The sequence below is a fragment of the Cellulomonas sp. APG4 genome (genome assembly GCF_009996735.1).
Taxonomy (GTDB): Bacteria; Actinomycetota; Actinomycetes; order Actinomycetales; family Cellulomonadaceae; genus Actinotalea.
Genome location: NZ_JAACYI010000020.1, coordinates 1 through 57,671, shown reverse-complemented (window position 1 = coordinate 57,671; position 57,671 = coordinate 1). Strand labels below are relative to the sequence as shown.

Annotated in this window: 51 protein-coding genes and 1 pseudogene (1 of these 52 running past the window's edge); 17 read left to right on the top strand and 35 right to left on the bottom strand. The window is 74.0% G+C overall.

The window, feature by feature from the left end; all coding sequences use genetic code 11:
* Window positions 1-104, bottom strand: the 5' end (the start) of a protein-coding gene (locus tag GXB85_RS14055) for a PP2C family protein-serine/threonine phosphatase (protein WP_370524253.1). The gene continues 1,090 nt to the left of window position 1, outside the view; the window shows 104 of its 1,194 coding nt (coding positions 1-104); the start codon lies at window positions 102-104; the stop codon falls past the left edge of the window.
* A 194-nt stretch (window positions 105-298) separates the two neighbouring features.
* On the opposite strand from GXB85_RS14055, the gene GXB85_RS14050 reads away from it, so the two are divergent.
* The gene (locus tag GXB85_RS14050; protein ID WP_370524252.1) at window positions 299-2,581 is read left to right on the top strand and encodes an ATP-binding domain-containing protein; all 2,283 of its coding nucleotides are present in this window, start codon (window positions 299-301) and stop codon (window positions 2,579-2,581) included.
* A gap of 29 nt (window positions 2,582-2,610) precedes the next feature.
* On the opposite strand, the gene GXB85_RS14045 is transcribed toward GXB85_RS14050, so the two are convergent.
* On the bottom strand, window positions 2,611-3,483 hold the full coding sequence (locus GXB85_RS14045; RefSeq protein ID WP_161918284.1) for a matrixin family metalloprotease: 873 nt from the start codon (window positions 3,481-3,483) through the stop codon (window positions 2,611-2,613).
* A gap of 83 nt (window positions 3,484-3,566) precedes the next feature.
* Between GXB85_RS14045 and serA the strand changes: the two genes are divergently transcribed.
* Complete coding sequence (serA, locus tag GXB85_RS14040) at window positions 3,567-4,766, top strand: phosphoglycerate dehydrogenase (RefSeq protein WP_161918283.1); 1,200 nt, start codon at window positions 3,567-3,569, stop codon at window positions 4,764-4,766.
* A gap of 40 nt (window positions 4,767-4,806) precedes the next feature.
* Here serA and GXB85_RS14035 read toward each other — a convergent pair whose 3' ends face one another.
* Entirely contained in the window at window positions 4,807-4,983 is a 177-nt protein-coding gene (locus GXB85_RS14035) for a DUF5302 domain-containing protein (protein WP_161918282.1), read from the bottom strand.
* A 156-nt stretch (window positions 4,984-5,139) separates the two neighbouring features.
* Here GXB85_RS14035 and GXB85_RS14030 point away from each other — a divergent pair, with 156 nt between their 5' ends.
* Window positions 5,140-6,843, top strand: coding sequence for an AMP-binding protein (locus tag GXB85_RS14030; RefSeq protein WP_161918281.1), 1,704 nt, complete (start codon window positions 5,140-5,142; stop codon window positions 6,841-6,843).
* A 33-nt stretch (window positions 6,844-6,876) separates the two neighbouring features.
* Here the strand turns inward: GXB85_RS14030 and GXB85_RS14025 are convergent, their stop codons facing one another.
* The 3 genes from GXB85_RS14025 to GXB85_RS14015 all read right to left on the bottom strand — a co-directional run bounded on the left by GXB85_RS14025 (window position 6,877) and on the right by GXB85_RS14015 (window position 8,537).
* The gene (locus GXB85_RS14025; RefSeq protein WP_161918280.1) at window positions 6,877-7,413 is read right to left on the bottom strand and encodes a hypothetical protein; all 537 of its coding nucleotides are present in this window, start codon (window positions 7,411-7,413) and stop codon (window positions 6,877-6,879) included.
* Window positions 7,414-7,470: 57 nt separating this feature from the next.
* Window positions 7,471-7,965 carry a transcriptional regulator NrdR gene (gene nrdR, locus GXB85_RS14020; RefSeq protein WP_161918279.1) on the bottom strand — a complete coding sequence of 165 codons (495 nt, stop codon included), beginning with the start codon at window positions 7,963-7,965 and terminating at the stop codon, window positions 7,471-7,473.
* Window positions 7,966-8,162: 197 nt separating this feature from the next.
* Window positions 8,163-8,537: a LysM peptidoglycan-binding domain-containing protein gene (locus tag GXB85_RS14015; protein ID WP_161918278.1), complete on the bottom strand. Its 375-nt coding sequence runs from the start codon at window positions 8,535-8,537 to the stop codon at window positions 8,163-8,165.
* A gap of 249 nt (window positions 8,538-8,786) precedes the next feature.
* Between GXB85_RS14015 and lexA the strand changes: the two genes are divergently transcribed.
* On the top strand, window positions 8,787-9,524 hold the full coding sequence (gene lexA, locus GXB85_RS14010) for a transcriptional repressor LexA (RefSeq protein WP_370524251.1): 738 nt from the start codon (window positions 8,787-8,789) through the stop codon (window positions 9,522-9,524).
* A gap of 27 nt (window positions 9,525-9,551) precedes the next feature.
* On the opposite strand, the gene GXB85_RS14005 is transcribed toward lexA, so the two are convergent.
* The 3 genes from GXB85_RS14005 to hflX form a co-directional block, all read right to left on the bottom strand.
* A complete protein-coding gene (locus GXB85_RS14005) occupies window positions 9,552-10,538 on the bottom strand; it encodes an L-lactate dehydrogenase (protein ID WP_161918302.1) in 987 nt (328 codons plus the stop codon).
* 128 nt (window positions 10,539-10,666) lie between these two features.
* Window positions 10,667-12,787, bottom strand: a complete 2,121-nt coding sequence (locus tag GXB85_RS14000) for an ATP-dependent DNA helicase (RefSeq protein WP_370524250.1) — start codon at window positions 12,785-12,787, stop codon at window positions 10,667-10,669.
* Window positions 12,788-12,890: 103 nt separating this feature from the next.
* Window positions 12,891-14,375, bottom strand: a complete 1,485-nt coding sequence (hflX, locus tag GXB85_RS13995) for a GTPase HflX (RefSeq protein WP_161918277.1) — start codon at window positions 14,373-14,375, stop codon at window positions 12,891-12,893.
* Between the two features lie 110 nt (window positions 14,376-14,485).
* On the opposite strand from hflX, the gene GXB85_RS13990 reads away from it, so the two are divergent.
* A complete protein-coding gene (locus tag GXB85_RS13990) occupies window positions 14,486-15,130 on the top strand; it encodes a methyltransferase (protein WP_161918276.1) in 645 nt (214 codons plus the stop codon).
* Window positions 15,131-15,133: 3 nt separating this feature from the next.
* On the opposite strand, the gene dapF is transcribed toward GXB85_RS13990, so the two are convergent.
* Genes dapF through GXB85_RS13975 form a run of 3 tightly spaced genes read right to left on the bottom strand, consistent with a single transcriptional unit; the run spans window position 15,134 to window position 17,789 of the window.
* Complete coding sequence (gene dapF / locus GXB85_RS13985; protein WP_161918275.1) at window positions 15,134-16,075, bottom strand: diaminopimelate epimerase; 942 nt, start codon at window positions 16,073-16,075, stop codon at window positions 15,134-15,136.
* Window positions 16,072-17,031 (bottom strand): tRNA (adenosine(37)-N6)-dimethylallyltransferase MiaA, encoded by a 960-nt coding sequence (gene miaA, locus GXB85_RS13980; RefSeq protein ID WP_161918300.1) that lies wholly within the window; start codon window positions 17,029-17,031, stop codon window positions 16,072-16,074. Before miaA ends, dapF begins: the two co-directional genes overlap by 4 nt.
* An 11-nt stretch (window positions 17,032-17,042) precedes the next feature.
* Entirely contained in the window at window positions 17,043-17,789 is a 747-nt protein-coding gene (locus tag GXB85_RS13975; protein WP_161918274.1) for a hypothetical protein, read from the bottom strand.
* Between the two features lie 86 nt (window positions 17,790-17,875).
* Between GXB85_RS13975 and GXB85_RS13970 the strand changes: the two genes are divergently transcribed.
* Entirely contained in the window at window positions 17,876-18,427 is a 552-nt protein-coding gene (locus GXB85_RS13970; protein WP_161918273.1) for a YbjN domain-containing protein, read from the top strand.
* Complete coding sequence (locus tag GXB85_RS13965; RefSeq protein WP_161918272.1) at window positions 18,424-18,888, top strand: YbjN domain-containing protein; 465 nt, start codon at window positions 18,424-18,426, stop codon at window positions 18,886-18,888. The genes GXB85_RS13970 and GXB85_RS13965 overlap by 4 nt, the downstream gene beginning before the upstream one ends.
* A gap of 18 nt (window positions 18,889-18,906) precedes the next feature.
* On the opposite strand, the gene miaB is transcribed toward GXB85_RS13965, so the two are convergent.
* Entirely contained in the window at window positions 18,907-20,505 is a 1,599-nt protein-coding gene (gene miaB, locus GXB85_RS13960) for a tRNA (N6-isopentenyl adenosine(37)-C2)-methylthiotransferase MiaB (protein WP_161918271.1), read from the bottom strand.
* Window positions 20,506-20,621: 116 nt separating this feature from the next.
* Between miaB and GXB85_RS13955 the strand changes: the two genes are divergently transcribed.
* The 4 genes from GXB85_RS13955 (at window position 20,622) to GXB85_RS13940 (ending at window position 24,013) form a co-directional block, all read left to right on the top strand.
* A complete protein-coding gene (locus GXB85_RS13955; RefSeq protein ID WP_161918270.1) occupies window positions 20,622-21,407 on the top strand; it encodes an amino acid ABC transporter ATP-binding protein in 786 nt (261 codons plus the stop codon).
* A 101-nt stretch (window positions 21,408-21,508) separates the two neighbouring features.
* Window positions 21,509-22,390: a glutamate ABC transporter substrate-binding protein gene (locus tag GXB85_RS13950; RefSeq protein WP_161918269.1), complete on the top strand. Its 882-nt coding sequence runs from the start codon at window positions 21,509-21,511 to the stop codon at window positions 22,388-22,390.
* 94 nt (window positions 22,391-22,484) lie between these two features.
* Entirely contained in the window at window positions 22,485-23,138 is a 654-nt protein-coding gene (locus GXB85_RS13945; RefSeq protein ID WP_161918268.1) for an amino acid ABC transporter permease, read from the top strand.
* Window positions 23,135-24,013, top strand: a complete 879-nt coding sequence (locus tag GXB85_RS13940; protein WP_161918267.1) for an amino acid ABC transporter permease — start codon at window positions 23,135-23,137, stop codon at window positions 24,011-24,013. The genes GXB85_RS13945 and GXB85_RS13940 overlap by 4 nt, the downstream gene beginning before the upstream one ends.
* Before the next feature lie 31 nt (window positions 24,014-24,044).
* On the opposite strand, the gene rny is transcribed toward GXB85_RS13940, so the two are convergent.
* The 4 genes and pseudogenes from rny to GXB85_RS18340 all read right to left on the bottom strand — a co-directional run bounded on the left by rny (window position 24,045) and on the right by GXB85_RS18340 (window position 27,686).
* Complete coding sequence (rny, locus tag GXB85_RS13935; RefSeq protein WP_161918266.1) at window positions 24,045-25,505, bottom strand: ribonuclease Y; 1,461 nt, start codon at window positions 25,503-25,505, stop codon at window positions 24,045-24,047.
* Between the two features lie 41 nt (window positions 25,506-25,546).
* A complete protein-coding gene (locus GXB85_RS13930) occupies window positions 25,547-25,966 on the bottom strand; it encodes a regulatory protein RecX (protein WP_370524249.1) in 420 nt (139 codons plus the stop codon).
* Between the two features lie 170 nt (window positions 25,967-26,136).
* Window positions 26,137-27,150 (bottom strand): annotated as a pseudogene (gene recA / locus GXB85_RS13925) (recombinase RecA); the annotation flags it as partial.
* Window positions 27,151-27,440: 290 nt separating this feature from the next.
* Window positions 27,441-27,686, bottom strand: coding sequence for a DUF3046 domain-containing protein (locus tag GXB85_RS18340; RefSeq protein WP_161918264.1), 246 nt, complete (start codon window positions 27,684-27,686; stop codon window positions 27,441-27,443).
* A 60-nt stretch (window positions 27,687-27,746) separates the two neighbouring features.
* On the opposite strand from GXB85_RS18340, the gene GXB85_RS13915 reads away from it, so the two are divergent.
* Together GXB85_RS13915 and GXB85_RS13910 are read left to right on the top strand one after the other, a co-directional pair.
* Entirely contained in the window at window positions 27,747-32,774 is a 5,028-nt protein-coding gene (locus GXB85_RS13915; protein WP_370524248.1) for a DEAD/DEAH box helicase, read from the top strand.
* Window positions 32,775-32,828: 54 nt separating this feature from the next.
* Window positions 32,829-33,659 (top strand): DNA-formamidopyrimidine glycosylase family protein, encoded by an 831-nt coding sequence (locus tag GXB85_RS13910; RefSeq protein WP_161918263.1) that lies wholly within the window; start codon window positions 32,829-32,831, stop codon window positions 33,657-33,659.
* Between the two features lie 80 nt (window positions 33,660-33,739).
* Here GXB85_RS13910 and GXB85_RS13905 read toward each other — a convergent pair whose 3' ends face one another.
* From GXB85_RS13905 to GXB85_RS13865, 9 genes are all read right to left on the bottom strand, one after another.
* Window positions 33,740-34,072: a helix-turn-helix domain-containing protein gene (locus GXB85_RS13905; RefSeq protein ID WP_161918262.1), complete on the bottom strand. Its 333-nt coding sequence runs from the start codon at window positions 34,070-34,072 to the stop codon at window positions 33,740-33,742.
* Window positions 34,073-34,396: 324 nt separating this feature from the next.
* Window positions 34,397-34,921 (bottom strand): CinA family protein, encoded by a 525-nt coding sequence (locus GXB85_RS13900; protein WP_370524247.1) that lies wholly within the window; start codon window positions 34,919-34,921, stop codon window positions 34,397-34,399.
* The gene (gene pgsA / locus GXB85_RS13895; RefSeq protein WP_161918260.1) at window positions 34,918-35,484 is read right to left on the bottom strand and encodes a CDP-diacylglycerol--glycerol-3-phosphate 3-phosphatidyltransferase; all 567 of its coding nucleotides are present in this window, start codon (window positions 35,482-35,484) and stop codon (window positions 34,918-34,920) included. The genes GXB85_RS13900 and pgsA overlap by 4 nt, the downstream gene beginning before the upstream one ends.
* Window positions 35,485-35,637: 153 nt before the next feature.
* On the bottom strand, window positions 35,638-37,836 hold the full coding sequence (locus tag GXB85_RS13890) for an EAL domain-containing protein (protein ID WP_161918259.1): 2,199 nt from the start codon (window positions 37,834-37,836) through the stop codon (window positions 35,638-35,640).
* Window positions 37,815-40,433 carry a DNA translocase FtsK gene (locus GXB85_RS13885; RefSeq protein WP_161918258.1) on the bottom strand — a complete coding sequence of 873 codons (2,619 nt, stop codon included), beginning with the start codon at window positions 40,431-40,433 and terminating at the stop codon, window positions 37,815-37,817. Before GXB85_RS13885 ends, GXB85_RS13890 begins: the two co-directional genes overlap by 22 nt.
* Before the next feature lie 62 nt (window positions 40,434-40,495).
* The gene (locus tag GXB85_RS13880) at window positions 40,496-42,181 is read right to left on the bottom strand and encodes a ribonuclease J (protein WP_161918257.1); all 1,686 of its coding nucleotides are present in this window, start codon (window positions 42,179-42,181) and stop codon (window positions 40,496-40,498) included.
* Window positions 42,181-43,098 (bottom strand): 4-hydroxy-tetrahydrodipicolinate synthase, encoded by a 918-nt coding sequence (gene dapA, locus GXB85_RS13875; RefSeq protein WP_161918256.1) that lies wholly within the window; start codon window positions 43,096-43,098, stop codon window positions 42,181-42,183. The genes GXB85_RS13880 and dapA overlap by 1 nt, the downstream gene beginning before the upstream one ends.
* Before the next feature lie 10 nt (window positions 43,099-43,108).
* Window positions 43,109-43,693, bottom strand: a complete 585-nt coding sequence (locus tag GXB85_RS13870) for a dihydrofolate reductase (RefSeq protein ID WP_161918255.1) — start codon at window positions 43,691-43,693, stop codon at window positions 43,109-43,111.
* A gap of 3 nt (window positions 43,694-43,696) precedes the next feature.
* Window positions 43,697-44,503 (bottom strand): thymidylate synthase, encoded by an 807-nt coding sequence (locus tag GXB85_RS13865; RefSeq protein WP_202627976.1) that lies wholly within the window; start codon window positions 44,501-44,503, stop codon window positions 43,697-43,699.
* 53 nt (window positions 44,504-44,556) lie between these two features.
* On the opposite strand from GXB85_RS13865, the gene GXB85_RS13860 reads away from it, so the two are divergent.
* The 3 genes from GXB85_RS13860 to GXB85_RS13850 all read left to right on the top strand — a co-directional run bounded on the left by GXB85_RS13860 (window position 44,557) and on the right by GXB85_RS13850 (window position 46,206).
* Window positions 44,557-45,273 carry an AzlC family ABC transporter permease gene (locus tag GXB85_RS13860; protein ID WP_161918254.1) on the top strand — a complete coding sequence of 239 codons (717 nt, stop codon included), beginning with the start codon at window positions 44,557-44,559 and terminating at the stop codon, window positions 45,271-45,273.
* Window positions 45,270-45,587: an AzlD domain-containing protein gene (locus tag GXB85_RS13855; RefSeq protein ID WP_161918253.1), complete on the top strand. Its 318-nt coding sequence runs from the start codon at window positions 45,270-45,272 to the stop codon at window positions 45,585-45,587. Before GXB85_RS13860 ends, GXB85_RS13855 begins: the two co-directional genes overlap by 4 nt.
* A 61-nt stretch (window positions 45,588-45,648) precedes the next feature.
* Window positions 45,649-46,206, top strand: a complete 558-nt coding sequence (locus GXB85_RS13850) for a GNAT family N-acetyltransferase (RefSeq protein ID WP_161918252.1) — start codon at window positions 45,649-45,651, stop codon at window positions 46,204-46,206.
* A gap of 27 nt (window positions 46,207-46,233) precedes the next feature.
* Here GXB85_RS13850 and GXB85_RS13845 read toward each other — a convergent pair whose 3' ends face one another.
* Both GXB85_RS13845 and dapB read right to left on the bottom strand, forming a co-directional pair.
* Window positions 46,234-46,680 carry a hypothetical protein gene (locus GXB85_RS13845; RefSeq protein ID WP_161918251.1) on the bottom strand — a complete coding sequence of 149 codons (447 nt, stop codon included), beginning with the start codon at window positions 46,678-46,680 and terminating at the stop codon, window positions 46,234-46,236.
* 5 nt (window positions 46,681-46,685) lie between these two features.
* Window positions 46,686-47,441, bottom strand: coding sequence for a 4-hydroxy-tetrahydrodipicolinate reductase (gene dapB, locus GXB85_RS13840; RefSeq protein WP_161918250.1), 756 nt, complete (start codon window positions 47,439-47,441; stop codon window positions 46,686-46,688).
* A gap of 75 nt (window positions 47,442-47,516) precedes the next feature.
* On the opposite strand from dapB, the gene GXB85_RS13835 reads away from it, so the two are divergent.
* Window positions 47,517-48,479 carry a hypothetical protein gene (locus tag GXB85_RS13835; RefSeq protein ID WP_161918249.1) on the top strand — a complete coding sequence of 321 codons (963 nt, stop codon included), beginning with the start codon at window positions 47,517-47,519 and terminating at the stop codon, window positions 48,477-48,479.
* Here the strand turns inward: GXB85_RS13835 and GXB85_RS13830 are convergent.
* The 7 genes from GXB85_RS13830 to infB all read right to left on the bottom strand — a co-directional run.
* Window positions 48,437-49,765, bottom strand: coding sequence for a pitrilysin family protein (locus tag GXB85_RS13830; RefSeq protein ID WP_161918248.1), 1,329 nt, complete (start codon window positions 49,763-49,765; stop codon window positions 48,437-48,439). The genes GXB85_RS13835 and GXB85_RS13830 overlap by 43 nt on opposite strands.
* 1 nt (window position 49,766) lies before the next feature.
* Entirely contained in the window at window positions 49,767-51,986 is a 2,220-nt protein-coding gene (locus GXB85_RS13825; protein ID WP_161918247.1) for a polyribonucleotide nucleotidyltransferase, read from the bottom strand.
* A 208-nt stretch (window positions 51,987-52,194) separates the two neighbouring features.
* Window positions 52,195-52,464 carry a 30S ribosomal protein S15 gene (rpsO, locus tag GXB85_RS13820; protein WP_149204771.1) on the bottom strand — a complete coding sequence of 90 codons (270 nt, stop codon included), beginning with the start codon at window positions 52,462-52,464 and terminating at the stop codon, window positions 52,195-52,197.
* Window positions 52,465-52,556: 92 nt separating this feature from the next.
* Window positions 52,557-53,540, bottom strand: a complete 984-nt coding sequence (locus GXB85_RS13815) for a bifunctional riboflavin kinase/FAD synthetase (RefSeq protein WP_161918246.1) — start codon at window positions 53,538-53,540, stop codon at window positions 52,557-52,559.
* 100 nt (window positions 53,541-53,640) lie between these two features.
* On the bottom strand, window positions 53,641-54,540 hold the full coding sequence (gene truB / locus GXB85_RS13810) for a tRNA pseudouridine(55) synthase TruB (protein WP_161918245.1): 900 nt from the start codon (window positions 54,538-54,540) through the stop codon (window positions 53,641-53,643).
* On the bottom strand, window positions 54,540-55,013 hold the full coding sequence (rbfA, locus tag GXB85_RS13805; protein ID WP_161918244.1) for a 30S ribosome-binding factor RbfA: 474 nt from the start codon (window positions 55,011-55,013) through the stop codon (window positions 54,540-54,542). The genes truB and rbfA overlap by 1 nt, the downstream gene beginning before the upstream one ends.
* 198 nt (window positions 55,014-55,211) lie before the next feature.
* A partial coding sequence (infB, locus tag GXB85_RS13800) for a translation initiation factor IF-2 (RefSeq protein ID WP_161918243.1) occupies window positions 55,212-57,671 on the bottom strand: 2,460 nt, incomplete at its 5' end.

Genomic DNA, 57,671 nt, shown 5'->3' with positions numbered 1-57,671 from the left:
ACGCCCGAGTCCGCGAAGAGCTCGGAGACGAGCAGCGCGTCACCGTCGTCGTCCTCGACGAGGAGCACCCTCAAGGGGCGCGAGGTGAGCTCGGTGTAGGGCACGGTCGACCTTTCTGGGGGTCCGGCGGGCCCGATCCTACGGGGGCGCGGCGACGTGTCGCCCCTCGGTCACCCGGACGGCGTGCCGCCCGGCGCGTGGACCACGGCACGTCGCGCGTCCGCGAGCGCGGATAATGGACGGCCGATCCGAACCGACGCCACCCCTCACGGGTGCGCGAGGGACCCTGGGGGGCCGTGTGACAGGCAGGCAGGACCAGCTGCGCGAGGAGCAGGGCGCTGTCGACCTGCGCTACGCGCGGCTCGACGAGCTGCGCGCCCAGTCGGCCGCCCGCCTCGCCGAGGTGCGTCGGGTCGGGCCCTCGGGCTCGCCCCAGAACCGCTCCGAGCGTGACGCCTTCGCGACGCTCTACGAGGACCGGCTCGCCCAGCTCGACGCGGTCGAGCAGCGGCTCGTGTTCGGCCGGCTGGACCTGACCGACGGCGCCGTCCGCTACGTGGGCCGCATCGGGCTCACGGACGCCGAGCACACCTCCCTGCTGACGGACTGGCGCGCACCCGCCGCCCAGGCCTTCTACCGCGCGACCGCGGCTCGCCCTGACGACGTCGTCCGACGACGGCACCTCGTGACACGTGGCCGTACGGTGACGGCCCTCGAGGACGAGGTGCTCGACCTCGACGCGCTCGACGGCCCCGAGGCCGAGGCGACCCTCGCCGGCCTCTCGGGGGAGGGCGCGCTCCTCGCGGCTCTCGCCGCCGGACGCACGGGCCGGATGGGCGACATCGTCGCCACGATCCAGGCCGAGCAGGACGCGATCATCCGGTCGGACCTCGCCGGCGCGCTCGTCGTCCAGGGCGGCCCCGGGACGGGCAAGACGGCGGTCGCCCTGCACCGGGCGGCGTACCTGCTCTACGCGCACCGGCGCGTGCTCGAACGCTCGGGGGTGCTGCTGCTCGGCCCGAGCAGGGTGTTCCTGCGCTACATCGACCAGGTACTGCCCTCGCTCGGCGAGACCGGCGTCGTGACCGCGACCGTCGCCGACCTGGTGCCGGGCCTGGTCGTCGAGGGCCAGGACGCCCCGCACGTCGCGGAGATCAAGGGACGTCCCGTGCTGGCGCAGGTGATCGCCCGGGCCGTGCGGGCGCGTCAGCGGGTCCCGCAGGCACCGGTCGAGGTCTCGGTCGACGGTCGCCGCGTCGTCGTGCGCCCGAGGGACGTCGCCGAGGCCGTCCAGCGCGCGCGCCGTACCGGCAAGCCCCACAACCAGGCGCGCGTCACGTTCGTCCGGGACATGCTCACCCGGCTCGCGTCGCAGTACGTCGAGCAGCTGGGCTACACGGTGCCGCCGGAGGACCGCGCCGAGATCGTCGAGGAGCTGCGCACGACGCGTGAGGTGCGCATCGCACTCAACCTCGCGTGGATGCCCCTCACCCCGCAGAAGCTCGTGGGCGACCTGCTCAGCCGGCCGGCACGGCTCGAGGAGGCGGCTCCCTGGTTGAGCCCGGCCGAACGTCACGCGCTGCTGCGCGAGGCCGACGCGCCCTGGACGGACAGCGACGTCCCGCTGCTCGACGAGGCCGCCGAGCTGCTGGGCGAGGACGACCAGGCCGCGCGTGCCCAGGCCGCCGCCGACGCCCGACGACGTCAGGAGGAGCTCGACTACGCGCGCCAGGTGCTGCAGTCCTCGGGCGCCGGGCGCGGGCTGGTCAGCGCGGAGGTGCTGGCCGAGCGGTTCGCCCACACCGGTCCGGCGCTCACGACCGCCGAGCGCGCCGCTGCCGACCGGAGCTGGACCTACGGCCACGTGGTGGTCGACGAGGCGCAGGAGCTCTCGCCCATGGCGTGGCGCATGGTGCTGCGACGCTGCCCGACGCGGTCGCTGACGATCGTCGGCGACGTCGCGCAGACGTCGTCGGCGGCCGGGACCCGCGACTGGGCGCAGGCGCTCGACCCCGTGCTCGGCGACTCGTGGCGGCTCGCCGAGCTCACCGTCAACTACCGCACGCCGGCGCAGGTCGCGGACGCGGCCGGACGCGTCGCGCGCGTGGCGGGGCTGCCCGTGAGCGCCCTGACCTCGGCCCGCGAGGTGCCCGACGCACTGGTACTCCACCGGGTCCCGGCCGACGACGTGACGACGACCGCCGACGCGGTCGTCGCGGACGCGGTGCGGGGCTGGGCCGCGCAGGACCTCGCGGCGACCGCCGCCGGCGAGACCGAGCTCGCCGGGCGGGTCGCGGTGCTGGCCCCGGCGTCCCGCGTCGAGGACCTGCGGGCCGTCCTGGCCACCGGCGCGTCGGCCGCGTACGTCGACGGGAGCGCGCCGTCGACGCCCGACGCCCGGGTCGTGGTGCTCACGCCGCACGAGAGCAAGGGGCTCGAGTACGACGTCGTCGTGCTCGTCGAGCCGCACGAGGTGGGCGGCGAGAGCGCGGGTGACCTGTACGTCGCGATGACACGTCCCACGCAGACGCTCCACGTGGTCACGTCCGCCGAGCCGCCCGAGGGGCTCGTCCAGCACTGAGCCCGCGCGGCGGGCCCACAGCGGTCACCTCACTCGCACGCGACCGCCCCGAGGAGAGCGAGGCCCTGCCGGTCACCCGGACCCAGCTCGGCCCGCGCCGAGGTCTGGGGGTGCATCAGCTCGGCCGTGTCGTCGACGTGGTCGAGGCCGAGCACGTGGCCGAGCTCGTGCACGACGACGGCGCGCGCCTGGGCCTCGCCGTCGGGGCGCTCGAGGAGGGCCACGAGGTCGGGGGCGTCGAGGACGAGGCGCCCGGCCGCGAGCCACCTGCCCCGGCCGTCGGAGCCCGGGACCGCGGCGGACCCGCCCACGCCGGCCACCTGGCCGGCGAGCTCGGGGAGCTCGTCCTCGTCCGACCACGCCACGAGCACCGGCACCCAGCCGTCCCCGTAGCGACCGGGCTGGATGAGGTCACGGTCCTTCACGGGTTCCTCGTCGGTCGTCCCGACGTGCTCGAACGCGAGCCCCGTGGCGGCGGACACCACGGCGAGGGCGTCGGCGAGCAGCCGGTCCCCCTCCGGCGGGGCGCCGTCGGGGCGGACGACGTACCTGACCGGCCGGCACGGGTCGTAGCCGACCGGGAGCCCGTCGTCGGTCGTGTGCAGGAACTCGTGCGCGCCCGAGCTCGTGACGGGTACGACCGGCAGCATCCGGCCCTCCGCGGCCGCCGGACGTGGCACCGCGACGGCGCGTCCGTCGATCTCGACGTACGCCCTCGTGCCGAGGAGGTCACGCAGACGGTCGAGCTCACCCCAGGGGCTCAGCGCGACACCCGCGACGAGGACACCGAGGACCGTCAGGACGAGCAGCGGCCGCGACCGACGGCGCCCGCGCGCGGCCCGGTCGAGCTGGGCGAGCTCACGACGACGGCGTCGGAGCTCACGTCGGTCGTGACGGCTCACGAGACAAGTGTGCCCGAGCCGTGCGACGTCCCGCCTGTCGGGCGCGTTTTGGCCGGGCCGCCGACGAGGGCCACGATAGGCGCGTGCTGAGAGCCCTGCTGCTGGAGAACCTCCACCCGCTCGCGACCGCCGTCCTCGAGCAGGACGGGATCGAGGTCGTCACCCGCTCGGGCGCCCTCGACGAGGACGAGCTCATCGCGGCGCTCGACGGCGTCCACCTCCTCGGCATCCGATCGAAGACCCAGGTGACGCAGCGGGTCCTGGCGTCCGCGCCGGGCCTGCAGGCCGTCGGTGCGTACTGCATCGGCACGAACCAGATCGACCTCGCAGCCGCGGCCGAGCACGGCGTGGTGGCCTTCAACGCGCCCTTCTCGAACACCCGCTCGGTCGTCGAGCTCGCGCTGGCCGAGATCATCGCGCTCGCGCGCCGACTCACCGAGCGCGACCGGGCGCTGCACCAGGGCGTCTGGGACAAGACCGCCGAAGGAGCCCACGAGGTCAGGGGACGCACGCTCGGCATCGTCGGCTACGGCAACATCGGCACGCAGCTCTCGGTGCTCGCCGAGAACCTCGGCATGTCCGTCGTCTTCTACGACACCCAGGAGAAGCTCGCGCTCGGCAACGCGCGCCGGATGGGTTCGCTCGACGAGCTCCTCGAGGTGGCCGACACCGTGACCCTGCACGTCGACGGACGCTCGGGCAACGCGGGACTCTTCGGGGCCGCCCAGCTCGCGAGGATGAAGCCGCGCTCGATCTTCCTCAACCTGTCCCGGGGCTTCGTCGTCGACTACACGGCGCTGCGCGAGGCGATCCTCTCCGGCCACATCGCCGGCGCCGCGGTCGACGTGTTCCCGGAGGAGCCCAAGCGCCGCGGCGACGCGTTCGAGTCCGAGCTGCGCGGCCTGCCCAACGTCATCCTGACACCCCACGTGGGGGGTTCGACCCTCGAGGCCCAGCAGGCCATCGGCCAGTTCGTCTCGAACAAGCTGCGCGACTACCTCGCGCACGGCTCCACGATGCTGAGCGTCAACCTGCCCAACCTCGCCCTCGAGGCGCGCACCGGCTCGCACCGGATCACGCACCTGCACCACAACACCCCCGGCGTCCTCGCCGGCATCAACCGGACCCTCGCCGAGCACGGCGTCAACATCGACGGTCAGCTGCTCGCGACGCGGGGCCAGCACGGGTACGTGGTCACCGACGTCAGCTCGGGGCTGACGCCGGAGGTCACCCGCGAGCTCGAGACGATGGACCAGACGATCCGCCTGCGCGTCCTCTCCTGAGCGCCGCGGGCCCGGGACTGCCGTCCCGGGCCCGCGGCGCTCAGCCGGTCTTGCGCCGGAACGTCCGGCGCCCCCCGTGCGTCTCGGGGCCCTGCACGCCGCCGGCGCCCGGGGGCGCCTGCTCCGTGCGGTGGGTGTGCCCGCGCTTGCGCTCGAGCGCCTCACGGAACTTTCGCTTGGCGTCCTCGTCGGCCCCGCCCTCGCGTCGGTCCGTCATCGTGCACCTCCTCCTGTCGCGGCGCCGTCCCGGTCCGGGGGCTGCGTCCGCGCCCGGCCACACTGTGCTCCGACGCCCCGCGGACGGCCAGCGATTTCCTCCGGTCACGGGACCTACGCGGTCGTAACCTACGCGCGCGTAACCTACGCTGGAGGCGTGGAACGACCATGGCTCTCCTCGTACGCCCCCGGTGTACCGCACGACGTGCCCGCACCGACGGCCCCCGTGACGCAGGCGCTCGAGGACGCCGCCGCGGCGCACCCCGCGCGCGTCGCGACCGACTTCCTGGGGGCCGTCACGACCTACGCGGACCTGGCGCGCAAGGTCGCGCACGCCGCCGAGGCGTTGCGGCGGCTCGGCGTCCGGCGCGGCGACCGCGTCGCACTCGTGCTACCGAACTGCACGACGCACGTGGTCGCCTTCTACGCCGTGCTCCGCCTCGGCGCCGTCGTCGTCGAGCACAACCCCACGTACAGCGCGCCCGAGCTGCGCCACCAGCTGGCCGACAGCGGCGCCGTCGTCGCCCTGGTCTGGCAGAAGGCCGTGGCCCGTGTGCTCGAGGTGCGCGAGGACACGGCGCTGCGCCACGTCGTGGCCGTGGACATCGCGGCCGACCTCCCCGCCGTCAAGCGCGCGGCACTCCACCTGCCGGTGGCCTCCGCGCGAGCCAGCCGTGACGCCCTGCGCAGCCCCGTCCCCGGCGTCCCGCGCTGGGAGCGCCTCGTGCGGCGAGCGGGGCCGCTCTCACCCGAGCACCCACGCCCGACCGCCGACGACGTCGCGACGCTGCAGTACACCGGGGGCACGACGGGCACGCCGAAGGGCGCGGTGCTGCGCCACCGCCACCTCGCGGTGAACGCCGAGCAGGGGCGCGCGTGGACCGGGCACGGCTCAGGCACCGAGACCGTGTACGCAGCCCTGCCGTTCTTCCACGCCTTCGGCCTGACGCTCTGCCTCACCTACGCGGTCCTCATCGCCGCCACCGTGGTGATCTTCCCGAAGTTCGACGTGCCCGCGGTCCTCGCCGCGCAGCGCAGGCGCCCGGCGACGTTCGTCCCGGGGGTCCCGCCGATGTTCGAACGCCTCGCGGAGGGCGCGGCACGGGAGGGGGTCGACCTGTCGAGCGTCACGCACGCGATCTCGGGAGCGATGGCGCTCCCGAGCACGACCGCCGCGAGCTGGGAGACCCTCACCCGCGGCCTGCTCGTCGAGGGGTACGGCCTCACCGAGACCTCGCCCGTCGCGCTCGGCAGCCCGATGTCGTCGGCCCGCCGGCCCGGAACCCTGGGACTGCCGTTCCCGTCGACCTACATCACCGTGCGCGATCCCGAGCATCCCGACCGCGAGGTCGCACGCGGGGACCGCGGCGAGCTCTGGATCTCCGGCCCCCAGGTGTTCGACGGCTACTGGCAGCGGCCGCAGGAGACGGCATCCGTGCTCGTCGAGCTCGACGGACGCACCTGGCTGCGGACGGGCGACATCGTCGTGGTCGAGGAGGACGGCTTCGTCCGGCTCGTGGACCGCATCAAGGAGGTCATCATCAGCGGCGGGTACAACGTGTACCCGTCCCAGGTCGAGGACCACCTGCGTGGCATGCCGGGCATCGAGGACGTCGCGGTCGTGGGCGTCCCCGGTGGAGACCTGGGAGAGCGCGTCGTCGCGGCGATCGTGCTGGCCGAGGGCGCCACGAAGGTCGAGCTCGCCGCGGTGCGCGCGTGGAGCGAGCACCATCTCGCACGCTACGCGCACCCACGTGAGCTCGTCGTCCTGCCGGAGCTCCCGCGGTCGCAGATCGGCAAGGTGCTGCGACGCGTGGTGCGCGAACAGATCCTGTCGCGCGGCGGGCACCAGGAGGGCTGACGCCCGGACGCGCGGTCCGCCCGCGCACGGCGGTCAGTGGCTGCGAAGGGCGCGCACGCGGACGTAGGCGTGCACACGGTCGAGCGTCGCCAGCTGGCGGTCGGTCCGGGCGACGAGCTCGGCCATGCGCGCACCGTCGAGGTCCAGCTCCTCCGAGAGGTCGAGCAGCGTCTGCCACACCCCGCGCTTGCCGACGAGCGCGCTGCGCAGCAGCTCGGCCTCGATCAGGGCAGTCATGGGTGAGCTGCGCCGGAGCCCGCCGTCGGGCTTGAGCCGGGCGACGATCTCGCCCACGCGCGCCGCGAACTCCTTGAGGCGCGACCGCGACAGCCCGAGAGCGTCGACGACCGCCGCCAGCTCACGCTGCTCCGAGGCCACCTCGTGCGCCACCGCCTCGAGATCAGGGCCCACAGGGGTCCGCGCGAGGCGACCAGCCGCGTGACGCATGCGCCGCGCACCGGCCGACGATCCCGCGAGATGGTCGTCGAGGTACACCCGCAGCAGGTGCCTGTCCGTGCGGGCACGCCTGTCCCTCCGGACATCGTGGCCGCTGCCTGGGTCGTCGCTCATGGGCCCTCCTCGGGCCCACTCTCACATCGGCGACGACGGGCCGCGACCGGGCCGCGGTCACACCTCGTCGACGGCCGGCTCGCTGGTCTCGTGGGGGGCACCGTCGCCGTGTGAGGCACGGAGCGCGGTGATCGCCGCCTCGAAGTCCTCGAGCGAGTCGAACGCCTGGTACACGCTCGCGAACCGCAGGTAGGCGACCTCGTCCAGGTCACGCAGCGGGCCGAGGATCGACAGACCGATCTCGTGCGCGTCGAGCTCCGCGCTGCCCGTCGTGCGCAGCGCCTCCTCGACACGCTGGGCGAGCAGGGCGAGGTCGTCCTCGCTCACCGGGCGCCCCTGGCACGCCTTGCGCACGCCGTTGACGATCTTCTCCCTGCTGAAGGGCTCGGTCACGCCCGAGCGCTTGACGACCGACAGGCTGGCCGTCTCGAGCGTGGTGAATCGCCGGCCGCACTCGGGGCACTGGCGTCGCCGACGGATCGACGCACCATCATCCGACGTCCGCGAGTCGACGACCCTCGAGTCGCTGTGCCGACAGAACGGGCAGTGCACCGACGACCACCTCTCCGCGGACCTGGCCGCTGCGCGCGGCGGGGCTGGGGCGCCCCGGACACACCCGTCACCGGCGTGCCGCGGCCCCGACTCTGCCACACGGAGCGGGCGGCACGACAGCGAGCGCTGCTCCCCTCCGGGCCGCCCGGCGACTCCCCAGCACGACGACACTGCGCTCAGCGCTCAGCGCTCAGCGCTCAGCGCTCAGGGACGAGGATGACCTGGCCCACGCGGAGCGACACGTCGTCGAGGCCGTTGAGCCGCGTGAGCTCGTCGACCACGTCCCGACGGTCCTCGCCCGGACGAGCCACGGTGCCGGCGATGGACCAGAGCGTGTCACCGTCCACCACCGTGTGCGGCGCGACCGGGACAGCAGCGATCGGGGAGTCGGCAGCCGCACCCTGGGCCGAGAGCACGAGCCCGGCACCGAGGGCGAGCGCCAGGCCCGCGACAACGGCGCGGCCACGGCGGGTCAGCCGCAGGCCCCCGGGTGCCCCCGCCCGCTGCGACGCGCGGCGCACCTCGAGCGGCCGCCCGAAGCCCAGGGACCCGTCGATCGCGATGCTGCTCATCTCACCCTCCAAGGTCATTCGAACACACGTACGTCGAACGTCTGTACGATGTCTAGCACAAGGTGCCGACGGAGTCGACAGCGCCGCCACTCCCGAGGCGACCGACACGCGGTCGAACAGGTGTTTGATCCCCACCCGTCCCCGCCCTAGGCTGGCGACGTCGGTCAGCAGACCATCGACCACCGACACGACCGTCCCGGTCTCGCGCGCAGCGGCACCACGGGCCGGACGCGACGACAGGAGGAGCACGTGGCACCCGAGCAGCCGTCGAGCGACGAGAGCGTCGCGACCGTGCACGCCCTGCCCGACGGGCCGAGCGACGTGGACGGGTTGACGGCGCGCCAGCGGCTCGTGCTGGAGACGATCCGCGCGAGCGTCGAGAACCGTGGGTACCCACCGAGCATGCGTGAGATCGGCGAGGCCGTCGGCCTCACGAGCCCGTCATCGGTCAAGCACCAGCTGATGGCCCTCGAGCGCAAGGGCTACCTGCGTCGCGACCCGAACCGACCCCGTGCGATCGAGGTCGTGCACCCGGATGACTCACGCGGCGTCGGGCCCTTCGGGCACGACGACGTGGCCGACGGCCACCTCGCCCCTGGCGACGCGACGCCCGCACCGTCGTACGTGCCCGTGGTCGGCCGTATCGCCGCGGGTGGACCGATCCTGGCCGACCAGGTGGTCGAGGACGTCTTCCCGCTCCCCCGCCAGCTCGTCGGCGACGGCGAGCTCTTCCTGCTGCGCGTCGTCGGGGACTCGATGATCGACGCCGCGATCTGCGACGGTGACTGGGTCGTCGTCCGACGCCAGCCGGTGGCCGAGAACGGTGAGATCGTGGCGGCGATGATCGACGGCGAGGCGACGGTCAAGACGCTGAGCCGCAAGGACGGCCACGTCTGGCTGCTCCCGCAGAACTCGGCGTACGCGCCCATCCCCGCCGACGACGCCGTGGTGCTCGGGCGGGTCGTGAGCGTGCTGCGCAGCCTCTGAGTCGCGACAGGCGCGGTCCGGGCGCCCTCAGAGGCCGAAGCGCCGCGCGACGTCGCGCAGCGCCTCGGCCGAGCGGTGCAGCCCTGCCAGCTCGTCCTCGGACATGCTGATGGGCAGGGTCGCCTCGACGCCGTGGCGTCCGACCACCGAGGGGACCGAGAGGCAGACGTCCGAGATCCCGCGGTAGTCCTGGAGGAGCGAGGACACCGGCAGCACCCGACGCTCGTCGTTGAGGACGGCCTCGATGATGCGCGAGCCCGCGAGCGCCACGGCGTAGTTCGTCGCACCCTTGCCCGCGATGATGCGGTAGGCCGAGTTCACGACTTCGTCCGCGATGCGCGTCCGGTCCTCGGCCGCGAGCCGCCCGACCACCTCGCCGTCCGGGCCGCGCATCCCCGGCCAGTCGAGCAGGGGCACCGAGCCGATCATCGCGGAGCTCCACAGCGGGATCTCGGAGTCGCCGTGCTCGCCCGCGATGTAGGCGTGCACGTTCTGGGCCGCGACGCCCGTGTGCTGCGCGAGCAGGTAGCGCAGCCGCGACGAGTCGAGCACCGTGCCCGAGCCGAAGAGCTGGTTCGGCGGCAGGCCCGAGCTCTTGAGCGCCGCGTACGTCACGATGTCGACGGGGTTCGTGACCATGACGTAGACCGCGTCGGGCGCGACCTCGACGAGGCCGGGCAGGATCGTGCGGACGAGCTTGATGGTCGCCTCGGCGAGGTCGAGCCGGCTCTGCCCGGGCTTCTGCTTGGCGCCCGCGGTCACGACGACGACGTCCGCGCCCGCGCACACCGCGATGTCGTCCGAGCCCTCGACGTCCGCCATCGGCATGAACTGGATGCCGTGCCCGATGTCGAGCGCCTCGGCCTCGACCTTGGCGGCGTTGATGTCGTAGAGCGCGACGCTGCGCGCGGCACCGCGCATCAGGGCGGCGTACGCCATGGTCGCGCCCACGCTCCCCGCGCCCACGATCGCGAGCTTGCTCCGTCGGCGAGCACCCGTGCCCGGCGTGCCCACGGCATGCGTCCCGGCCTGCTCGCCCACCAGCGTCGTCGTGTCCACACCAGCTCCGTCGTCGTCGCGTCACGACCGGTCGGCCGCGGCACAACCCTAGGGCGGACGGTGTCGGACGCGCACGGCGCGCCTCAACCCTCGGACGGCGCCGCCGCCAGTCGGCCCAGGGCGCCCCGCGCGACCTGCGGGTCGGTCGTGCGCCAGAACGGCGGGAGCGACCGCACGAGGAAGCCTCCGTAGCGGGCCGTCGCGAGCCGCGGGTCGAGCACCGCGACCACGCCCCGGTCGGCGTCCGTGCGCACCAGGCGTCCCGAGCCCTGGGCGAGCAGCAGCGCCGCGTGCGTGGCCGCAACCGCCATGAAGCCGTTGCCACCGCCTGCCGCGACGGCCTCCGACCTGGCCGAACGCACCGGGTCGTCGGGCCGCGGGAAGGGGATCCGGTCGATGAGCACGAGCCGGCACGTCCGGCCGGGCACGTCGACGCCCTGCCACAGCGACAGCGTCCCGAACAGGCACGTCGCGTCGTCGTCGGCGAACTGGCGCACGAGGGTCGGGAGCTGGTCGTCGCCCTGGCAGAGCACGGGGACGTCGAGCCGCTCGCGCATCGCCTCGGCCGCGGCCTCGGCGGCCCTGCGCGACGAGAACAGCCCGAGGGCGCCGCCACCCGAGGCCGCGACGAGCTCGGCGATCTCGTCCAGCTGCGCCTCCGTCGTCGGCTCGCGTCCCGGAGGGGGCAGGTGTCGCGCGACGTAGAGGATCGCCCGGTTCGGGTAGTCGAACGGGCTCCCGACATCGAGACCTCGCCACCGCCGCGTGGCCTGCGGGTCCTGGCTCGGCGCGTCCGCGATCCCGTCGTCGCCCTCGGCCCCGGTCGCGTCGCCCGGCTCGTCCCGCTCGCTCGCCGGGTCGAGCCCGATCCCGGCGGCGAGCGGTGAGAAGCTCCCGCCGAGCGCCAGGGTCGCCGAGGTGAGCACCGCGGTGCGGCCCGTCAGCAGGTGCGTGCGGACGAGCCCCGAGACCGCGAGCGGTGCGGCGTGCAGGCGCGTCACTCCCGCGCGGCCCCCCGCGGAGCCCGACGTGCCGCGTGCGCACCAGAGCACGTCATGGCCCTCGGTCGCGGCCGTCATGCGCTCGGCGATCTCGAAGACCGAGAGCACGGCGGAGGTCGCGAGCTTGAGCCCACCCTCGGTCCCGGGCGCAGGAGGCCCGTCGGGCTTGAGTGCCGTGAGGAGCCCGCGAGCGGCATCCCGCACCTGGCCGACGACCGCCGCGAGCTGTCCGGGCAGCCCGTCGCGCAGCCGGCCCTCGGGCAGGGGGCCGAGGACCGAGCCGAGGTCGCGCCCGGCGGCATCGAGGTCGTCCGTCGCGATGCCGCCGTGCCGGCGTGCGAGTCGCGCGGCGAGCTCGACCGTCGCCGCCGACAGCTCGGCGGTCGCCTGGGCCGTCACGCGGTCCGTCAGCTCGTGGGCCTCGTCGACCACGAGCACCTGGTGCTCGGGCAGCACGCCGGGCGAGCCGCTCGCGGCGATCCCGAGCATCGCGTGGTTGGTCACGACCACGTCGGCCTCACGCGACCTCTCACGCGCGGCCTCGGGGAAGCACTCGTCGATCAGCGGGCACTTGGCCCCCAGGCACTCCATCGCCGTGACGGACACCTGCCGCCACGCCGCGTCGCTCACGCCGGGCACGAGGTCGTCCCGGTCCCCCGTGGTGGTCTCCTCGGCCCACTCGCGGAGCCGGACGACCTGCCGCCCCAGGCGTCCCGGCCCCGCGCCGTCGTCGTCGGCGGGCGCAGGGTGGTCCCCCGCGTCTCCCCCGTCGACCGCCGTGAAGAGGGTCGCGGGCTCGTCGGCCGGGTAGCCGCCGACCACCTTGTGCCGGCACAGGTAGTTGTGCCACCCCTTGAGGAGAGCGACGTCGGGTGTCCGCGGCAGGTGGGGTGCGACGGCGTCGACGACGAGGGGCAGGTCGCGGGTCATGACCTGTCGCTGCAGCGCGAGCGTCGCGGTCGAGACCACGACCCGCTCGTCGTGCAGGACGGAGTGGCGCACCGCCGGCACGAGGTAGCCGAGCGACTTGCCCGTGCCCGTGCCCGCCTGCACCAGGAGGTGGTCACGCGAGCCCAGCGCGCGGGCCACCGCCTGGGCCATGACGCGCTGCCCCTCGCGCCGCGCCCCGCCGAGGGCGTCGACCGCGCGGTCGAGCAGCGCGACGGCGGGCTCGACCTTCTCCGGCGCGGGTGCTGGGCTCACCCCGGAAGGGTAGGCGCTGGGCGACGCACCCGGGCGCGCGTCCGCCGGTCCGCGCCCACCGGCCGGTACGCGGCACCGGACGCGGTCGCGCGCCGCGACGGTGCTAGACCGCGGCCTGCCTGAGCTCGGCCGCGAGCTCGGCGCTGACCCGAGCGCGCAGAGCCGTCCCGTCGGCCGTGTGCTCCTCGGTGTCGATCTCACCCTCGGTGTGCGCGCGGTGCACCAGGTCACCTCGCTGGTAGGGCACCACGACGTCGATCTCGACCTGGGGTCGCGGGAGGAGGGCCGCGACCTGCTCGCGCAGGTCGTCGACCCCCGCGCCCGTGAACGCCGAGACCACCACCGAGCGCGGCTCCCGACGACGCATGCGTGCCACGACGTCCGGATCTGCGCGGTCGGCCTTGTTGAGGACGAGGAGCTCGGGGATGTCCTGGGCGCCGTCGATCTCGGCCAGCACCGCCCGTACCGCGGCAACCTGTCCCTCGGGATCGGGGTGGGCGACGTCGACCACGTGGAGCAGCAGGTCCGCGTCGCCCACCTCCTCGAGGGTCGACCGGAAGGCCTCGACGAGCTGGGTGGGCAGCGACCGCACGAAGCCCACGGTGTCCGCGATGGTGTAGCCGCGGCCGTCGGGCGTGACCGCCCGGCGCACGGTCGGGTCGAGCGTCGCGAACAGCGCGTTCTCGACGAGCACCCCAGCGCCCGTGAGGCGGTTGAGGAGGCTCGACTTGCCCGCGTTCGTGTAGCCCGCGATCGCGACCGACGGCACGGCGTTGCGCCGACGACCCGACCGTTGCGCGGCCCGCGCGGGAGCCATCGCGGCGATCTCGCGCCGCAGCTTCGCCATCCGCGTGCGGATGCGCCGCCGGTCGAGCTCGATCTTGGTCTCGCCGGGGCCGCGCGACCCGATCCCCGCGCCGCCGGCGACGCGACCACCCGCCTGCCGGGACATCGACTCGCCCCACCCACGCAGGCGTGGCAGCAGGTACTCGAGCTGCGCGAGCTCGACCTGCGCCTTGCCCTCACGGGACTTCGCGTGCTGGGCGAAGATGTCGAGGATCAGCGCGGTCCGGTCGATCACCTTGACCCGGACGATGTCCTCGAGGCCGCGCCGCTGGGACGGTGCGAGGTCCGCGTCGACGATGACGGTGTCGGCCCCGGTCGACTGGACCACGTCGGCGAGCTCGGCGGCCTTGCCGGCACCGAGGTAGGTGCCGGGGTCGGGGTGCGAACGGCGCTGCAGGACGCCGTCGAGCACCTGCGACCCGGCGGTCTCGGCGAGCGCGGCGAGCTCGCGCAGCGAGTTCTCGGCGTCCTCCCCGGGACCGGAGGTCCACAGGCCGGCGAGCACGACCTTCTCGAGGCGCAGCTGTCGGTACTCGACCTCGGTGACGTCGGTGAGCTCGGTCGACAGCCCCGAGACACGCCGCAGGGCCGCGCGCTCGGCGCGGTCCAGCTGCTCGCCGTCGGAGCTCGTGGTCCGGGTCTCACCCTCGTCGACGGCGGTCCCGGCACGTGCCAGGACGCGGGCGACGACGGCGTCGGCGAGCTCGCGCGCGCGCCGTGGGTCGGTGGTGGGGTTCGTCACGTCGTCCTCTCGTTCCCCACAAGCGTGACACGCGCGCCGGTCGACCCGCGAGGCGATATGCCGAGGGCGGAGCGCGGGGAGCGGCGCCCACGCGTCGGTAGAGTGCGCGCGTGCGACCCGACAGCCCCGCTCCCGACGAGCCCGACGAGCCGGCTGCGGAGCACTACTTCAGCGCGCGCCCGGCCTCGCCCGAGCAGCGGCGTCCCCTCGCGGTTCGGCTCGCGGGCCGCGAGGTCGAGGTCGAGGTCGCCGCGGGCGTCTTCTCCCCCGGACGGATCGACCTCGGGACCCAGGTGCTGCTGCGCACCGTCCCGCCGCCACCCGCCGACGGGGAGCTGCTCGACCTCGGCACCGGCTGGGGGCCGGTCGCCCTCACGATGGCGATGCTCTCGCCCGGCGCACGGGTCTGGGCGGTCGACGTCAACGCGCGCGCGCTCGACCTCGTCACGCGCAACGCCGCACGCCTGGGGCTCGACAACGTCGTGGCCGTGACGCCCGACGAGGTCCCGGCGGACGTGGTGCTCGACGCCCTCTGGTCGAACCCGCCGATCCGCGTCGGCAAGGGAGCGCTGCACACGATGCTCGTGCGGTGGCTGCCGCGGCTGCGTGCGGGGGCCGACGCGCACCTGGTGGTGCAGCGCAACCTCGGCGCCGACAGCCTGCAGCGGTGGATGGCCGACGAGCAGGGGTGGCTGTGCGAGCGTGCCGCGAGCGCCAAGGGCTTCCGCGTGCTGCGCGTGACGCCGGCCGCCTGACCGTCAGGAGCCGGCTCGTCCGGCCTCGAGGGCGTCGAGGTCGACGAGCCCCTCGGCGACCAGCACGGCGGGACCGGCCAGCTCGACCCGTCCGCCCGGGAGGGTCCGCACGCGGACGGTGCCACCCGGCACGTCCACCAGCCAGGTGTCGGGTGACCCCGGGCCGCCCCAGTGCCGTACCGCGAGCGCCGCGGCGCACGCTCCGGTGCCGCACGAACGCGTCTCGCCGACGCCCCGCTCGTGCACGCGCATGCGCAACCGGCCCACGGTCTCGCCCTCCGGGGTGACCTCCTCGCCCAACGGCACCACGACCTCGACGTTGCTGCCCTCGGGCGGCGGCGGCGTCACCTCCGGTGCACGGGTCAGGTCGATCCGCGCGAGCTCGTCCAGGTCGGCGACCGCGACCACGGTGTGCGGGTTGCCGAGGTCGAGGCTGAGGGCGGGACGTGCCACCGGCAGGCCCGCGACCTGCACCTCGGCGTCCACGGCTGCGGACTCGGCACGTGCCGGGTCGACGAAGCGCCACTCGCCCATGTCCACCGCGTACGCGCCGCCGTCGCGTCGGACACGACGCACGCCCGCCCGCGTGCCGAGCACGAGCTCGTCCGCGCCGTCCCACAGGCCGAGGTGCTCGGCGTAGCGCGCGACCACGCGCACGCCGTTGCCGCACATCTGGGCCACCGAGCCGTCGGCGTTGCGGTAGTCCATGAACCACTCGGCGGCAGGGTCCTCGGCCGTGCTCGCCGCGCCCTCGGGCAGTGCCCGGCACGGGACCAGCCGGATCACGCCGTCGGCGCCCACACCGGCGCGTCGGTCGGCGAGCGCGCGGACGAGGCCAGGCCCCAGGTCGAGCACGCCGTCACGGTCGTCGAGCAGCACGAAGTCGTTCTGGGTGCCGTGGCCCTTGACGACCGCGAGCGTGCGGGGACCGGTGGGGGCGCTCATGAGCCGAGGGTACGACGCCGCGCGCCCGGGTCCGCGAGCCGTCCCGCGTCGGCACGGGCGACCAGGTCGAGCGCGCGGTCGACGAGTGCGGGGTCGCGCGCGTCGAGCCAGTGCGTGCGTGGGTCGCGCCCGAACCACCCCATCTGCTTGCGCGCGAGCCGCCGCGTCCCGGCGACGACCGCGGCTCGTGCCTCGTCCTCGGTCACCCGCCCGGCGAGCAGGTCCAGCACCTCGGCGTACCCGACCGCGCGCGCGGCCGTGCGTCCCAGGCCGTCCAGGTCCGGACCTGCGAGCGCGCGCACCTCGTCGACGAGGCCCTGTGCCCACATGCGCTCGACCCGCGCCTCGACGCGCGCGTCGAGCACCGTGCGGTCGCAGTCGAGCCCCAGCTGGACGGTGGGTACCTCGTGCCGGTGCTCCGGCAGCGCTGCGCCGTAGGGCTCACCGGTGATCTCGATGACCTCGAGGGCCCGGACGACCCGCCGCAGGTTGCGCCGGTCGATCCGGGCGGCAGCGGCCGGGTCACGTCGGGCGAGCTCGTCGTGCAGCAGCCCAGGGCCCTCGCGTGCGCCGCGCTCCTCGAGCCGTGCGCGCACGGCTGGATCCACGGGCTGGAACTCCATGCGGTCGAGCAGCGCACGCACGTAGAGGCCAGATCCGCCGACGACGAGGGCGCGGCGCCCCCGCGAGGCGATCGCAGCCAGGTCCGCACGCGCGTGACGTTGGTACGCGGCGACCACGGCCTCCTCGCGGACGTCGAGCACGTCGAGCTGGTGGTGCGCGACCCCGCGCCGCTCGGGGACCGTGAGCTTGGCGGTGCCCACGTCCATGCCGCGGTAGAGCTGCATCGCGTCCGCGTTGACCACCTCGCCGCCGAGCGCGAGGGCGAGCTCGAGGCCGAGGTCGGACTTCCCGGTCGCCGTCGGGCCCACCACGGCGATCACGGGCGGCGCCATCACGTCGCCGCTCACCCGCGCACCCACGCCGCACTCACGTAGCACGCGCCGTGCACGACCGAGGTGTGGAGCACGTCGCCGCGCAGGACGCCGTCGGGCCGGGTGTGATGGTCGCCACCCTCACCGGCCGCGCCCGCGAGCACCTGCAGCGGCGCCCAGGCGCTGATCGCGAGCGTCACCGCGCGCTCGGCCGGCAGGTCCGCGGCCCGGCTCAGCCCGGCCTCCCCCCGACCGAGCTCCTCGACGAGCCACGCGTCCACGTCCGGAGCCTCCGGGTCGTCGGCGAGCGGGGCCTGCGGACCGTGCCGCGCACTGAGCGAACCCGTGACGACCAGACCGACGTCGTCCTGCGCGAGCGTCGCGCCGCGCGAGCGCGCCGCCGCGGCGTCGTCGGGCGGGACGACCAGCACGGTCACCTCGCTCGTCCAGCCCGCGCGCCGGGCGAGCAGCAGACCGACCGCACCCGCGACCTCGTTGACGACCACCGCGCCGTCGGGCCCGGCCGGGTCCGACGCGACGCGCCAGTCGAGGGAGTCGTCGGCGAGGCCGGCACCCCCGAGGGTGGGGACGAGCGCGCCCTGGTGCACCGCGGACCGCCGCCCCGGTGCGACGACGACGAGACGCGACGGTCCCGCGGCCACCACCCGGCCGACCGCCTCGAGCGCGGCCGCGCGCTCGGCCTCGAGCACGTCCGCGCGCCCAGCTGCGCCGGGGACGAGGAGCACCGTCTCGGGGACCAGGGCGGCAGCGCGGAGCACGCGTCGACGCTACCGCGCACGGCGGGCCGGCCCGCACCACCCGACCGGGCGCCGTCGGGCCCCCGTGGCGGAGGTAAGGTGCCCCGATGGGCTTCCTCTCGTGGGTGCGCCGGGTACGCGACGTCGCACCGAGCTCCGGCCGCCCGCTCGCAGGCCTCCTCGGGGCACCCGCACGGACCGCTCCCCCGCAGCGCCCGGACCCGGACGTCCCGAGCCGCGTGACCACCGAGCGGATCGGGGCGTGGCTGACCGACCAGGGCTTCACGTGGTTCGTGGACGACGACGGCGACCTGGGCGGGCTCTGGCGCGGGCGCCTGTTCTACTTCTTCCTCTTCGGGGACGAGCAGGAGATCCTCCAGGTGCGCGGTCAGTGGAACCGGGAGGTCGCCCTCGAGCGCCTCCCCGAGGTGCTCGAGCTGTGCAACGCCTGGAACACCGACCGCATCTGGCCCAAGGCGTACGCGCGGGTGCGCGACGACGGGCTGGTGCACCTGACCTGCGAGGTCGCGACCGACCTCGAGCACGGCGCCACCGATGCCCAGCTGGGCCTCCTGCTCGAGTGCGGCCTCGGCTCCGCGGCGACGTTCTTCGACATGCTCGCCGAGCGCTACCCCGACCCGGCGGCGACCGCACCATGAGACGTCCCGCGACCCCCGAGGCCCCGCCGCAGCGGGCGACACCCGTCACGACGGAGCGGGTCGAGGCCCACCTGCGCGGCCTCGGCTACGCCGTGCGCCGCGACGGCGACGGCGACCTGACCGGCACCTGGGACGGTGACCGCTTCTGGTTCATGCTCCTCGGGCGCGAGGCCGAGATCCTCCAGGTCCGCGGGCGCTGGCGTCGCACGCTCGACCCGGGACGGCGACGCGCGGCCCTCCTCGCCGTGAACGACTGGAACCGCGAGCGCATCTGGCCCAAGGTCTACCTGCGCGACGAGGAGGACGGCACGGCCGTCTACACCGAGGTCTCGACCGATCTCGAGCACGGGGCGACCGACGCGCAGCTCGCCCAGCTCGTCGCGTGCGGGCTCGGCACGGGCGTGCAGTTCTTCGCCGCGCTCGCGGGGCTCGTGCCCGACGACGGGCCGCGCGCGGTGTGACCCGAGCGCGCCTGACGGTCAGCGCCGGGTGGGCAGTCCCAGCAGCACGGGACCCCCGGCCGGGGTGGCACCGTGGGCGTGGTCGTCGCCGCCACCACGGCGCGCGCGCTCGCGTCGGGCCCACGCGTCGCCCGAGCGCGTGCGACGCACCTCGAAGGTGCCCCCGAGCGCACCGGAGTCCGCGACCAGGTGGTGCGGCCCCGAGGCCGTGACCTCGACGCGTACCAGGTCACCGGGCCGGGCGACGTCATCGGGCAGTCCTTCGGCGCTGCGATCGACGTCCGCGGCCACACCGGCCGGCTCGGCGAGGTGGACCAGGCGGTTGTCGGGCGCCCGGCCCGTGAGCCGTCGCGTCGCGCCGTCCTTGCGACCCTCGTGCTCGGCCACGAGCACCTCGACGGTACGGCCCACCTGACGTGCGCTCTCCTCGGCCGAGATGCGCTCCTGGAGGGCGACGAGCCGCTCGTAGCGCTCCTGGACGACGTCCTTCGGGAGCTGGTCGGGCACGTCGGCCGCCGGGGTACCGGGGCGGGGCGAGTACTGGAACGTGAACGCGGAGCTGAAGCGTGCGGCCTCGACCACGCGCAAGGTCTCGGCGAAGTCCTCCTCGGTCTCGCCCGGGAAGCCGACGATGACGTCCGTGGTGATGGCCGCGTCCGGGATCGCCGCGCGCACGCGCTCGAGGATCCCGAGGAACCGCTCGGAGCGGTACGAGCGCCGCATGGCGCGCAGCACGCGGTCCGAGCCGGACTGCAGGGGCATGTGGAGCTGCGGCATCACCGTCGGGGTCTCGGCCATCGCGGCGATCACGTCGTCGGAGAACGCGGCGGGGTGCGGCGACGTGAAGCGCACGCGCTCGAGACCGGGCACCGCCCCGACGGCGCGCAGCAGCTTGGCGAACGCGGCACGGTCGCCGAACTCGACCCCGTAGCTGTTGACGTTCTGCCCCAGCAGGGTGACCTCGACGGCCCCCTGCGCGACGAGCGCCTCGACCTCGGCGAGAACCTCGCCCGGCCGCCGGTCCCGCTCCTTGCCGCGCAGGTGCGGCACGATGCAGAAGGTGCACGTGTTGTTGCAGCCCACGCTGATCGACACCCACCCCGCGTACACCGACTCGCGGCGCGTGGGCAGCGTCGAGGGGAACACCTGGAGGGACTCGGCGATCTCGACCTGGGCCTCGGCGTTGTGCCGTGCCCGCTCGAGGAGCACGGGCAGCGCGTCGAGGTTGTGCGTGCCGAACACGACGTCCACCCAGGGCGCGCGGTCGACGATGCCGCTGCGGTCCTTCTGCGCGAGGCAGCCGCCGACGGCGATCTGCATGCCGGGCCTGGCGCTCTTGACCGCGGCGAGCTGCCCCAGGTTGCCGTAGAGCCGGCTCGCGGCGTTCTCGCGGACCGCGCAGGTGTTGATGACGACGACGTCGGCCCGCGAGGCCGCAGCCTCGTCGGGCGCGGCGGGCACGTAGCCGGCCGCCTCGAGCATCCCGGCCATGTGCTCGGAGTCGTGGACGTTCATCTGGCAGCCGAGCGTGCGCACGACGTAGGTGCGAGCGGGCTGCGCACGGCTCTCGACCGCGGGCACGGGGGCGCTCACAGAGGTGCTGGTGGTCGTCGACATCACGTCCCAGGGTACGTGGGCGGCGGTGCACCGACCGACGTCGCACCCCCGCGTCGTTGCCGGAATGTGACCACCCCCACTGGCAGCACGCGTCCGGGTCCCTCTAGGTTCAGCAGATGACCCACGACGTCGCCCCCCGTCCTGACGCCCCGCCCTCGTCGCTCGGTGAGCCCCTCGTCGTGCTCGAGAAGGTCAACAAGCACTTCGGCCAGCTGCACGTGCTGCAGGACATCGACCTGACGGTCCACCGGGGCGAGGTCGTCGTGATCATCGGGCCCTCGGGCTCGGGCAAGTCGACGCTGTGCCGGGCGATCAACCGCCTCGAGACGATCGACGACGGGAGCATCTCGATCGACGGCGTCCCCCTGCCCGCCGAGGGCAAGGCGCTCGCACGGCTGCGCGCCGACGTCGGCATGGTGTTCCAGTCGTTCAACCTCTTCGCGCACAAGACCGTGCTCGAGAACGTCACGCTCGGCCCGATCAAGGCCAAGGGGGTCAAGCGGGCCGAGGCGCGTGCGCACGCCCTCGAGCTGCTCGAGCGCGTCGGCGTGGCGAACCAGGCGAACAAGCTGCCCGCGCAGCTCTCGGGCGGTCAGCAGCAGCGCGTCGCGATCGCGCGGGCGCTCGCGATGCGTCCCAAGGTCATGCTGTTCGACGAGCCGACGTCGGCGCTCGACCCGGAGATGATCAACGAGGTGCTCGACGTGATGGTCTCGCTCGCCCAGGAGGGCATGACGATGATCGTGGTCACGCACGAGATGGGCTTCGCGCGCCGGGCCGCCCACCGGGTCGTCTTCATGGACGGCGGCCAGGTGGTCGAGGAGGCCGAGCCCGAGACGTTCTTCACGGCCCCTCGCAGCGACCGGGCCAAGGACTTCCTCTCCAAGATCCTGACGCACTGACGACGCGTGCCGCCGGGCACCATCCGGAGGCACCGCAACCGACCGCACCGCACGACCTGCACCCGCTCCACTGGGCGGGGCACGACACGGAAGGACAGCCCATGCGTACACGGAGGAGAGGAGCCGTCGCGCTCATCGCCGCGACGACCCTGGCACTGGCCGCCTGCAGCAGCGACGCCGAGGAGCCGGACGCCGGCGCCGACGGCGACGCGGAGGACATGGACGTCGCAGACTTCCCCGAGGGCTCGACGATGGCCGAGCTCGCCGAGGCGGGGTCCATCACGATCGGCACCAAGTTCGACCAGCCCCTTTTCGGCCTCGTCGGCCCCGACGGCGTGCCCGTGGGCTTCGACGTCGAGATCGGCCGCCTGATCGCCGAGCGCCTGGGCATCGACGACGACGGCATCGAGTGGGTCGAGACCGTCTCGGCCAACCGCGAGACGTTCATCGAGAACGGCACGGTGGACATCGTGGTCGCGACCTACACGATCAACGACGACCGCAAGGAGCTCATCTCCTTCGCCGGCCCGTACTACGAGGCCGGGCAGTCGATCCTGACGCTGGCCTCCAACGAGGACATCCAGGGCCCGGACGACCTGGACGGCAAGAACGTGTGCACGGTCTCGGGCTCGACGCCCGAGCAGAACCTGGTCGAGAACTTCCCCGAGGTCGAGGTCACGCCGTTCGGTGCGTACTCCGACTGCCTCGAGCCGCTCAAGAACGGGCAGGTCGACGCGATCTCGACCGACAACGTGATCCTCGCCGGCTTCGCGGCCGACGACCCCGAGCTCGAGGTGCGCGGCGAGCCGTTCACCGAGGAGCCCTACGGCATCGGGCTCGCGAAGGACGACGACGAGTTCCGGGACTGGATCAACGACGTGCTCGAGGAGATCTACGAGGACGGCAGCTGGACCGAGGCCTGGGAGTCGACGGCGGGCACCGTGCTGCCGACGCCCGAGCCGCCGGCCGTCGACCGCTACTGAGCGACCGACCCGCACGGCACGACACGGACGGCGGGGTCCCGGGGACGCGCTCCCCGGGACCCCGCCGGTCCACGGCTGAAGGAGACCGACGACGGTGGACGTGATCGGGGACAACCTCCCCCTCTACGCCCAGGGGTTCCTGGTGACGCTCCAGCTCACCCTGATCTCAGGTGCGCTCGCGATGGGCCTCGGGCTCCTGCTCGCAGCGATGCGGGTGGCGCCGTTGCGCCCGTTGCGCCTGCTCGCGGCCGGGTACGTCGAGCTGCTGCGGAACACACCGCTCACGCTGGTGTTCTTCTTCATCATCCTCGTGACACCGCAATTCGGTGTGCGGCTGCCGTTCGACTTCTTCAGCTTCGCGGTCGTAGCCCTGACCCTCTACACGGCGGCGTTCGTGTGCGAGGCGATCCGCTCCGGGATCAACAGCGTGGGGATCGGGCAGGCCGAGGCCGCGCGCGCGATTGGGCTCACCTTCGGCCAGTCCCTTGGCCAGGTCGTGCTCCCGCAGGCCTTCCGCACCGTGATCCCGCCCCTGATCAACGTGTTCATCGCGCTCGCCAAGAACACCTCGGTCGCCGCGGGCTTCGGCGTGGTCGAGCTCATGGGGACCGGCCGCCGCCTCACGACGGCCAACCCGGGCGGCGTCGTCTGGATCCTCGTGGGAGTCGCGCTCGGCTACCTGATCATCACCATCTCCCTCGGCGCGATGGCCGCCCAGGCCGAGCGGAAGGCGGCGTTCACGCGATGAGCTCGGTCCTCTACGACACCCCAGGTCCCCGAGCGCGACGTCGCGAACGGATCGGCTCGGTCGTCGGCGGCGTCGTCCTGCTCGGGCTCCTCGCCCTCGGCGTCTGGTACGCCGCGGGCCGTGGCGTCTTCGACGCCGACCGGTGGGACGTCCTCTACGACCCGCCCAAGCAACAGACCGCGGCAGCAGTGTGGCGCAACGTGCTCATCCAAGGCCTTGGCGCGACCCTACGGGCCGCCGCCGTCGCCGCACCCCTCGCGCTGCTCCTCGGTCTGGTCCTCGCACTCTGGCGCACGACCCGCTTCCGCTGGCTGCGCACGCCGGCCGTCGGTGTGGTCGAGCTCTTCCGCGGCCTGCCGGTGCTGCTGATGATGTTCTTCGGCTTCACCGCCCTCGGCCTCAGCGCGTTCGAGTCCGTGGTGTTCGGCCTCGTCCTCTACAACATGGCGATCTTTGCCGAGATCCTGCGTGCCGGGCTCGCCTCGCTGCCGAAGGGGCAGGCGGAGGCGGCGTACGCCGTGGGCCTGACGCGGACGCAGACCCTCGCTTCGGTGCTCCTGCCGCAGGCCGTGCGGACGATGATGCCGAGCCTCGTCGCACAGCTGGTCGTGCTGCTCAAGGACTCGTCGCTCGGCTTCATCATCGGTTACCCCGAGCTGCTGAAGTCGATCCAGAACAACTCGCAGTTCTTCGGTCCGCGCTACCTCGTCGCTCTGTTCGTCGTTGGGGCGAGCGTCTACCTCGTGGTCAACCTCACGATGTCCTGGTTCGCGCGCTGGCTCGAGCGGCGCACGGCCCGCACCGGCCAGGCGGAGACCGCGGCCGCGACCTTCGCGGCCCAGGCCGGGACCGCCGGCAACCACAGCCGGGTCTAGCGGGCGCCGCGTCCCGCAACGGCTGGGTGAGTCAGCCTGCCGTCGCCGAGGCCCTGAGCTCGCGGATCACGGTGACCGTGATCTCGCCGGGGTAGCTCAGGTCCTTCTCGATGTGCCGCGCGATCGTACGAGCGAGCCCCGGCATGTCGGTGTCGGGCACCTGCGAGGGCTCGACCACCACGCGCACCTCGCGTCCCGCCGACATCGCGACCGCGCGCCGGACGCCCTCGTGCGCGGCGACCAGCGCCTCGAGGGTGTCCATGCGCTCGATGTACTGGTCGAGCTCGTCACGCCGTGCCCCTGGCCGCGCGGCCGAGCACGCGTCGGCGGCCTGCACGATGACAGCCTCGACCGACTCCATCGGCACCTCGTCGTGGTGGGCCGCGATCGCATTGACGACGACGTCGTTCTCGCCCACGCGCCGGGCCAGGTCGGCGCCGACCGCGGCGTGCGTCCCGCCCGTCTCGGCGGTGAGCGCCTTGCCGACGTCGTGCAGGAAGGCCGCCCGGCGGGCCACGGCCTCGTCGGCGCCGATCTCGGCCGCGAGGGCCGCGGCCACGTGCGCCGACTCCACGAGGTGCGCGAGCACGTTCTGGCCGTAGCTGGTGCGCAGCCGCAAGCGGCCGAGCACCTCGACGAGCTCGGGGTGCAGGCCGTACACGCCCGCCCGCTCAGCAGCCTCGTGACCCGCGGCCACTGCGCGGTCCTTCGCGCCCGCGACAGCCTCGGCGTACGCGATCTCGATACGTTGCGGATGGATGCGGCCGTCCGCGATGAGCGCCTCGAGCGCGACGGCCGCGACCTCACGTCGCTCGGCGTCGAAGCTCGAGAGCGTCACGGAGTCCGCCGTGTCGTCGACGATCACGTTGACACCGGTGAGCGCCTCGAAGGTGCGGATGTTGCGCCCCTCCTTGCCGATGATCCGGCCCTTCATCTCCTCACCGGGCAGGCGCACCACCGTGACGACGCTCTGCGACGAGGTGGGCCCGGCGACGCGCTGCACCGCGCTGGCGACGATGCCGCGTGCACGCTCCTCGGCGGTCCGCCGTGCACGTGCCTCGATGCGGCGCACGGACGCCTCGGCATCACGCTCGGCGGCCTGCGTGGCGATGCGGACCTGCTCGGCGCGCGCCTCGTCGGCCGACAGGCCGGAGATGGCCGCGAGACGCGCGGCGACCGCGGTGTCGGCCGAGCCCAGCTGCTCGGCGGCGGCGCGGCGGTCCTCCTGGGCCTGCTCCGCCCGCCGCTGCGCGGCCTCGTGCAGGGTGCGCACCTCGCGCCGTTCGGCCGCGAGCTCGCGCTCGCGCTCGGCGATCCGCTCCTCGCGACGCTGCGCGTCCGAGAGCATCGCCCTGGCCTCCTGCTTGATCGCCGCGACGTCCTGAGTCGCCTGCTGTCGCGTCACGGCGGCCTCACGGCGCGCGAGCAGCACCAGCACGAGCGCGACGAGACACGCGAGCAGCAGCACCAGCACGATCGCGGTCTCGACCACGGACGACCTCCCGCTCCCGGGCCGCGTACGGCCCCGCGAGGTCACTCGACCTCGGTCCCCCAAGGTTCCCACGTCGATCCGGGGTCCTCGGCCTCCAACTCGCGGACGAGCCGCGACGCGAGACCGGCCGGGTAACCCTTGCGGCCGAGCATCCCGAGCGCACGCCGTGCGCGCACCTGCGGGTCGAGCCGGGCGAGCGAGGGCCACCGACGTTCGAGCAGGGCTCGTGCCCTGGCGATCTCGGTCTCGTCGTCCACGGTGGCGAGCGCCTCCTGTGCCTCGTCGTCGCCCACGCCCTTGCGGCGGAGCTCGGCGGCCAGCGCTCGCCGGGCGAGCCCACGCGACTCGCCCCGGCTCCGCACGAGCATGCGCGCGTACTCGGCGTCGTCGATGAGCCCGACCTCGGTGAACCGGTCGAGCACGCGCTCGGCGACGTCGTCCGGCACGTCCTTGCGCGCCATCGCCTCGGCCAGCTGGTGCCGGCTGCGCGGCGCGCCCGTCAGGAGCCTGAGCGCGATGGCGCGCGCGACGCCCTCCTGGTCCGGTTCGGAGTCGTGCGCCGCCGCACCGGAGTCAGGAGGTTCGGGCGCTCGCCCCCGGCCCGTCAGAAGTCGACCTCGGGGGTCGCGTCGGCCGGGGCGTCCACCCGGGCGCCGATGCCGAGCTTCTCCTTGATCTTCTTCTCGATCTCGTCCGCGAGGTCCGGGTTGTCGCGCAGGAAGCCGCGCGCGTTCTCCTTGCCCTGCCCCAGCTGGTCGCCCTCGTACGTGTACCAGGCACCGGACTTGCGGACGAAGCCGTGCTCGACACCGAGGTCGATGAGGCCTCCCTCGCGCGAGATGCCGACCCCGTACAGGATGTCGAACTCGGCCTGCTTGAACGGCGGCGCCACCTTGTTCTTGACGACCTTGACACGCGTGCGGTTGCCGACCGGCTCCGTGCCCTCCTTGAGGGTCTCGATGCGGCGGATGTCCATGCGCACCGAGGCGTAGAACTTGAGTGCCTTGCCACCGGTCGTCGTCTCGGGCGAGCCGAAGAACACACCGATCTTCTCGCGCAGCTGGTTGATGAAGATCGCGGTCGTGTTGGACGCGCTGAGCGCCCCCGTGATCTTGCGGAGCGCCTGGGACATCAGGCGGGCCTGCAGACCCACGTGCGAGTCCCCCATCTCGCCCTCGATCTCGGCCTTCGGGACGAGCGCCGCGACCGAGTCGATGACGATGATGTCGATCGCACCGGAACGGATGAGCATGTCCATGATCTCGAGCGCCTGCTCGCCGGTGTCGGGCTGCGAGACCAGCAGCGCGTCGGTGTCGACCCCGAGCTTCTTCGCGTAGTCCGGGTCGAGCGCGTGCTCGGCATCGATGAAGGCCGCGATCCCCCCGGCGCGCTGCGCGTTCGCGACCGCGTGCAGGGCGACCGTCGTCTTGCCGCTCGACTCCGGTCCGTAGACCTCGATGACGCGACCCCGCGGCAGACCTCCGATCCCGAGGGCGATGTCGAGGGCGATCGAGCCGGTGGGGATGACCTCGACGGGGGCGCGCCCCTCGTCCCCGAGGCGCATCACGGAGCCCTTGCCGAACTGTCGGTCGATCTGGCCGAGCGCGGCCTCGAGGGCCTTGGCGCGGTCCGCGGGAGCTGGCATGTGTCGTCACCTCGGTGCTCTGGGGCCGCCGTGGGCCCGTGTGGTCTGCGTGCTCTGTGGTCTGCGTGCCCTGTGGCCTGCAGGATCTTTCGTCGATGTGGGTCAGGTGGTCCGGCGGGTCCGCGGCCGGTGTCGGTGCGGTCCGTCGACGGTCGCGACGCTACGCCCGCCGTCCGACACGGCCGTGCCGGACCGCCCGTGCTGTGGAGGTGCGGCGCCGTCCGTGCCCTGGGGACCACCGTACCCGAACACGTGTTCGAGGGAGCCGCACGCGGTGACGACACGCCGTCCTACGCGTCCGGAGCACCTCGGCCGCGCCCCGGGGGCCGCCGGGTGGTACCCCAGCGCTCGTCCTGGGGCACCTCCATCGCGTCGCACAGCGCACGCCAGACGGCGCGGGGGTCGACACCGTCGGCCAGCGCCTGGGCGGCCGTGCGGTCGCCGACGGCCCCCAGCACCTGGTCCGCGACCAGCACCTTGCCCATGCGCGCGCCGAAGACGTCCTCGACGAGGTCCCAGAACTCGCTGTAGCGCACCGGCCAAGCCTGCCACGCGTCCGGAGCGCAGATGTCGGCGGCCCCGGACACAATGGCCGCGTGACCCCGCCCCCGCACGCCCGCGCACCCCGGGACGCGTCGGACGCGTCCGGTGTCGACGCCCTGGCGGGGTTCTCGCCCGCGACGCGGGACTGGTTCGCCTCCGCGTTCGACGCGCCGACCGCGGCGCAGGCGGGCGCGTGGGACGCGGTCCGTGCCGGCCAGCACGCGCTCGTCGTCGCACCCACCGGGTCGGGCAAGACCCTCGCGGCCTTCCTGTCCGCGATCGACGGGCTCCTGACCACCCCGCCGCCGGACGACTCCGTCGAGCGGTGCCGGGTGCTGTACGTCTCGCCGCTCAAGGCGCTCGCGTCCGACGTCGAGCGCAACCTCCGCTCACCACTCGTCGGGATCCGGCAGGCAGCGGCACGACGGGGCGAGACGCTCCCCGAGGTCTCGGTCGGCGTGCGGACCGGCGACACGCCGGCGAGCGAGCGGCGTGCGTTCGCGACGCGTCCGCCGGACGTCCTGATCACGACGCCGGAGTCGCTCTTCCTCGTCCTCACCTCGGGTGCACGCAACGGACTGGTCGGCGTGCGGACGGTCATCCTCGACGAGATCCACGCGGTCGCGGGCACCAAGCGGGGTGCACATCTCGCGCTGAGCCTCGAGCGCCTCGACGCGCTCCTCGATGCGCACGCGGGACCCGCGCAGCGCGTCGGGCTCTCGGCGACGGTCCGCCCGGTCGAGCGCGTCGCCGGGTTCCTCGCCGGGGCCCGACCGCTCGACCAGGGCGGACGCCGGGTCACCGTCGTGCAGCCCACCTCGACCAAGCGGGTCGAGGTCGAGGTCGTGGTCCCCGTGCCGGACCTCGCCGACCTCCGCGCGGCTCCCGTCCCCGGCCTGGCAGGCGGCGCAGCGACCGACGACCCCGCGACCGAGGCTGCCGACACGCCCGGGGGACCTCGACGAGGCACACCCACGGGCCGCGGGGTGCCCGAGCCGGACCTGAGCGGCCCGGCGGCGTCCTCGGCGCCGCGGCCGTCGATCTGGCCGCACGTCGAGGAGCGCGTCGTCGACCTGGTCGCGGGCCACAGGTCGACGCTGGTGTTCACGAACTCGCGCCGCGGTGCGGAACGCCTCACGTCACGCATCAACGAGGTCTGGGCGCTCCGACAGGGCGAGGACGTGCCGGACCCGGCCACGAGTCAGCCCGCGGCCGTCCCCGCGCAGTCGGGCACCTCCGCAGGCGTCTCGACGGCCGACGCCGCGACCGTCCTCGCGCGCGCCCACCACGGATCGATGAGCCGCGCCGAACGCACCCGGACGGAGTCCGAGCTCAAGGCCGGGCGCCTGCCTGCGGTCGTCGCGACGTCGTCCCTCGAGCTCGGGATCGACATGGGTGCGGTCGACCTCGTCGTCCAGGTCGGGTCACCGCCCTCCGTGGCCTCGGGGCTCCAGCGCGTCGGCCGCGCCGGGCACCAGGTCGGAGCGGTCTCGCGCGGCATCGTGTTCCCGACCTTCCGCGGAGAGCTCATCCCCGCCGCGGTCGTCGCGGCACGCATGCGGGCGGGTGAGATCGAGGAGCTGTCCGTCCCGGCCAACCCCCTCGACGTGCTCGCCCAGCAGGTCGTGGCGATGGTCGCGGTCGAGGACTGGACCCTTGAGGACCTCACGACCCTCGTCCGGCGCGCGAGCCCGTTCACCGAGCTCGGAGACGGCACGCTGCGCGCCGTGCTCGACATGCTGGCGGGCCGCTACCCGAGCGAGGCCTTCGCCGAGCTGCGCCCGCGCATCGTGTGGGACCGCACGACGGGCACGCTCAGCGGCCGACCCTCGGCGCTGCGCCTCGCGGTCACGAGCGGCGGGACGATCCCGGACCGGGGCCTCTACGGCGTGTTCCTGGCGACGGGTGCCGACCAGGACGCGGCACCGACCGACGGCGGCTCGGGCGGCACCCGGCAGCGCGGCGGGCGCCGCGTGGGCGAGCTCGACGAGGAGATGGTCTACGAGTCGCGCGTGGGCGACACGTTCACGCTCGGCTCGAGCACGTGGCGGATCGAGGACATCACGCCCGACCGCGTGCTGGTGACCCCCGCCCCGGGCCTGCCCGGCCGCCTGCCGTTCTGGAAGGGCGACTCACCCGGGCGTCCCGCGGAGCTCGGCCGCGCGCTCGGCGCCTGGGTCCGGGGCCTCGGCACGATCGGCGCGGACGAGGCCAGGGCACGCGTGCGGGCCACCGGCCTCGACCCCTGGGCCGGCGACAACCTCCTCGCGTACCTCGACGAGCAACGCGAGGCGACCGGCCGGGTCCCGGACGACACGACCCTCGTCGTCGAGCGCTTCCGCGACGAGATCGGCGACTGGCGGATCGTCGTGCACTCGCCGTACGGCGCACGCGTGCACGCCCCGTGGGCCCTCGTGATCGCGGCCCGGCTGCGTGAGCGCTACGGCGTCGACGCCGCCGCGATGCACTCCGACGACGGCATCGTCCTGCGCCTGCCCGACGTCGTCGCGGCCGGCTACTGGGACGAGGACGCAGCCCGGTGGGTCGAGCCCGACTCCGGGCCCGAGGTCGACCTCACGGACCTGCTGGTCGAGCCGGACGAGGTGCTCGGTGCCGTGCGGGACGAGCTCGGCGGGTCGGCCCTCTTCGCCGCACGGTTCCGTGAGGCGGCGGCGCGCGCCCTGCTGCTGCCACGACGCCGCCCGGACCGTCGCCAGCCCCTGTGGCAGCAGCGTCAGCGCTCGGCCCAGCTGCTCGCGGTGGCGGCCGAGCACCCCGAGTTCCCCATCCTGCTCGAGGCGGCGCGCGAGTGCCTGCAGGACGACTTCGACGTGGCGGCGCTCGCGGCCCTCATGGCCGACGTCGCCGCGGGACGCGTGCGGGTGGTGGAGGTCACCACGTCCGCACCCTCGCCGTTCGCGCAGTCCCTCCTCTTCGGCTACACCGCCCAGTTCCTCTACGAGGGCGACGCGCCGTTGGCGGAGCGCCGTGCCGCGGCCCTGACGCTCGACCCGACCCTCCTCGCCGAGCTCCTCGGTCAGGAGGGCGCCTCTCAGATCGCGGACCTGCTCGACCCGGGCGCGGTGGAGCAGACCGAGGCCGAGCTCATGCGCACCGCACCCGAGCGCCAGGCGCGTGGCCGTGAGGACCTCGCGGACCTGCTGCGGACGCACGGACCCCTCACGGTCGACGAGGTCCTCGCGCGCAGCCGCGCGGACGTGCGTGGGCAGGTGCCCACGATGCTCGACGAGCTCGCCCGCGAACGCCGTGCGATCCGGGTCCGCGCGAGCTCGGTGGACCCGTGGTGGGCTGCGGTCGAGGACGCGGGCAGGCTGCGTGACGCCCTCGGGGTCGCGCTGCCGGTCGGTGTCCCCGAGGACTTCACCGAGCTCGTCGCCGACCCCGTGGGCGATCTCGTCCGCCGGCACGCGCGTACCCACGGACCGTTCACGACGGCGCAGGTCGCGCACAGGTTCGGCCTCGGGGCCGCCGTGGCCGGCGAGGCGCTCGCCCGCCTCGAGCGCAGCGGCGTGGTCCTGCGCGGGCGGCTGCGACCGGACTCGCTCGGCGGCACGGGCGAGGACTGGTGCGACACCGAGGTGATGCGGACCCTGCGGCGACGCTCGCTCGCCGCCCTGCGCGCGGAGGTCGAGCCGGTCGACGAGCGCGCGCTCGGCGTCTTCCTGCCGCGGTGGCAGGCGGTCACCGAGACCGGCCCGGCGGGCCCGTCCGAGGACGCGTCACGCACGCGTGCCCGGCCTCGCGGCGTGGATGCCCTGGTGCGCGCGGTCGAACAGCTCGCGGGGGCCGTCGTGCCCGCGTCGGCGCTCGAGACCCTCGTCCTTCCCGCCCGGGTCGCCGACTACGCACCCGCGATGCTGGACGAGCTCACGGCGTCGGGCGAGGTGCTCTGGGCGGGGCACTCCTCGCTCGCCTCGAGGGACGGGCTCATCAGCCTGCACCCGACGGCCACGGCTGACCTCACCCTTCCCGAGCCGCCCGCCATCGGGGACCTCCCCGACGGCGTCGACGGTCCGGTGCACCGGGCGGTGCTGGACGTGCTCACGCACGGCGGTGCGTTCTTCGGGACGGCGGTGGTCGAGCGGGTCCGCGAGGCGCTGGGCCACGGGCCCCGGCTCGACGCGCCGGACGCGCAGGCGGTGGGCGCGGCCACGCAGGCCTCCGTGACCTCCACCGCGGTGACCGAAGCGCTCTGGGACCTCGTGTGGGCAGGCCTGGTGACCAACGACAGCCTCGGCCCGCTCCGTGCACGCCTCGGCTCGGGGACGGGGCGGTCGGGCGGCACCGCGCACCGTGCGCGCCGCGTCCCTCCGCGGCTGCGGGGCCTGGGGACCGGGCTCGCGCTTCGGCCCGGGCGCCCTGCGGCAGCGGACCAGACCGCAGGAGGACGCTGGTCCCTGCTCCCGCCGCGGGAGGCCGACCCGACCGTGCGTGCCCACGCGCTCGCAGCCCAGCTCCTGGACCGCCACGGCGTCCTCACTCGCGCGGTTGCCCCGGCCGAGGGTGTCGGGGCACGGTTCGGGCAGGTCTACCGGGTGCTCGCAGCACTCGAGCAGGCGGGCAAGGTGCGACGCGGGTACTTCGTCGAGCACCTCGGCGGATCGCAGTTCGCCCTGCCGCACGCGGTCGACGCTCTGCGGGACGACGCGCGTGACGCGGCGGCGGAGCCGGGCCACGCCGTCCTGCTCGCCGCGACGGACCCCGCCAACCCCTACGGAGCGGCGCTCCCCTGGCCCGACCGCGGGCCCGCGGGACGTCATCGTCCCGGGCGCAAGGCGGGCTCGGTGGTCGTGCTCGTCGACGGCGAGCTCGTCCTGTACGTCGAGCGCGGCGGACGTTCCCTGCTCTCCTTCACCGAGCGCGCCGACCCGCTCGCGCGGGCGGCGGAGGCGCTCGCGGCCGTGACCCGGCGTGGGGCCCTCGGCCGGCTGACGGTGCAGCGGGTCGACGGCGCCGAGCTGTTGGACCGCGAGGTCCTCGGCTCGCCGGCCGTGACCGCGCTCACGGCCGCGGGTTTCGGCACGACACCACGCGGGCTTCGCCTGCGCACGGGCCCATGACCGGCCGCGACCGACGCCCCGGCCGCGGGATCGCGATGCAGGCGGGGACACGGCGTGCCTGAGGGAGACATCCTACGCCGGACCGCGCACCGTCTCGACGAGGCGTTGACCGGTCGGCCCGTGGTGGCGGCCGAGCTGCGCTGGCCGGACGCCGCAGGGGCCCACCTCGACGGTGTCACCGTCACCGGGACCGAGTCGTACGGCAAGCACCTGTTCACGCACTTCGACGACGGGCGCACGCTGCACACCCACCTGCGCATGGAGGGCTCCTGGCGCCTCGAGCGCACCGGCAGCGCGGCCGCCGCGCGGGCGGCGCGCAGCCCGTGGGTCCGTGCGCTGCTCACGACGCCGTCCTGGACGACCGTCGGGCACCGCCTCGGCATGCTCGACCTCGTCGCGACCGCGCAGGCCCCCACCCTGATCGCCCACCTGGGACCGGACGTCCTGGCCGACGACTTCCCCGCGCGCGGGCTCCCGGTGGCGCTCGCTCGCCTGCGCGAGCACCCCCGAACGCCCATCGCCGAGGCCCTCCTCGACCAGACGAGGGCGGCCGGGTTCGGGACGATCTACATGGCTGAGTCGCTGTTCGCACGTCGCATCTGGCCGTGGACGCCGGTCGAGGAGATCGACGACCTCGCCTCGCTCGTGATGACCGGCCGGGTGCTCATGCTTCGCAGCGTGGACTCCGACAGCCCGACGGCCACGGGAGAGACCGTGCGCGGCGCGACCACGCGCGTGCACGGTCGCCGCGGGCGGCCCTGCCGCAGGTGCGCCACGCCCGTGCGCGAGGGGACAGCCGGGAGGCCTCCGACGGAGCGGCCGGTGTTCTGGTGCCCGCGGTGCCAGCCGGAGCCTGAGCAGCAGCCTGCGGCCGAGACTGAGTAGCTCCGCACCGCATGCAGGGTTCAGGTCGCGCAGCAGCCGCGGGTGGGACGCAGTGGAGTGCCGCCCGTGCGGCCGTCGGCTCAGCCGACGGGGGCGAGCTCGTCGCGCGCGGTCCAGCCGTGACGACCACCCATGCAGGTCGCCAGGTCTGCAGGCACCGTGTCCGGGATCGAGAGGCCCTCGGCCACGGCCACACGGTCGCTGACCTCACGCAGGACGAGCGAGAGCGGGACGTCGAGCGCCTCGCAGATCGAGCCGAGCAGCTCTGACGAGGCCTCCTTCTGGCCTCGCTCGACCTCGCTGAGGTACCCGAGGGAGACACGCGCCGCGGACGACACCTCGCGCAGCGTCCGTCCCTGGCGCTGGCGGGCACCACGGAGCACGTCGCCGATCTCACGTCGCAGGACGACCATCGGACGACCTCCTTCCGGTGCCGACCCGACCGGTGCCGGGGCGCTGCGTACGACACTCGTCCCGGCCGGGAGGACCGAGGCGGGTCGCCCGACCCGGGGGCGAGTCGGGGTCTTACCGTACCCCGCGGGGCCGACGGAGTCGCGGTCGATGCCCTGGCGGTTCCGGTTCGTCGTCACACCCCGTCCAACGCGACGTCCCCGCGGCGTGTTCCCGGCTCGAGCTCCCGACCCGTCGCGGGCCGCGCGGCCTGCGAGAACGCTGAGTGCGCGCCGCGGGCGCACAAGGGCCACCGGTCCCGGGACGCCTGGACCAGGTGCGCGAATTCACCCGCGCGGCCCAGGCTCGAGCCGTTCGAGGGCGAGCGCGAGGACGGCGTCCCGCGCCGACGCGCGCACGTCCGCGCGGGACAGCCGTCGGTCGCCGGGCCCCGGCCGACGCGTCACCGTTCCGACGACGCCGTCGGGACCGCAGACCGCGACGTGGAACGTCCCTGGCTCATGACCGTCCTGCGGGTCCGGTCCGGCCACGCCGGTGGTCGCCAGGCCCACGTCGGCACCCAGCTCGTCCCGGACGCCGCGGGCCATCGCTGCCGCGACCTCCGCGTGGACCGCACCCACGCGAGCGAGCAGGCCGGCGTCGACGCCCAGGAGCCGCGCCTTGAGGTCGGTCGCGTAGGCCACCACCGCGCCGCGCACGCAGCGCGACGCGCCGGGGACGGCGACGAGGGCGTCGCAGACGGACCCGCCCGTGAGCGACTCGGCGACGGCGACCGTCAGCCGACCGGCGACGAGGGCCGCCACGAGCCGCTCGGCGGCGGTGACTCCGTGGGCCGGGAGGAGCGGGTTCACACGACGCCCTGGCGCACCGCCCAGCCGCGCCGGAGGTAGTCGACGCCGGTCACCACCGTCACCACGACCGAGGCGAGCAGCACGACCCATGCGGTGACCTGGACGAAGGCCGGCAGCGTCCCGAGCGGTACGACGAACATGCCGAGGCCGACGGACTGCAGGACGGTCTTGAGCTTGCCGCCGCGTGACGCCGGGATGACCACGTACCTCAGGACCGCGAAGCGCATGGCCGTGATGCCGAGCTCGCGCACGGCGACCACGATCGTGATCCACCACGGCACGTCGCCGAGCGCCGAGAGCGTGACGAGCGTGGCACCGATGAGGGCCTTGTCGGCGATCGGGTCGACCATCTTTCCCCAGTCCGTGACCTGGTCGAGCCGTCGCGCGAGGTAGCCGTCGAGACGGTCCGTCGCCGCCGCGAGGGCGAAGAGCGCCCCCGCGACCCAGCGCCAGCCGCCCCCGCCGTCGTCGGCGAGGATCGCCAGGACGACGAGGGGCACGAGCGCGATGCGCGCGACCGTCACCGTGTTGGCGAGGTTCCACACCGATGTCGTCCCGGGCACCGTCCCACACTAGAGGGCCGGGCGGGGTCGGGCCGACAGCACCGCCGGGCGGGGTCGGGCCGACAGCACGGCCGGGCGGGGTCGGGCCGACAGCACGGCCGGGCGGGGTCGGGCCGACAGCACCGCCGGGCGGGGTGGGGCGGACAGGCACCCTCAGATCCCGAGAGGCTCGGACTCCCCCGCGCCGAACAGCCAGCCCTGGCCGAAGCGCCACCCGCAGCCGTGCAGCACGCGCGCCTGCTCCTCGGTCTCGATCCCGCTCGCGATCGTCACGAGCTCGAGCTCACGCGCCAACGACCCGAGGGCGCGCGAGACCCGCGCGGCGGCCGGGTCCTCAGGGATGCCCGCGGTGTAGGACATGTCGAGCTTCACGCCTGTGACGGGCAGGTCGCGCAGGGAGGAGAGCGGGTTCACGCCCGTACCGAAGTCGTCCAGGACCACGGGCACCCCGGCCTGACGCAGCTGACCGAGCTCGTGGCGGATGTGTGCGCTCGAGTCACCCAGGCTCGCCTCGGTCAGCTCGACGACGAGGCGCCCGGGCGCAACCCGGAAGCGCTCGACCTCCGCGAGGATGCGTGCCACGAGCTCGCCGTCGCCCAGCTGGTCCGCCGAGACGTTGACCGAGAGCCAACGGCCGGCCTCCTGCGTGCGCGCGAGATAGGCCGCCGCCTGGGTCATGACGTTGCCGCCCAGGGCGGCCCCGAGCCCGGTCTCCTCGGCCGTCGGGAGGAACGAGCCGGGGAGCAGCAGGCCACGCTCGGGGTGCTGCCAGCGCACGAGCGCCTCCTGGCCCACGACGGCGCCGGTCCCGAGGTCCACCACCGACTGGTAGTGCAGCACGAGCTGACCGCGCTCGATCGCCTCACCGAGCTCGGCCGCGACGCCGTGCTTCGACGGCGCGCTCATCGTCATCGAGGCGTCGTAGACCTCGCTGCGCCCGCGCCCCGCGGCCTTGGCCCGGTACAGCGCGGCGTCCGCGGCGGCGAGCAGGCCCATGGGCCCGCTGCGCACCAGGGCGGTGTCGGCCACGGCGATGCCGACGCTCGCGCGCACGGGCAGCCGTCGTCGTTCGGTCCGGACCGGGTCACGCAGCCCCTGGTGGATGCCTGCGGAGACCTCGAAGACGACGCGCGCGGCGTCGGGGTCGCGGATCACGACCACGAACTCGTCTCCCCCGAGCCGTGCGGGGGTGCCGCGTCCGGCGGTCGCGGCCCGCAGCACGCCCGCGACGTGCACGAGAACCTCGTCACCGGCCGCGTGACCGTACCTGTCGTTGATCTGCTTGAACTCGTCCAGGTCGATCGCGAGCACGGCGACGCGACCGGCGGCGTCGGGCTCACCGAGGCAGTGCTCGAGGACCTCGTGCATCCGCGCGCGGTTGGCGAGCCCGGTCAGCGAGTCGTGCATCGCGCGGTGGGCGAGCAGCTCGGACTGCATCCGGGACTCGGTCACGTCGCGCAGCTGGAGGACCACGTGATCGGGCGCGCCGGTCGCGTTGCGCACGAGGACCGCGTCGAGCACGCCCCAGACCGTCTGGCCGTCGGCGCGCACGTAGCGCTTCTCGAGCGTGAACCGCTGTCGCGCACCGGCGAGCATCTCCTGGACCTGCGCCCGCTCGAGGGCGCGGTCGGCGGGGTGCGAGAGCGAGGACAGGTCACGCCCGACGAGCGACGCGGCGTCCGCGCCGAGCAGCGCGGCGAACGCGGGGTTGACCTGCTCGAGCCGCCACGAGGGGTCGGCGAGCGCCATCCCGATGGGTGCGTTCTCCATCGCCGCCTGGAACTGGCGCTCGGAACGGGCCAGCGCGGCGCGCACCTCGCGCGGCCCGGTGACGTCCGTCAGCACGGTGACGAGCTCGGGGTCGCCCGGCCCGCCGGGCAACGGTCGTGTCGTGACCTGGACCCAGCGCGGCTCCCCGACTCCGCGGTCGACCCCCAGGACCAGCCCCGGCGCACCCGGCGCCTCGTCGGGTGAGGACGCCACCGGTGCCGTCCGGGGTGCGAACACCGAGCTCGGGACGACCTCCTCGCCGTCGTCGTTGCGCCACCGGACGGGTAGGTGGTCCACCCTCGTCCCGACGAGGGAACGCATGTCGGTGCCGAAGAGCTCTGCCGCGGCCGCACTCACCTCGGTGACGTGGCCGTCGCGCGTGTGCACCAGGATCCCGTCCCGGCCCGCGGCGAGCACCCCCGCGAGCCTCCCCTCGGCGAGCGCACGCCCGGCGGCAGCGCTGTCCGCGCGGGCGCGTGCACGCCGGGCCCGGAGACCGATCGCGACGAGCAGCGCGAGGGCCACCACGGCCACGGTGGCGGCCACCAGGGCGGACGGCGTCAGCGCTCCTCCTCGCCCCACGGCTCGTCGTCGTCCGCCTCCGGTGCCGTGCCCGGCTCACCGCGCAGCATCGCGAGAGTCGCGGGCAGGTCGTCGGGCTGCACGAGCACGTCGCGTGCCTTCGACCCCTCCGACGGCCCGACGATCTCGCGCGACTCGAGCAGGTCCATGAGCCGCCCGGCCTTGGCGAAACCGACCCTGAGCTTGCGCTGGAGCATCGACGTCGACCCGAACTGCGTGGTGACCACGAGCTCGGCCGCCTGGAGCAGCAGGTCGAGGTCGTCACCGATGTCCTCGTCGACCTGCTTCTTGACCGCGGGCGCCGTGACGTCCTCGCGGTACGTCGGCTTGAGCTGGCCCTTGACGTGCTCCACGACGGCGTGGATCTCGCTCTCCGCGACCCAGGCGCCCTGGACACGCATCGGCTTGGCCGCGCCCATCGGCAGGAAGAGCGCGTCACCCTGGCCGATGAGCTTCTCCGCACCGGGCTGGTCGAGGACCACGCGCGAGTCCGTCAGCGACGACGTGGCGAATGCGAGCCGGGAGGGGACGTTGGCCTTGATCAGACCCGTCACGACGTCCACGCTCGGTCGCTGCGTCGCGAGCACCAGGTGGATGCCCGCCGCACGGGCCAGCTGCGTGATGCGCTGGATCGAGGCCTCGACGTCGCGCGGCGCGACCATCATCAGGTCGGCGAGCTCGTCGACGATCACCAGCAGGTACGGGTACGGCGCGATCTTCCGCTCGCTGCCCGGCAGGGGCGTGACCTTGCCCGAGCGGACACCGGCGTTGAAGTCGTCGATGTGCTTGTAGCCGAACATCGCGAGGTCGTCGTAGCGCGCCTCCATCTCGCGCACCACCCACTCGAGGGCCTCGGCCGCCTTCTTCGGGTTGGTGATGATCGGCGTGATCAGGTGCGGGATGCCCTCGTAGAGGGTGAGCTCGACCCGCTTCGGGTCGACCAGGATCATGCGTACCTCGTCGGGCGTCGAGCGCATGAGGATCGACGTGATCATGGAGTTCACGAAGCTCGACTTGCCCGCGCCCGTGGCACCTGCGACGAGCAGGTGAGGCATCTTGGCGAGGTTGGCCACGACGTAGCCGCCCTCGACGTCCTTGCCGACACCGATGACCATCGGGTGCTCGCTGCGGCGCGCGGCCGACGACCGCAGCACGTCGCCGAGCGAGACCGTCTCACGGTCCGCGTTCGGGATCTCGATGCCGATCGCGGACTTCCCCGGGATCGGCGAGAGGATCCGCACGTCCGCGCTCGCGACGGCGTACGAGATGTTGCGGCTGAGGGCCGTGACACGCTCGACCTTGACGCCCGGTCCGAGCTCGAGCTCGTAGCGGGTGACCGTGGGCCCGCGGCTGAAGCCCGTCACCTGCGCGTCGACCTCGAACTGCTCGAGCACACCGGTGAGCGCCTCGACCACGCGGTCGTTCACGGCCGAGCGCACCTTGTGCGGCATGCCCTTGGCCAAGGCCTCCTCGGGCGGCAGCGTGTAGATGACGTCGCCCTCGAGCATGGGCTGCTCGCCGCGCGGCACCGGGCTCGTCGCCGGGGCTCGCAGCGTCCCGCGCCCCGTCCCTTCCTCGACCACGGCTGTCGCCGCGGTCTCCGGTGCGGTCTCGAGCACCTCCGTGGCCTCGGGTCCGACGGCGGCCTCGGTGACCGCGGCGCTCTCGAAGGCCTCGTCACCCGAGTAGGCACCGAGCTCGACCGTGACGTCCTCACCACGTGCGCGCGGCGCGCGCCGGGGCAGGCGCCGCTTGCGCGGCGCCTGGACGTCCTGCTGCTCGGCCAGCGTAGGAAGGTCGGCGAGGCTCTCGTCGTCGTCGTCGGCCGACGCGTCCTCGCGGCGGTGCGCTCCCGTGAGGCGCGCGTAGGTCTCGCGCAGGCGCGGGCCGATCATGTGCACGGGCGTCGCCGTGAGCACGAGGAGGCCGAAGACGCCCAGCAGGAGCATCAACGGGACGGCGACCCACGCCGTCACGAGGTGCTCGAGGGGCGTCGCGACGAGGTACCCGACGACGCCACCCGCGGCCCTGACGGGCTCGAACCCGTCACGCGGTGAGGGCAGGCCCTCGGCGAGGTGGACCAGGCCGCACACCGCGGCGAGGATCCCGGCGACGCCGATGCCCATGCGCCCGTTGGCCTCGACACGGTCCGGATGGCGCATCAGGCGGACGGCGGTGACGAGAAGCAGCAGCGGGACGACCACACCGACGACCCCGAAGGTCCCGGCGACGACGGCGTGGATGACCTCACCCGCACCGCCCGACAGCCCCCACCACTCACGCGCCGCGACGACGACCGCGAGGCCCAGCAGCGTGAACGCGACCCCGTCGCGCCGGTGCGCGGGGTCGAGGTCACGCGCGCCCCGGCCGATCCGCCGCGCCGTCCCGCCGACGACGTGGGCACCGCCCATCCACACGCCGCGGACCATGCGGACCGGCAGCGAACGCTGCGTCGGGGCCGCAGGCTGCCGCCCCGACGGACGTCCGCCGCCCTGTCGCGCGGGGGTGCGGCCGGACGCGCGCGCCGCGCCGGTGCCGGTGCGTGCGGCGGTGCCGCGACCGGTGGCACCACGGGGTGCGGACGTACGGGTGGCCATGGCGCACACGGTACCTGCGCGCACCCGGCCCGCCGGGGAGGCGGACCTCGGGTGTCGCCGCGTCAGGCCTCGACGACCACCGGGATGATCATCGGTCGACGCCGCAGGCGGTTGGACACCCAGCGACCGACCACGCGCCGCATCACCTGCTGGAGCTGGTGCGAGTCCGCGTTGCCGCCCATCGCGGCCTCCTCGAGCGCGCGCGCGACCTCGGGCTGGATCGAGGCGAACACGGCGTCGTCCTCGGCGAAGCCACGGGCGTGGATCTGCGGGCCGGCGACGACCTTGCCCGTCGCCGAGTCGACGACGGCGAAGATCGAGATGAAGCCCTCCTCGCCGAGGATGCGCCGGTCCTTGAGCTCGGCGTCCGTGATCGTGCCGACGGCGGAACCGTCGACGTAGACGTAGCCGCACGGCACCGCCCCCACCACGCGGGCGACCCCGTCCACGAGGTCCACGACCACGCCGTCCTCGGCGAGGACCACCCGGTCCGCGGGGACGCCGGTACGGACCGCGATCGCGGCGTTCGCCACCAGGTGCCGCACCTCGCCGTGCACCGGCATCACGTTGCGCGGTCGGAGCACGTTGTAGCAGTACATGAGCTCGCCCGCGCTCGCGTGACCCGAGACGTGCACACGCGCGTTGCCCTGGTGCACCACCGTCGCGCCGAGCCGCATGAGCCCGTTGATCACGCGGAAGACGGCGTTCTCGTTGCCCGGGATCAGCGAGGACGCCAGGACGACCGTGTCCCCGCGCCCGACCTCGACCCGGTGGTCGCGGTTGGCCATGCGCGACAGCGCGGCCATCGGCTCGCCCTGCGAGCCGGTGCACATGAGGACGACCTCGTGGGGCGGCAGGTCGTCGACCGCCTTGACGTCCACGAGCACACCCTCGGGCACGGTGAGGTAGCCGAGCTCGGCCGCGATGCCCATGTTGCGCACCATCGACCTGCCGACGAGGGCGACCTTGCGCCCGTGGGCGTGGGCCGCGTCGAGCACCTGCTGGACACGGTGCACGTGCGACGCGAAGGAGGCCACGATCACACGCTGCTCGGCGCTCGCGAAGATGCCGTCGAGCACAGGGCCGATCTCGCGCTCGTGCGTCGTGAAGCCCGGCACCTCGGCGTTGGTCGAGTCGACCATGAAGAGGTCGACGCCCTGCTCCCCGAGGCGGGCGAACGCACGCAGGTCCGTGATGCGTCCGTCGAGCGGCAGCTGGTCCATCTTGAAGTCGCCCGTGTGCAGCACCGTGCCCGCCGCGGTGCGGACGGCAACGGCGAGCGCATCGGGGATGGAGTGGTTGACCGCGACGAACTCGCACGTGAACGGTCCGAACGTCTCGGTGCGCCCCTCGGCCACCGTGAGGGTGACGGGCGTGATCCGGTGCTCCTTGAGCTTGGCCTCGACGAACGCGAGCGTCAGCTGGGAACCGATGAGGGGGATGTCGGGCCGCATGCGCAGCAGGTAGGGCACCGCACCGATGTGGTCCTCGTGGCCGTGCGTCAGGACGAGCGCCTCGACGTCGTCGAGCCGGTCGGCGATGTACTCGAAGTCGGGCAGGATCAGGTCCACCCCGGGCTGGTGGTCCTCCGGGAACAGCACGCCGCAGTCGACGATCAGGAGGCGGCCCGCGTGCTCGAGCACGGCCATGTTGCGACCGATCTCGCCGAGGCCGCCGAGCGCGACGACCCGCAGTCCGTTCGCGGGCAGCGGCGGCGGCGCGCCGAGCTCGGGATGGGGGTGGGACATCAGGCCTCCTGGGTGGTCGGTGCGGCGGGGTGGCCCGCGGCGACGAGGGCGGCACGCACGGCCGCCACCTCGTCGTCGTCGGCGGGCACCTGAGGAAGACGCATGGCGGGACTGGGGATGCGGCCCGTGAGCCACAGCGCGAGCTTGGAGCGCAGGGCACCGTTGCCGCTGCCGCAGATGAGGTCGATGGTCGGGAGCGTCTCGAGGAACCTCTCGCGTGCGTCCGTCACGTCCCCCGCCTCGAACGAGCGGATGACCTGCGCGAGCTCCGCACCGACGAGGTGGGTCGCCATGCCGACCAGGCCGACCGCACCGACCGACAGGAACGGGAGCAGCACGCCGTCGTCCCCCGAGTACCAGGCCAGGCCCGTGCGACGGATGACGGCGGCCGCGGACGCGAGGTCGCCGGTGGCGTCCTTCATGGCGACCACGCGAGGGTGCTCGGCGAGGCGGTCGATGGTCTGCGCCGAGTAGCGGACCCCCGTGCGCGCCGGGACGTCGTAGAGCATCACCGGCAGGTCGGTCGAGTCGGTGACGGCGGCCGTGTGGCGGTACACGCCCTCCTGCGACGGCCGCGAGTAGTAGGGCGAGACCACGAGCAACCCGTGCGCTCCCGCCTCGGCGGCCTGCTCGGCCATCCGCACCGCGTGGGCGGTGTCGTTGGAGCCCGCACCTGCGACGACCACGGCCCGGTCACCGACCGCGTCGACGACCGCACGCACCAGGTCCGCCTTCTCGGGCGCGTGGGTCGTGGGCGCCTCACCCGTCGTGCCGTTGAGCACCAGGCCGTCGTTGCCGTGCGCCACGAGGTGCTCGGCGAGCGCGACCGCGGCCTCGAGGTCGACCGCGCCGTCGGGCGTCATCGGGGTGACCATCGCGGTCAGCAGGGCGCCGAAGGGGCGGGAGGACGTGGCCATGGGCGACAAACTATCGCTCCCGGTGCCGGACCTGCCGCGGGATCTCGTACGCGCGGTCGGCCGCGCCGATGCGCGCACCCATCTCGGGGGGTCGCACGTCGTGCACGCGCTCGAGCCTGCAGAAGCGGTACCTGAGCCCCGTCTGCGACGTCGACCAGCCGTCCGCGGGGTCGCGCTGCACGACCTGCCAGCCGAGCCCGAGGGCGGGCGCCGCCGTCCCCTCCCCCACGACGACGTCGACCTGGGTCAGCTCGACCCGCCGCGCGAGCGGGAGGAAGGCGAGGTACACCTCGAGACCGCCGATGACCCAGGCGTCCCGGTCGGGCAGCAGGCGCATCGCCTCGCCCAGGTCGTGCGCGACCTCCGCGCCCTCGAGCTCGGCGTCGGCCCGACGCGTGAGGACGATGTTCCGCCGCCCGGGCAGCGGTCGGAAGCGCTCCGGCAACGAGTCCCACGTGCGCCGACCCATGACGACGGGATGCCCGCGCGTGAGCTCGCGGAAGTGGGCGAGGTCCTCGGGCAGGTGCCATGGCAGCGCGCCGTCGCGGCCGATCATGCGATCGGCCGACTGGGCCCAGACGAGTGAGATCGGCACGCGTCAGACGGCGACCGGCGCCGGGATCGCGGGGTGGTGCCGGTAGTCGACCACCTCGACGTCCTCCCAGGCGTAGTCGGAGATCGAGGCCGCGCGGCGCAACCGCAGCTCGGGGAACGGGAAGGGCTCGCGCGAGAGCTGCTCGCGCACCTGGTCGAGGTGGTTGTCGTAGATGTGGCAGTCCCCCCCAGTCCACACCAGGTCCCCCACCTCGAGGTCGGTCTGCTGCGCGAGCATGTGAGTGAGGAGCGCGTAGCTCGCGATGTTGAACGGCACGCCGAGGAAGAGGTCGGCCGAGCGCTGGTAGACCTGGCACGAGAGCCGGCCGTCCGCCACGTGCAGCTGGAAGAACGCGTGGCACGGCGCGAGGGCCATCTTGGGGATCTCGGCCACGTTCCAGGCCGAGACCAGGTGCCGACGTGAGTCCGGGTCCCTGCGCACCTGCTCGACGACCTGGGCGATCTGGTCGACGTGCCCGCCGTCGGGCGTGGGCCACGTGCGCCACTGCACCCCGTAGACCGGGCCGAGCTCGCCGTCGTCGTCCGCCCACTCGTCCCAGATGGTCACGCGGTTCTCCTGGAGCCAGCGGACGTTGGACTCGCCGCGCAGGAACCACAGCAGCTCGAGGACGACCGAACGCAGGTGCACGCGCTTGGTGGTCACGAGCGGGAAGCCCGCCGCGAGGTCGAAGCGCATCTGGTGGCCGAACACGCTGCGCGTCCCGGTGCCCGTGCGGTCGGCCTTGGGGGTCCCGTGCTCGAGCACGTGACGCAGGAGGTCCTCGTACTGCGTGGTCACCGGGCGGGTCATGCCGGTCATCGTAGGCCGACGGGCGGGTGGTCGCCGCGCGCCATACTGGCGGCATGGCGCAGAGCGGGGAGGCACGGACGACCCCTGCCCAGGTCACCCGCCAGGCCCTGTCCGTCGCCGCGGCGACCGGGCTGTACGGCGTGTCGTTCGGCGCCCTCGCGGTCGCGGCGGGGCTCGACCTCGCCCAGACCGCGGCCCTGAGCCTGCTCATGTTCACCGGTGGCTCGCAGTTCGCCTTCATCGGCGTGATCGGGTCGGGCGGCGCACCGGTGGCCGCGATCGCGACGGCCGCGCTGCTCGGGGCGCGCAACGCGCTCTACGGCGCCGCCCTCGCACCCCTGCTGCGGCGGCCCGGTCCGCGGGGGTGGCTCGCGGCGCACCTGACGATCGACGAGTCGACCGCGGTCGCGACCGCCCAGCCGGACGTCCGTCTCGCGCGGCACGGCTTCTGGTGGACGGGTCTCGGGGTCTTCGTCCTGTGGAACGTGTTCACCGTGGTGGGCGCCCTCGTGGGGGACGCCCTGGGCGACCCGTCCCGGTGGGGGCTGGACGCGGCGGCCGCAGCCGCGTTCCTCGGTCTGCTGTGGCCCCGGCTCGCCGGACGCACCCCGCGCGTCGTCGCCGCCGGTGCGGTGGTCGTCGCGCTCGCACTGACCCCGGTCGCACCCGCGGGCGTCCCGGTGCTCGCGGCGGCCGCCGTCGCCGTGGTCGCCGGGTGGCGCGCGCCCGGTCCCCACCTGCTCGCCGCACCGTCCGGGGCGGGCTCGTGAGCGCCTACGCCGCGACGTGGATCGCGATCCTCGCCGGGGCCGGGCTGTGCTTCGCGACCAAGCTCGTGGGCCACAGGCTGCCCGAGCACTGGCTCGCGCACCCGCGCGTCGCCCGCGTCGCCAGCCTCGTGACCGTCGCCCTGCTCGCCGCGCTCGTCGCGGTGCAGGCCGCGACGTCGGGACGTGCGGTGGTGGTCGACGCGCGGCTCGCGGGGCTCGCGGCCGCAGCGGTCGCGCTCGCGCTGCGCGCTCCCTTCGTGGTGGTGGTCCTGGTCGCGGCCGTCGTGGCGGCCGGCCTCCGCGCCCTCACCTAGGGCACGGCCACGGGTCGAGGTCGACGTCGAGCCCCGGGACGCCGTCGACTAGCCTGCCCGGGTGGCACTCTTCCGCGAGCAGGCCGACGTCTCGGTGCGGCCGGCGACCCCCGAGGACGACGTCGCCGTCGCGCGCGTCCAGCTCCGGGCGTGGCGCAGGGCGCACTCGGCGCTGCTGGGCACCGACGTGCTGGACGCCCTCGACGAGACCGCCGTGCGGGAGCAGTGGGCGCGAGCGATCACCGCACCGCCGTCCCGCAGGCACCGGGTGCTCGTCGCGTGCGAGGGGAACGTCGTCGTGGGTTTCGCCGCGAGCGCGCCGATCGACGCCGCACCCGAGGTCCCGCGAGGCGTCGAGGTCCTGGCGCTCGAGGTCGACCCCGACCACCAGCGGGCGGGGCACGGCTCACGTCTGCTGACGGCGTGCGTCGACCTCGCGCGCGAGGACGGCGACACCCACCTGCAGACCTGGGTGCTCGAGGACGACACGCCGCGCGAGCAGTTCCTCGCGGGTGCCGGCCTCGGCGCCGACGGTGCGCGGCGCGAGCTGGGCCTCGGGGCGGGTGAGGACGGCCTCACGCACGCGGTCGTCGAGCACAGGTGGGTCGCCGAGCTCTGAGCCGGCGCGCGGGCCACCCGTAGGGGCTCAGTCGCGGCGACGCGCGAGGCGCGTGGCCGTCCTGAGGGCGGCGCGGGCACGCCGACGGTCTCCCGACGCGTCGTAGGCGAAGCCGAGCCGGAACCACGACGCGGGATCGTCGGGCCGCTGCTCGACCTCGCGGCGTGCCGCGTCGAAGGCCTCGTCGGCCGCCGCGCGCACGACGCGACCGGCGGGCGTGCGGGGCAGGTCGTCGACGGGCAGGCGGCCCTGCGCGGCGAGCGCGTCCGCGAGCCGCTGGACGCGCGTCGCGAGCGTCCACTCGCGCACCACGAGCCAGACGGCCAGGAGCGGGAGCACGAGCACGGCGAGCCCGAGCGCGACCGCGACCGGCTCACCCGTGCCGACGAGAGCGACGCCACGGCCCGCGACGGCCACGACGTAGACGAGCAGGAGGGCGCTCACGAGGAGCGCGGCGAGCAGCGACCGTCGCATGCGCCTCAGCCGAGATCCAGGTAGTGCTCGAGGCCCACGGTCAGCCCCGGGCGCCGGCCGACCTCACGCACCGCGTGCAGGACGCCGGGCATGAACGAGACGCGGTCGAACGAGTCGTGCCGCAAGGTCAGCTGCTCCCCCGGGTTCCCGAGCAGGATCTCCTCGTGCGCGACCAGGCCGCGCAGGCGGACGGCGTGCACGCGGACGCCGTCGACGTCGGCGCCGCGCGCTCCGTCGAGCGCCGTGGACGTCGCGTCGGGGACCGGGCCCAGCCCCGCGTCCCTGCGCGCGGCCGCGATCCCCTCGGCCGTGTGCCGGGCGGTGCCGCTGGGGGCGTCGACCTTGTCGGGGTGGTGCAGCTCGACCACCTCGACCGACTCGAACCATCGCGCCGCCTGTGACGCGAACCGCATCGCCAGCACGGCGCCGAGGGCGAAGTTCGGCGCGATCAGCACGCCGACGCCGGGAACCGCGGCGAGGGCCTCACGGACGCGGCCGAGCGAGGCCTCGTCCCACCCCGTGGTGCCGACCACCGCGTGCACGCCGTCGGCGACGAGCGCGCGCACGTTGGTCTCGGTCACCGCGGGCACCGTGAAGTCGACCGCCACGTGGGCCCCCGCCCGACTCGCCGCGCCCGGGTCGTCGTCCGCGTCGAGCTCGGCCACGAGCTCGAGCCCCGAGGCGCTCTGCACCGCTGCGCACACCGTCCGGCCCATGCGGCCCCTCGCCCCGAGCACCGCGACCCTGATCAGCTCGTCCACGGTCAGCCACTGTAGTCGCGCCCGTACGTCGGCCCTGCGCCTCAAGGCTCGGGCGTGCGACGCCGATGCACGGGCATGTCGCGTCTGCTGCGAGGTGTCGCACTGCCGGTCGCCGGCCTCCTCGTGGTGCTCGCGGGTGCGACGTGGGCTGTGCACGCAGAGCTCGTGGAGTACGCGCGCTTCGCCGCGACGATCGACGTCGACCTGCCGGCTCCCGACGTGGGCAGCTCGCTCGCCGCGGCCGCACGCTGGTCGGCCCAGGGCGTGGCCCCGGGCCTGCTGCTGCTGTGGATCGCGACCCGCGGAGCCGTGCGCCCCCTCGTGCCTGCGCTGCTGGGCTGCGGTGGGGCACTGCTCTGGGCGGTGCTGGGACAGCTCCCCGACGGGGACCCCGTTCTCCCGTGGCTCGGCCCTGTCCAGCCCTACGACTGGGTCGCGGAGTCCGCGCACGTCGGCCTCGTCCACCCCGCCCGGGCCGTCCCCCTGCTCGTCGTGATCGCCACCGCGCTCACCGTGTGGGGCGCCTCCGGGCTGCGGGAGGACGACGCAGCGGCCGGGCGAGGCGTCGCCAGGACCCGTGACGGGGCCGTCGCGCTGGCGACGCTCATGGGGCTCGCGCTGGTGTGCGTCGCCCTCGCCACGGGTGCGGCGGTCGCCGCGACCTCCTGGCCAGGTGCGACCTGGTGGGACCTCGCTCGTGCACCCGAGGTCACCGAGACCACGCTGCGCGCACTGGCGCTCGTGGTCGTCGCCGCCCTGGCCTCGGGCCGGCTCTGGGCGGTGGTGCCCCTCGTCCTCGCGTGGGTCGCGGCGGTGAGCGAGGATCTCGTCACATGGTTCGGCGGTGCCGGCGACGTGCTGCTGCTCCCGCCCCTCCTGTCAGCGACGGGCGCCCTGCTCGCGTGGCTCTGGCGACCCTGCGCACGCGGCTTCGAGACCCTGGTGAGCCCGACGACGCCAGGGGCCGTGAGCGACCCCGCCCCCCTCGGGGCTCCTCAGCCGCCGAAGGGGCCGACCTTGACCACCGAGCGCGGCTGAGCCGCGAGCTCCGCGGCGAGCTCCTGCACGTCGCGAGCCGTCACCGCACGGATCCGCTCGAGAGACTCCTCCTGCGAGAGCAGCTCGCCGTGCACCAGCTCGGCCTTGCCGAGCCTGCTCATCCGTGACCCTGTGTCCTCGAGGCCCAGCACGAGCCCGCCCGAGAGCTGCCCGATGCTGCGCTCGAGCTCGGCGGTGGTGATGCCGTCCTGCGCGAGCCGTTCCCACTCGGCAGCCATCAGCTCGATGACCTCGTCGACCCGACCGGGTGCGCAGCCCGCGTAGAGACCGAACAGGCCTGCGTCGGCGTGCCCCGACGAGAAGCAGTAGACCGCGTAGGCGAGCCCTCGCTTCTCACGGATCTCCTGGAACAGCCGCGACGACATGCCACCACCGAGGACCGCCGAGAGCACGGAGAGGGTGAACCGCCGCTCGTCGGTCGCGTGGGGCCCTGGCCCGCCGAGGATGACGTTCGCCTGCTCGGTCGTCCGCCGTACCGCGAGCTCGGTACCGACCGACGAACCGACGACCGAGGCGTCACCGCGCCGTCGCTGCGCTGGGGCGGCCGAGGCGTCGAGCCTCCACCCGCCCACGTCGAGCGCCTCGAGCACCTGCGCGCACACCGCGTCGTGGTCGACTCCCCCGGCGGCCGTGACCACGAGGGTCGACGGGCCGTAGTGCTCCCGGTAGTGGGCGGCAACCGCGTCCCGGGGCACGGCGCGGATCGAACCGGGCGTGCCACCGATGGGACGGCCGAGCGGATGCGTGCCCAGGACGGCCGCGGCGAACTGCTCGTGCACGACGTCCGTCGGGTCGTCGTCGTTCATCGCGAGCTCTTCGAGGATCACGCCGCGCTCGATCTCGAGCTCGTCGGCGTCGAGCTTCGCCGACGTCACCATGTCACCGATGACGTCGACCGCCATCGGCAGGTCGGCGTCGAGCACCCGTGCGTAGTAGCACGTGTGCTCCTTGCCCGTGGCCGCGTTGGCCTCACCGCCGACGGCGTCGAACGCCTCGGCGATGTCCATCGCGGACCTGCGGCCGGTGCCCTTGAAGAGCAGGTGCTCGAGGAAGTGGGTCGATCCGTGGTGACCGTCGCGCTCGTCACGTGAACCGACACCCACCCACGCGCCCACGGTGGCCGAGCGCAGACCGGGCATCGCCTCGGTGAGCACCCGGACACCGCCGGGCAGGACGGACCGGCGCACGAGTGCGCCCCCGTCCTGCCCGACGGTCAGCTCGCTCCCGGGCGTGCCCGGGGCGCTGAGCGGAAGGTCGACCGGCACCTCAGGCCTGCGCGTCGGCCTGCTCGCCGCCCTCGCCGGCCTCCTCGACCACCGCGTGCAGCGACAGCTTGCCCCGCGGGTCGATCTCACCGATCTCGACCTGGACCTTCTGGCCCACGCCGAGGACGTCCTCGACGTTCTCGACGCGCTTGCCCCCGACGAGCTTGCGGATCTGCGAGATGTGCAGCAGGCCGTCCTTGCCGGGCGAGAGCGACACGAAGGCCCCGAAGGTGGTCGTCTTGACGACCGTGCCCACGAAGCGCTCGCCCACCTCGGGCATGTGCGGGTTGGCGATCGCGTTGACGGCGGCCCGCGCGGCCTCGGCCGACGGTCCGTCGGTCGCGCCGATGTAGACGGTGCCGTCGTCCTCGATCGAGATGTCGGCGCCCGTCTCCTCCTGGATCTGGTTGATCATCTTGCCCTTCGGGCCGATGACCTCACCGATCTTGTCGACCGGGACCTTGACCGTGATGACGCGCGGTGCGTTCGGCGACATCTCGTCGGGCGCGTCGATCGCCTCGTGCATCACGTCGAGGATGTGCAGGCGCGCGTCGCGGGCCTGGGTGAGCGCGCCGGCGAGCACCGACGCGGGGATGCCGTCGAGCTTCGTGTCGAGCTGGATCGCGGTGACGAACTCGCGCGTGCCGGCGACCTTGAAGTCCATGTCGCCGAAGGCGTCCTCGGCCCCGAGGATGTCGGTGAGCGCGGCGTAGCGCATCTCACCGTCGACCTCGGCCGAGATCAGGCCCATCGCGATGCCCGCCACCGCGGCGCGGAGCGGCACACCGGCGTTGAGCATCGACAGGGTCGAGGCGCAGACCGAGCCCATCGAGGTCGACCCGTTGGAGCCGAGAGCCTCCGAGACCTGACGGATCGCGTAGGGGAACTCCTCACGCGACGGCAGCACCGGCATGAGCGCCCGCTCGGCGAGGGCACCGTGGCCGATCTCGCGCCGCTTCGGCGAGCCCACGCGGCCCGTCTCACCGGTCGAGTAGGGCGGGAAGTTGTAGTTGTGCATGTAGCGCTTGCGCGTCTCGGGCGAGAGCGTGTCGAGCTGCTGCTCCATGCGGAGCATGTTCAGCGTCGTGACACCCAGGATCTGGGTCTCGCCACGCTCGAACAGCGCCGAGCCGTGCACGCGGGGAAGCACCTCGACCTCGGCCGAGAGCGTCCGGATGTCCGCGAGCCCACGACCATCGATGCGCACGCCGTCACGAAGCACGCGCTCACGGATGAGCTTCTTGGTGACCGCGCGGACCGCCGCGGAGAGCTCCTTCTCGCGGCCGTCGAAGCCGTCCTGGAGCGCACCGATCGCGGCGTCCTTGATCTCGTCGAGGCGGGACTCCCGCTGCTGCTTGTCCGCGATGGTGAGCGCCTCGGCGAGCGGGCCCGCGACCTCGGCCTCGACGGCGGCGTACGCGTCGTCCTGGTAGTCGAGGAAGCGCGGGAACTCCTGCGTCGGCTTCGCGGCCTTGGCCGCGAGCTCCGACTGCGCCTCGCAGAGCGCCCGGAGGAAGGGCTTGGCGGCCTCGAGGCCCTCCGCGACGACCTCCTCCGTCGGGGCGGCGACGCCCTCGTTCTTGACGAGGTTCCACGAGCCCTCAGTCGCCTCGGCCTCGACCATCATGATCGCGACGTCGTCACCGACGACGCGCCCGGCGACGACCATGTCGAAGACCGCGCGCTCCTTGTCGCTGTGCTTCGGGAACGCGACCCACTGGCCGTCGATGAGCGCGATGCGCACACCTGCGATGGGGCCCGAGAACGGCAGGCCCGAGAGCTGCGTCGAGAGCGAGGCCGCGTTGATCGCGAGCGTGTCGTAGGCGTCGTCGGGGTGCAGCGCCATGACGGTGATGACGACCTGGACCTCGTTGCGCAGACCCTTGACGAACGTGGGGCGCAGCGGGCGGTCGATCAGACGGCACGCGAGGATCGCCTCGGTCGAGGGCCGGCCCTCACGACGGAAGAACGAGCCGGGGATGCGCCCGGCCGCGTACATGCGCTCCTCGACGTCCACCGTGAGCGGGAAGAAGTCGAAGTGGTCCTTGGGGTGCTTGCCGGCCGTCGTCGCCGACAGCAGCATCGTCTCGCCGTCGAGGTACGCGGCGGCGGAGCCCGCAGCCTGGCGTGCCAGGCGCCCCGTCTCGAACCGGACGGTGCGGGTGCCGAAGCGACCGTTGTCGATCGTCGCCTCGGTGAACTGGATCTCGGGTCCCTCCATGGGGTCCTCCTCGTGTCGAAGTGCCCCGGCTTCGCGGCGGTCTTCGATCGAGGTCCGCGGAGCCTGCTCCGCGAGCCACTACCGAGGACCGGACGTCGGTTCCGGGGTGGTGGGTTGTCGTGCGTGGCCCCTGCGGGCCGACCCGCGCGTACGCGGGCCTGAACCGGACCAGCCCGGACCCCGAGGGGCCCGGGCTGGTCCGGGAGGTTCAGCGGCGCAGGCCGAGCCGTTCGATCAGGCTGCGGTAGCGGTTGATGTCGACCTTCTGCAGGTAGCCGAGGAGACGGCGGCGCTGGCCGACGAGCAGGAGCAGGCCACGACGCGAGTGGTGGTCGTGCTTGTGCTCCTTGAGGTGCTCGGTCAGGTCCTTGATGCGCTGCGTGAGGAGCGCGATCTGGACCTCGGGCGAGCCCGTGTCGTTCTCGGTGGTGGCGTACTCGGTCATGATCCGCTGCTTGGTGGCGGCATCGAGGGGCACAGGCTCTCCTGGTGGGTCGTTGCGCGGTGCTCCGGGGCATGTCCACCCGGGCGCTCTGGGTCCGCGGCCGATCTGACGGCACCGGCATGCTATCAGCCGGCCAGGTCGGGCCCCAACACCAGGGGGCCCGCAGCGAGCCGCTCACGCGTGCGCCGCACGTCGTCCTCCATCTGCGCCACGAGTGCCTCGACCGAGTCGTAGCGCTCGGTCGGCCGCAGGCGCTCCACGAGCTCGAGCACGACCTCCTCGTCGTAGAGGTCGAGGTCGTCGCGGTCGGGCACGTGCGCCTCGACCCGACGCCCGACACCGTCGAACGTGGGGTTCGTCCCGATCGACACGGCGACGGGCAGGTAGCCGTCCGCCAGTCCCTCAGGCAGGCCCGTGCGACGCATCCAACCGGCGTAGACGCCGTCGGCGGGCACCATGCCGCTCGTCGCACCGAGGTTCGCCGTCGGGAAGCCGAGCTCGCGGCCGCGCGCGTCACCGTGCACCACGACGCCCCGTACGCGGTGGGGTCGGCCCAGGATCTCCGCAGCCCGGGTCACGTCGCCCGCGGCGAGCAGCTCGCGCACCCAGGTCGACGACCAGCGCCGGTCGTGCTCGCCGTGGAGGTCCTCGATCACCTCGACGGCGAAGCCGTGCTGCTCACCGAGTGCGACCATCGTGCCCAGGTCACCGGTGTTGTCGACGCCGAAGCGCACGTCACGGCCGACCACGACCGTGCCCGCCCGCAGCCCGTCGACGAGGTACGTGCGGACGAAGCCCTCGGGCGTCATCCGTGCGAAGTCGAGCGTGTACTCGACCAGCAGCACCGCGTCGAGTCCCGTCTCGGCGAGCAGCTCGAGCCGGTCCGCGACCCCGGTGATGAGGTCGGGCGCCACCTCGGGCCGGTGCACCTGGGCCGGGTGGGGGTGGAACGTGACGGCGACGGCGGCGGCGCCTGCGGCGCGCGCACGTCCGACCATGCGGGTCAGGACGCTGCGGTGGCCACGGTGGACGCCGTCGAAGTTGCCGATCGTCACGACCGACGGGCCGAAGCCCGCGGGGACCTGGCTCAGGTCGGTCCAGCGGTGCACGCGTCCTCCTGCTCTCCTGGGTGTGCCGGGCCGACCGACGGCTCGGACGTGGACAAGCCTGCCACCCCGCGGGGGCGTCCCCGGACGCGCGGGCGCGCCGTCATGCCGGCGCGAGCACCAGCACGGGCCGCGTCGCACCGCCGTCGTCGGCGACGAGGGCCACGAGCGTGCCGTCGGGCGCGAAGGCCGCCACGGGCGCGTCGCGGGTGCCACCCTCCCCCGCGGGCTCGACGCGCCGGCCGTGGCGCAGGTGCTCGGCCTGTTCCTGGTCGAGCTCGCGCGCCGGGAAGATGGCGCGCGCCGCCTCGGCCATCGGCAGCACCGCGAGCTCTTCCGTGAGCTGCTCGACGGTCCGCGCACCGGTCACCCGGTAGCCACCGACGCGGGTACGACGCAACGACGTGAGGTGACCGCCGACGCCGAGCGCCGCGCCCAGGTCGCGCGCGAGCGCGCGCACGTAGGTACCCGACGAGACCCTCACCCGGACGTCGAGGTCGACCACCGTCGCGCCGTCGGCGAGACGCTCGCGCCGGTCGACCACGTCGAACCGGTCGACCGTCACGGGGCGCGGCTCGAGCCGCACCTCCTCACCCGCGCGCACGCGGGCGTACGCACGTCGGCCGTCGACCTTGATCGCGCTGACGGCCGAGGGCACCTGCAGGATCGGACCCGTGAGGGCGCGGACGGCGGCGTCGATCGCCGACGGGTCGACGTTGCCGGCACCGACGCGCGCGAGCACCTCCCCCCCGGCGTCGTCCGTCGTCGTCGTGACGCCGAGCCGCACCGTCGCGTCGTAGTCCTTGTCGGCACCCACCACGTAGGTGAGCAACCGCGTCGCACGCTCGACGCCGAGCACGAGCAGGCCGGTGGCCATCGGGTCGAGCGTCCCCGCATGGCCGACCCGGCGGGTGCCGGCCAGCCGGCGCACGCGGGCGACGACGTCGTGGCTCGTCCAGTCGGTCGGCTTGTCGACGAGGACCAGACCCGACTCGGCGGCCATCAGGCGCGCGGACCGTCGGTCTCGTCGTCGAGCTCTCCCTCGTCGTCCACCTCGTCCGTCGCGTGCCGGTAGGGGTCGGCCTCCCCGGCGTAGCGCGCGGCACGAGCCAGCTCGGCCACCTCGGCGTCACGCTCGGCGGCCTTGCGCAGCGCCTCCTCGAGGTGCTCGGCGGTCTCCGGCACGGCGTCGGCGACGAACTCGAGAGTCGGCGTGAGCCGGATGCCCACCTGCTTGCCGACCTCGGAGCGGATGAGCCCCTTGGCGCTCTCGAGCGCCGCCGCGGTGCCCGCGCGAGCCTCGGCGTCACCGAGCACGGTGTAGAAGACCGACGCGTGCTGGAGGTCACCCGTGACGCGCACGTCCGTGACCGTCACGAACCCGAGCCGGGGGTCCTTGATGCGCGTGTCGAGCATCCGAGCGACGACCTCGTGCACACGATCCGCGACCTTCCGCGCCCTGGGATGGTCAACCATGAGTTCTCTCCTTGCCTACGAGGACGACGTGCGGGGCACCTCACGCTCCGCGCGGGTACCCACGGTGGTGCGGCGACCCGGAGCGTGCCGGGGAGCCGGTGCCCGGCCCTGGTGGGCCTGGCGGACGGCCGACGAAGGAGGCCGTCGGGCGGGCCGGGCGCCGGTTCCCCGGCACGCGACCCACCCGACGGCACGACCTCAGGAGCGCGGCTTCTCCTGCAGCTCGAACGTCTCGATGACGTCGTCGACCTGGAGGTCGTTGTACGACCCGAGGCCGATGCCGCACTCGTAGCCCTCGCGTACCTCGGTCGCGTCGTCCTTGAACCGCTTGAGCGACTCGATCGCGAGGTTGTCCGCCACGACGTCTCCCCCGCGCAGCACGCGGGCCTTGGCGTTGCGGCGGATGAGGCCCGAGCGCACGAGCGAGCCGGCGATGTTGCCGAACTTGCTCGAGCGGAAGATCTCGCGCACCTCGGCGGTACCGAGCTGCACCTCCTCGTACTCGGGCTTGAGCATGCCCTTGAGCGCAGCCTCGACGTCGTCGATCGCCTGGTAGATGACCGAGTAGAAGCGGACGTCGACACCCTCGCGCTCGGCGAGCTCCTCGACGCGCTCGGCGTACTTGACGTTGAAGCCGAGGATGATCGCGTTGTCGACGGTCGCGAGGTTCACGTCGTTCTGCGTGATGGCGCCCACACCGCGGTGGATGACACGCAGCGCCACCTCGTCGCCCACGTCGATCTTGAGCAGCGCGTCCTCGAGGGCCTCGACGGCACCCGAGACGTCGCCCTTGAGGACGAGGTTGAGGGTCTCGACCTTGCCCTGCTGCAGAGCGCTGGTGAAGTCCTCGAGGCTGATCCGCTTGCGGCGCTTGGCCAGGAACGCGGCGCGCTCGGCGGCCTCACGCTTCTCGGCGATCTGCCGGGCCGTGCGGTCGTCGGGCGCCACCAGGAAGGTGTCACCCGCGCGCGGCACCGACGTCAGGCCGAGCACGAGCACCGGACGTGCAGGGGTCGCCTCGTCGACCGTCTCGCCGTGCTCGTCGAACATCGCACGCACGCGGCCGTGGGCCGTCCCCGCGACGATGGCGTCTCCCACCCGCAGCGTCCCGGACTGGACGAGCACGGTCGCGACCGCGCCACGCCCCTTGTCCAGGTTGGCCTCGACGGCCACGCCGCGAGCGTCCTTGTCGGCGTTCGCCCGGAGGTCGAGCGACGCGTCGGCGGTCAGCAGGACGGCCTCGAGGAGGTCGTCGATGCCCATCCGCTGGAGCGCGGAGATGTCGACGAACATCGTGTCGCCGCCGTACTCCTCGGCCACGAGGTTGTACTCGGTGAGCTGCTGACGGATCTTGGCGGGGTTGGCCCCCTCCTTGTCCACCTTGTTCACCGCGACCACGATCGGCACGCCGGCCGACTGCGCGTGGTTGAGCGCCTCGATCGTCTGAGGCATCACGCCGTCGTCGGCCGCGACCACGAGGATCGCGATGTCGGTCACCTGCGCACCACGGGCACGCATGGCCGTGAAGGCCTCGTGACCCGGGGTGTCGATGAAGGTGATCGCCCGCTCGACGCCCTCGTGCTCGGCGTGCACCTGGTACGCACCGATGTGCTGGGTGATGCCGCCGGCCTCGCCCGCGACGACGTCCGCCGAGCGGATGGCGTCGAGGAGCTTGGTCTTTCCGTGGTCGACGTGACCCATCACCGTGACCACCGGCGGCCGCGCCGTCAGCTGGTCGTCGCTCTCGGCCTCGGCCTCGGCCTCGAGGTCGATGTCGAAGGCCCCGAGCAGCTCGCGGTCCTCCTCCTCCGCCGAGACCATCTCGACGACGTAGCCGAGCTCGGCCGCGAGGGTCCCGAACGTGTCCTCGTCGAGGGACTGCGTCGCGGTCGCCATCTCACCGAGGTGGAACAGCACCGTGACCAGGCTCGCGGGGTTCGCGTCGATCTTGTCGGCGAAGTCGTTGAGCGACGAGCCGTGGCGCAGGCGGACGACGGTCTTGCCGTCGCCGCGCGGCACCTGGACTCCGCCGAGCGACGGCGCCTGCATCTGCTCGAACTCCTGGCGCTTCGCGCGCTTCGACTTGCGTCCGCGGACGGGCCGACCACCGGCACGACCGAACGCGCCGGCCGTGCTGCCACGGCCCGCGCCGCCGCGGCCGCCGCCACCTGGACGTCCGGCGAAGCCGCCGCCACCGCCCGGCCGACCGCCGAACCCGCCGCCACCACCGGCGCCGGGACGGCCGCCGCGGCCACCACCGGCGCCACCACCGGGTCCACCGGCCCCGGGGCGTCCGACCGACGTGCGGCCGGGCATCATGCCCGGGTTGGGCCGGGGACCGCCCGCGGGCGGGCGGGGGCCACCGGTGCGCTCGCCGCCGCCGTCACGGGCGCCGTCGCGACCGCCGGGACGCGGCATGCCCTGGCTCGGGGCGAAGGGGTTGTTGCCCGGACGCGGACCACCCGGACGCGGGCCACCGGGACGCGGGCCACCGCCCGAGCGGGGCATGCCCTGGCTCGGGGCGAAGGGGTTGTTGCCCGGACGCGGACCACCCGGACGCGGCCCCGGCGCCGGGGCCGTGCGCGGACCGGGCGCGGGAGCGGGCTTCCGCTCCGCCTCGGGCGACGCACTCGCCGCCTCCGCCGCGGGAGCCGCGGG

Bases quoted from the DNA above. Each gene is read 5' to 3' on its own strand.
- GXB85_RS14035 (WP_161918282.1), bottom strand. From the start codon at position 4,983: ATGACGGACCGACGCGAGGGCGGGGCCGACGAGGACGCCAAGCGAAAG.
- GXB85_RS14025 (WP_161918280.1), bottom strand. From the start codon at position 7,413: ATGAGCGACGACCCAGGCAGCGGCCACGATGTCCGGAGGGACAGGCGT.
- GXB85_RS14015 (WP_161918278.1), bottom strand. From the start codon at position 8,537: ATGAGCAGCATCGCGATCGACGGGTCCCTGGGCTTCGGGCGGCCGCTC.
- dapF (WP_161918275.1), bottom strand. From the start codon at position 16,075: ATGAGCGCCCCCACCGGTCCCCGCACGCTCGCGGTCGTCAAGGGCCAC.
- miaA (WP_161918300.1), bottom strand. From the start codon at position 17,031: ATGGCGCCGCCCGTGATCGCCGTGGTGGGCCCGACGGCGACCGGGAAG.
- GXB85_RS13970 (WP_161918273.1), top strand. From the start codon at position 17,876: ATGGGCTTCCTCTCGTGGGTGCGCCGGGTACGCGACGTCGCACCGAGC.
- GXB85_RS13965 (WP_161918272.1), top strand. From the start codon at position 18,424: ATGAGACGTCCCGCGACCCCCGAGGCCCCGCCGCAGCGGGCGACACCC.
- miaB (WP_161918271.1), bottom strand. From the start codon at position 20,505: ATGTCGACGACCACCAGCACCTCTGTGAGCGCCCCCGTGCCCGCGGTC.
- GXB85_RS13955 (WP_161918270.1), top strand. From the start codon at position 20,622: ATGACCCACGACGTCGCCCCCCGTCCTGACGCCCCGCCCTCGTCGCTC.
- GXB85_RS13950 (WP_161918269.1), top strand. From the start codon at position 21,509: ATGCGTACACGGAGGAGAGGAGCCGTCGCGCTCATCGCCGCGACGACC.
- GXB85_RS13940 (WP_161918267.1), top strand. From the start codon at position 23,135: ATGAGCTCGGTCCTCTACGACACCCCAGGTCCCCGAGCGCGACGTCGC.
- GXB85_RS13930 (WP_370524249.1), bottom strand. From the start codon at position 25,966: ATGGCGCGCAAGGACGTGCCGGACGACGTCGCCGAGCGCGTGCTCGAC.
- GXB85_RS13905 (WP_161918262.1), bottom strand. From the start codon at position 34,072: ATGGTCGTCCTGCGACGTGAGATCGGCGACGTGCTCCGTGGTGCCCGC.
- GXB85_RS13885 (WP_161918258.1), bottom strand. From the start codon at position 40,433: ATGGCCACCCGTACGTCCGCACCCCGTGGTGCCACCGGTCGCGGCACC.
- GXB85_RS13880 (WP_161918257.1), bottom strand. From the start codon at position 42,181: ATGTCCCACCCCCATCCCGAGCTCGGCGCGCCGCCGCCGCTGCCCGCG.
- dapA (WP_161918256.1), bottom strand. From the start codon at position 43,098: ATGGCCACGTCCTCCCGCCCCTTCGGCGCCCTGCTGACCGCGATGGTC.
- GXB85_RS13865 (WP_202627976.1), bottom strand. From the start codon at position 44,503: ATGACCCGCCCGGTGACCACGCAGTACGAGGACCTCCTGCGTCACGTG.
- GXB85_RS13860 (WP_161918254.1), top strand. From the start codon at position 44,557: ATGGCGCAGAGCGGGGAGGCACGGACGACCCCTGCCCAGGTCACCCGC.
- GXB85_RS13845 (WP_161918251.1), bottom strand. From the start codon at position 46,680: ATGCGACGGTCGCTGCTCGCCGCGCTCCTCGTGAGCGCCCTCCTGCTC.
- GXB85_RS13835 (WP_161918249.1), top strand. From the start codon at position 47,517: ATGTCGCGTCTGCTGCGAGGTGTCGCACTGCCGGTCGCCGGCCTCCTC.
- GXB85_RS13825 (WP_161918247.1), bottom strand. From the start codon at position 51,986: ATGGAGGGACCCGAGATCCAGTTCACCGAGGCGACGATCGACAACGGT.
- truB (WP_161918245.1), bottom strand. From the start codon at position 54,540: ATGGCCGCCGAGTCGGGTCTGGTCCTCGTCGACAAGCCGACCGACTGG.
- rbfA (WP_161918244.1), bottom strand. From the start codon at position 55,013: ATGGTTGACCATCCCAGGGCGCGGAAGGTCGCGGATCGTGTGCACGAG.